The following is a 56,039-nucleotide window of genomic DNA, read 5'->3' on the forward strand; positions in this document are numbered from 1 at the left end:
GCCCGCAATCACGCCCGAACTCGTCGCCGCCCACGGGCTGAAGCCGGACGAGTATGAGCGGATCCTCAAGCTCATCGGCCGCGAGCCGAGCTTCACCGAGCTCGGCATCTTCTCGGCGATGTGGAACGAGCACTGCTCCTACAAGAGCTCGAAGATCTGGCTGAAGACGCTGCCGACGTCCGGCCCGCGCGTCATCCAGGGCCCCGGCGAGAATGCGGGCGTCGTCGACATCGGCGACGGCGAGGCCGTGGTCTTCAAGATGGAGAGCCACAACCACCCGTCTTTCATCGAGCCGTATCAGGGCGCGGCGACCGGGGTCGGCGGCATCCTGCGCGACGTCTTCACCATGGGCGCGCGGCCTGTGGCGGCGCTGAACGCGCTCCGGTTCGGCTCGCCGGAGCACCCCCGCACCCGTCACCTCGTGTCGGGCGTGGTCGCCGGCATCGGCGGCTACGGCAACTCCTTCGGCGTGCCGACGGTCGGCGGGCTGGTCGGCTTCCACTCGCGCTATGACGGCAACATCCTGGTCAACGCCATGGCGGTCGGCCTCGCCAAGGCGGACGCCATCTTCTACGCCAAGGCGTCCGGCGTCGGGCTGCCGGTCGTCTATCTCGGCTCCAAGACCGGCCGCGACGGCATTCACGGCGCCACCATGGCCTCGGCCGAGTTTGACGAAGCTTCCGAAGAGAAGCGCCCGACCGTGCAGGTCGGCGATCCGTTCGCCGAGAAGCTGCTGCTCGAAGCCTGCCTGGAATTGATGGCTTCCGGTTCTGTCGTGGCGATCCAGGACATGGGCGCCGCGGGCCTCACCTGTTCGGCGGTCGAGATGGGCGCCAAGGGCGATCTCGGGATCAGGCTCGACCTGGAGAACGTGCCGACGCGCGAAGAGGGCATGACGGCCTACGAGATGATGCTCTCGGAGAGCCAGGAGCGCATGCTGATGGTGCTGCATCCCGAGAAGGAGGATGTGGCCCGCGCGATTTTCACGAAGTGGGGCCTGGACTTCGCGGTCGTTGGTCACACCACGGATGATCTCCGCTTCAAGGTCTACCTGAATGGCGAGCTGAAGGCCGACCTGCCGATCAAGGAGCTCGGGGACGAAGCGCCGGAATACGATCGGCCCTGGGTCGAGACGCCGAAGCAGCAGCAGGTCGCGGCGGCCAATCTCGACGCGCCTTGCGACACGCGGGAGGCGCTGCTCAAGCTCATGGGGTCGGCGGAGCTTTCCTCCCGCCGCTGGGTCTGGGAGCAGTACGACCACATCATTCTGGGCGACACCGTGCAGAAGCCGGGTGGCGACGCCGCGGTGATCCGGGTCGAGGGCGGCCGCAAGGGGCTTGCGTTCACGGCCGACGTGACGCCGCGCTATTGCGAGGCCGATCCGTTCGAGGGCGGCAAGCAGGCGGTCGCTGAAGCCTGGCGCAACCTTACGGCCGTGGGCGCGACGCCGCTCGCGGTGACGGACAATCTGAACTTCGGCAATCCGGAACGGCCCGAGATCATGGGCCAGCTGGTTGGCTGCACCAAAGGGATCGGGGAGGCGTGCCGGGCGCTCGACTTCCCGGTCGTGTCCGGCAACGTGTCGCTCTACAACGAGACCCAGGGGCGCGCGATCCTGCCCACCCCGACCATTGGCGCGGTCGGGCTGCTGGACGACGTCTCGAAGAGCGCGACGCTCGCCTTCAAGCGCGAAGGCGAGGCGATCCTGCTGATCGGTGACTCCAAGGGTTGGCTCGGCCGCTCCTGCTGGCTCTGGCTGATCGCCGGCCGCGAGGAGGGCGCCCCGCCGCCGGTCGATCTCGCGGCCGAGAGGCGCAACGGCGATTTCGTCCGCAGCATGATCTCTGCGGGCGTCGCGACGGCGGTGCATGACCTGTCGGACGGCGGTCTGCTGGTCGCGGTCGCCGAGATGGCGCTCGCCGGCCGGATCGGGGCGCGGCTCAACGGCGCGCACGCCGGAGCGACGCCGCATGGCTACTTCTTCGGCGAGGATCAGGCCCGCTATCTGGTGACCGTTCCGGAGGAGCGGGTCGGGATGGTGATCGATGCCGCGAGCGCGGCCGGCGTGACCGCGGCGCGGATCGGCACCACCGGCGGCGACCGATTGATTCCGGGCGACGAAGCCCCCATCCTGTTGAATGAACTGCGCGAGTCCCACGAAGGCTGGTTCCCGCGCTTCATGGCCGGCCCGGCGATCGACGCCGCGCCCGCCGCCTGAGGAGGCCCGAGACCGATGCCGATGGACGCACGCGAGATCGAGCGCCTGATCCGCGACGCGCTGCCTGACGCGGAGGTGACGATCCGCGACCTCGCCGGCGACGGAGACCACTACGCGGCGACGGTGATCTCCGAGGCCTTCCGCGGCAAGAGCCGCGTGCAGCAGCACCAGATCGTGTATCAGGCGCTGAAAGGACAGATGGGCGGAGCGCTCCACGCCCTCGCGCTTCAGACCAGCGCGAGGCCGACGCCGGAACCCGATACAGCGAAAGGCTACGTATTATGAGCGCACAGCAGCAGATCGCCGACGCGATCGCCTCCAACGACGTGGTGCTCTTCATGAAGGGCACGCCCCAGTTCCCGCAGTGCGGGTTCTCCGGCCAGGTCGTGCAGATCCTCGACTACCTCGGGGTGCCGTATGCGGGGGTCAACGTCCTCGCGAGCGACGAGATGCGCAACGGCATCAAGGAATTCTCGAACTGGCCGACGATTCCTCAGCTCTACGTCAAGGGCGAGTTCATCGGCGGCTGCGACATCGTGCGCGAGATGTTCCAGGCGGGCGAACTGCAGAGCCACCTCAAGCAGGCCGGCGTCGCGGTCAAGCAGCCCGCCGCCTGACTGCCGCTTGATCCTTCACGAAAAGACGCCCGGCGGAAGCCGGGCGTTTTTTTTGTTTCCGCATCGCTTGCGGCGACGGAGCCCTGACCGTCGTTCGGCCATGTTCCCGCGTCACAGAGCGACTGATTAACCGCTCCGCCGGCCGTGATTGGACCGGCGTCCGACCGGGCGCCATAGAGCGCTCATCCGCTTCGCTTGTGAGCCGAAACGATCGTGATGCCGCTCGTCACCCGCCGCGCCTTGCTGACCGCCGGCAGCGCGGGCTTCCTGATCTCCGCCACCGGCGGGGCCTATGCGGGACTGATCGAGCCTTCGCTGATGCTCGACGTCACCGAGTATCGGCCGACGCCGCCCGGCTGGCCCGCCGATCTGCCGCTCACGATCGCCGTCATTTCGGACGTGCACGCTTGCGAGCCCTACGTGCCGATCGGCCGGGTGCAGCGCATCGTCGAAACCGTCAACCGGCTGAAGCCCGACCTGATCGTACATCTCGGCGACCATGAGGCGACCTACCGCTTCGTCTCGGGCCGCGTGCCGCCCCGCGAGTGGGCCGCGGCCTATGCGGACCTGTCGGCGCCGCTCGGGCTCTACACCATCCTCGGCAATCACGACTGGTGGCACAACGCCGACGAAATCCGCCGCGCGCTCGACGGCGCCCGAATCCGGGTGATGTCGAACGAGGCTGAACTGATCGAGCACGCCGGCAAGCGCTTCTGGCTGTGCGGGCTCGGCGATCAGCTCGCGCATTGGCTGAAGCGCGGCGGCTTCCGCGGCGAAGACGATCTGCCGGGCACGCTCGCCAAGCTGAAGACAGACGATCCGGCGCTGCTGCTCGCCCATGAGCCGGACATCTTCACCGACGTGCCGGCGCGGGTGTCGCTGACCCTCGCCGGGCACACCCATGGCGGGCAGGTCTACATCCCGCATCTGCGCAACCCGTTCATTCCCTCGGCGTATGGCGGCCGGTTCCGCTACGGCCATATCGTCGAGGACGGCCGCCACCTGATCGTGTCGGGCGGCATCGGGATGAGCGGCCTGCCGGTGCGGTTCGGCGTGCCGCCGGAGATCGTGCTGGTGCGGCTCGGCCAGCAAAGCGCGACCGTCTGACGAAAAAAGGCCGCCCGAGGGGCGGCCTTTGAATTCGTTCGAACAGAACCGCTCAGCGCGAGTAGAACTCGACGACCAGGTTCGGCTCCATGTGGACCGGGTAGGGCACCTCGGTCAGCACCGGGATGCGGACATATTTCGCGGTCATCTTGTTGTGGTCGACCTCGAGATAGTCCGGCACGTCGCGCTCCCCGGAGGCGGCGGCCTCGAGCACGATGGCGAGCTGCTTGGAGCTCTCCTTCACCTCGATCACGTCGCCGACCTTCACGAGGTAGGACGGGATGTTGACGCGGCGGCCGTTCACCCGGACATGGCCGTGGTTCACGAACTGACGCGCGGCGAACGGGGTCGGCACGAACTTGGCGCGATAGACCACCGCGTCGAGACGGCGCTCCAGCAGGCCGATCAGGTTCGCGGAGGTGTCGCCCTTGAGGCGCGTCGCCTCGGCGTAGATCCGGCGGAACTGCTTCTCCGAGATCGAGCCGTAATAGCCCTTGAGCTTCTGCTTGGCGCGCAGCTGGACGCCGAAGTCGGAGAGCTTGCCCTTGCGGCGCTGGCCGTGCTGGCCGGGGCCGTACTCACGGCGGTTCACGGGGCTCTTCGGGCGGCCCCAGATGCTTTCGCCCATGCGGCGATCGATTTTGTACTTCGAGGCGTGTCGCTTCGACATCGCGTCCTCCTGTGACAGGTTGAGGAACGCGCCCTCCTGCTGCGCCCTTGCGGGCGCCGACAGGTCCAGCCGTCGCGAGAACGCCGGACCACGGGTGCGCAAAACGCCGACGCGGGGCTTTTGGCCCCGCGCGACGTGGCCGTTCTCTAGAGGCAGAGGGGGGCGGTGTCAATCAGGCCGGGCGAAGCTCCAGAGCGCGAACGCAGCCACGAGCAGCCAGCCTGAAAGGATCAGCCCGGTGACGCGGGTGAGGAAGCGCCGGGCGGACGGACCGTAGACCCGCGGCTTCCGCGCGGCGACGGCCTCCGCCTCCTCGGCCATCTTCTTGCAGAAGCCGTGGACGTCGCGGCGCATCACCAGCGTGAAGAGGATCATCCAGAGGGCGAGGGACCAAGCTGCGAGAAGCCGCGGCCCGCCTGACGCGACTTCGTCCGCCATGGGCCGGAGGATCAGGAGTCCCGCGCCGTTCACGCCGAACGTCAGCGCGAGCCGCCAGGCCTTGCCGAGCTCGTAGAGGCGGTAGATCTCCGTGGCGTTCATGCTCGCCTTCTCTTTCGGGCCGCCGGCTGCGCCGCTTCCTGTGAATAGCGTGGGCGCAGACGGAGAGGATCAGCGACTCGGCTGCGAGGCTATATAAGGGACGGTCGGTCAGCCCCGGACGATCCCCGCGCGATGCGCTACAGCCCAGCCTTCCTCGACGAACTGCGCCAGCGGCTTCCGGTTTCGGAAGTGGTCGGCCGTCGTGTGAAGCTGAAGCGCCAGGGTCGCGAGTTCGCGGGGCTCTCGCCGTTCAATCAGGAGCGGACGCCGTCCTTCTTCGTCAACGATCAGAAGGGCTTCTATCACTGCTTCTCTTCCGGCAAGCACGGCGACGTCTTCAAGTTCCTGATGGAGGTCGAGGGCCTCTCGTTCCCCGATGCGGTGGCGCAGGTTGCCGAGATGGCGGGCGTGCCGCTGCCGAAGGACACGCCCGAGGAGGAGCGCAGGCAGGAGCGTCGCGCGGGCCTCGTCGAGATCATGGAGATGGCCGCCCGGTTCTTCGAAGCGGAGCTGCAGGGTAGGGCGGGCGCCGCGGCGCGCGGCTATCTGGCGGGCCGAGGCATGAGCCCGCAGACGCAGACCCTGTTCCGTGTCGGCTATGCGCCTAACGATCGCAGCGCGCTGAAGGGCCACCTGCGGCAGCAGGGAGCTTCGGTCGCAGACATGGTCGAGGCCGGCTTGCTCGTCGCCGGCGACGACGTGCCGGAGCCGTTCGACCGCTTCCGGGATCGGGTGATCTTCCCCATCCAGGACGTTCGCGGCCGCATCATCGCCTTTGGCGGCCGCGCCATGCAGGCCGACGCGCCCGCCAAATACCTGAACTCGCCCGAGACGCCGCTGTTTCACAAGGGCGCGACACTCTACAACCATCACCGCGCCCGCGCGGCCGCCCACAAGGCGGGAGCCGTCGTCGCGGTCGAGGGCTACATCGACGTCATCGCGCTGGCCGCCGCAGGCGTCGAGCATGTGGTCGCGCCCCTCGGCACCGCGCTTACGCCTGAGCAGATCGAGCTGCTGTGGCGGATGGCGCCTGAGCCGATCCTGTGCTTCGACGGCGACAAAGCAGGCCGGCGCGCGGGCTTCCGGGCGGTCGAGACCGCGCTGCCGCTGCTGCAGCCGGGACGGTCGCTGCGCTTCGCTTTCCTGCCGGAGGGGCAGGACCCCGACGATCTGGTGCGCGCCGAAGGGCGGGAAGCCGTGGACGCGGCGCTGTCGGCTGCGGCTCCGCTGGTCGACGTGCTGTGGGCGCGCGAGCTCGATGCGGGGCCAACCGATACGCCGGAGCGCGCCGCCGCCTTCGAGCAGCGCCTCCATGAGGCGCTGGGCGTGATCCGGGACGAGACCGTGCGGCGTCACTACCGCGCCGCGATCGAGGACCGGCTGGCGCGGTTCGGTCGTTCAGCGGCTCCGCAACGCCGGCAGGCGCCGAGGCCGCAGGGGCGTCGCGGCAGGGCGGACCGCGCCTGGCGCGAGGCGCCCGCGCCGCTCGCGGCCTCCGCGGGGCTGCGCAAGAGCTCGGCGATGACAGGCGCGTCGGGACGGCTCCAGTCCCGCGAGGTCGCTCTCGTGCTTGCGATCGCGAACCACCCGGCGCTGCTCGACCATCTGGCGGAGGCCTTCGCGGAGCTGGAGCTCACGAGCCGCGAGCTTGCGAAGCTGCGAACCGCGGTCCTGGACGCCTATGCGCATGGCGCGCTGGAGCGCGACGCGATCGTCTTGGAACTCGAGGCGGCCGGCCTCGGACCTTTGCTGGAGCGGGCGCGCTCCGCCCTTCTGCCTGGCGACTGGTGGGTCGGCGGCGAAGCCGACCCGGCGGATGTCGGCCTGGCGTGGCGTCACGCGGCCGCCTTGCATAACAAGGTCCGGGCGTTACATAGAGAGCTCCGCGAGGCGGAGCAGGAATTCGGGCGCGAGTTCACGGACGCTAATTTCCGCCGCATCGTGGAGATTCAGCGCCAGCTTTCCACGGCGGAAGGCTCCGAGGCCTCGATCGACGGCTTTGGCGGCGCTTCAGGTCGCGCGGTGCGGCCGATGTGACTGGCGGAGTCGCCGTCGCGGGACTCGTCACATGGCGGGCCGTGGTTTATGGCGAGGTTCCTCTAGGGTTAAAGTGGGCGTAAGGCTGCTCTGCTTTACCTTTTAAGCGACACTGATTCGCCGCCGCCGGGACGCCGGGGGCGGTTATTGCGTGGCCGGGCGGCGCGGCCTGGCGCGGAGATCGGATGAATGGCGACCAAACTGCAGGCGAAGGACGAAACCGAGACGAGCGCTCCGGAGACCGAAGCCGGTCCTCTGCTCGACCTCAACGATCAGGCCGTCCGGCGCATGATCAAAGCCGCGAAGAAGCGCGGCTATGTGACCAATGACGAGCTGAACGACGTTCTGCCGTCGGACCAGAACACGGCCGACCAGATCGAAGACATCATGGCGATGCTCAATGAGATGGGCATCAATGTGGTGGATTCTGAGGAGGCGGACGACAAGACCGAGCGCGAGGAGGGTGCGTCCGACGACGACGAGCCCGAAGGCGGCGAGCTTGTCGAGAGCAGCCCCCGGTCGTCCGCTGTCGCGGTCACTCAGAAGGCTGAGCCTACCGATCGCACCGATGATCCCGTGCGCATGTACCTGCGCGAGATGGGATCGGTCGAGCTGCTGTCGCGCGAAGGCGAGATCGCCATCGCCAAGCGGATCGAGGCCGGCCGCGAGGCGATGATCGCCGGGCTGTGCGAGAGCCCGCTGACCTTCCAGGCGATCATCATCTGGCGCGACGAACTCAACGAAGGCAAGATTCTGCTCCGCGAGATCATTGATCTCGAGGCGACCTACGCCGGCCCCGAGGCGCGCGCCGACGCGACCCAGACCGAGGGCGAGAGCGAAGAGACCGAGACGGCCGAGGGCGCTGCGCCGACCGACGGCGACATCGACGATGACGACATGGAGAATAACGTCTCGCTCTCCGCGATGGAGACCGAGCTGAAGCCGAAGGTCGTGGCGACCTTCGACGCCATCGCCGACGATTACAAGAAGCTGCGCCGTCTGCAGGACCAGAACGTCGAGAACCGGCTGCAGAACCGCACCCTCTCGCCCGCGCAGGACCGTAAATACAAGAAGCTGAAGGACGACATCGTCGTCAACGTGAAGTCGCTATCGCTCAACCAGAACCGCATCGATGCGCTGGTCGAGCAGCTTTACGACATCAACAAGCGGCTCGTTGCGCTCGAGGGTCGTCTGATGCGGCTCGCCGAGAGCTTTGGCGTCGACCGGCTGGACTTCCTCAAGCAGTACCAGGGCTACGAACTCGACCCCAACTGGATCCGTCGCGTCGCGGGTCTTGGAGCCAAGGGCTGGAAAGGCTTCGTCGCGGCCGAGAAGGACCTCGTCAAGGACATCCGCGGCGACATCCATAACCTCGCGACCGAGACCGGCCTGGAGATCCAGGAGTTCCGCCGCATCGTCCAGATGGTGCAGAAGGGCGAGCGCGAGGCCCGGCAGGCGAAGAAGGAAATGGTCGAGGCGAACCTCCGCCTCGTGATCTCGATCGCCAAGAAGTACACGAACCGCGGCCTGCAGTTCCTGGACCTGATCCAGGAGGGCAACATCGGCCTGATGAAGGCGGTCGACAAGTTCGAGTACCGACGCGGCTACAAGTTCTCGACCTACGCGACGTGGTGGATCCGGCAGGCGATCACCCGCTCGATCGCGGACCAGGCGCGCACGATCCGCATCCCGGTCCACATGATCGAGACGATCAACAAGATCGTCCGCACGAGCCGGCAGATGCTGCACGAGATCGGCCGCGAGCCGACCCCGGAGGAGCTCGCCGAGAAGCTCGCCATGCCGCTCGAGAAGGTCCGCAAGGTCCTGAAGATCGCGAAGGAGCCGATCTCCCTCGAAACCCCGATCGGCGACGAGGAGGATTCTCACCTCGGCGACTTTATCGAGGACAAGAACGCGATCCTGCCGATCGACGCGGCGATCCAGTCCAACCTGCGCGAGACGACCACGCGCGTGCTGGCTTCGCTCACGCCGCGCGAAGAGCGCGTGCTGCGCATGCGCTTCGGCATCGGCATGAACACCGACCACACCCTTGAGGAGGTCGGCCAGCAGTTCTCGGTGACGCGCGAACGCATCCGCCAGATCGAGGCCAAGGCGCTCCGCAAGCTCAAGCACCCGAGCCGCTCGCGGAAGCTCCGCAGCTTCCTCGACAACTGAGAGCGGCCGCCCGGCTTCGGACACGCTCCGGTGGCCGGACGCTCGCCTCATCCCCGGCGCAGCCGCTACGGCGACCGCAGCGGCGCCTCCGGCGTCGTGGCCTATGCGACGGGCGACGGCTTCATCGACCTCTGGTTCAGGGACGGCGGCGGTTATCGCTACGACGCGACCGCGCCGGGGCCGGAGCACGTCGCGGCCATGACGCGGCTCGCGGCGGCGGGCGAGGGCCTCGCCACCTACGTCAACCAGCACGTCCGCGCGAACTACGCCCGGAAACTATAAGGGCGCCCGGCGGTTCTGCGCGCCGCAGTCACTCCGCTCAACGGGGTTGAGCGTGAGCGGCTTCACGCAGGCCGTGGGATGCGCGACAAGAGCCTGCCGCGCTCAATGTCGGAATCCAACAAACATGAGACAGCTTCTCTCAGCCCTCGCCATCGCGCTCGTCGCCGCCGCCGCGCCCGCCGTGGCGCAGCAGGTCCCCGGCTCGGCGGACGTCTCGAAGGTGCAGCCCGGCGCCTACAAGGCCGATCCAAACCACACTCAGGTCGTCTGGTCGGTCGACCACATGGGCTTCTCGATCCTGACCGGCATGTTCGGACAGATCACCGGCAGCCTGACGGTCGATCCGAAGGAGCCCGCCAAGGCGAAGCTCGAGGTCGAGGTCCCGATGTCGGGGCTCACCGTCACCTCGGACAAGTTCGCCAAGCATCTCGCGACGCCCGAGTTCCTGGACGTCGCCAAGCATCCGATCGCGACCTTCCAGTCAACCTCGATCGAGGTCTCCGGCGAAAAGGCGACGATCGTCGGCGACCTCACGCTTCACGGCGTGACCAAGCCCGTGACGCTGCAGGCCGTCTTCCACGGCGCGGGCGTGAACCCGATGAACAAGGCCGAGACGATCGGCTTCTCGGCGACGGGCAAGGTGAAGCGCAGTGATTTCGGCCTCGGCGCCTTCGCCCCGGTGGTCTCCGATGAGGTGGACCTCACGATCGCCGGCGCGTTCGAGAAGTAGGCCTCGCGGCCGAGCCGAAGCCGGGAAACTCCGGAAATGCAAACGGCGCCCCGCGGGGCGCCGTTTGTCGTCGGAAGTCCTGCCGGGTCGTTCAGTTCAATGCGCGGCCGGCGGGGATGACCAATTCGCCGTCGGTATGATGGCTCTTGCCGTTCACCGGCGCGGTCCAGAGCGGCACCGCTTCCTGGATCCGCCGGAACTCCGCGAGAGCCTGACCGACCACCTGATCCATGTTGTAGTACCGATAGGTCGCCAGCCGTCCGACGAAGTGGACGTTCTCAGTCTCCATCGCAAGCGCTTGGTACTTCTTGTAAAGCGCCTGGTTCTCCGCCCGCGGGATCGGGTAGTAGGGATCCCCCTTCGCCGACGGATATTCATAGGTGATGGTCGTGGCGTGGTGCTTCTGCCCGGTCAGATGCTTGTATTCGCTGATCCGAGTGTAGTCCTCGCTCATCGGGTAATTGACGGTCCCGGTCTCCTGGAACTGCTCCTGCTCCAGCGTCCTGTGCTCGAAGCGCAGCGACCGGTAGGGCAGCTTGCCGTAGCGGAAGTCAAAAAACTCGTCGATCGGGCCCGTGTAGATCAGCCGGCGGTGCGGAACCACGTCGCGGATTTCGCGGTAGTCCGCGTTCAGCATGATCTTGATGTTCGGATGTGACAGCATCTTCTCGAACATGCGCGTATAGCCGTGCTTCGGCATGATCTGATGCGTGTCAGTGAAGTAGCGGTCATCCTCATTGGTGCGCGTCGGCACGCGCGCCGTCACTGACTTGTCGAGCTCCGAAGGATCCAGCCCCCACTGCTTGCGCGTGTAGCCGCGGAAGAACTTCTCGTAAAGCTCGCGGCCGACTTTGCTGACCACCACGTCTTCGGAGGTCCGGATCTCCTCGACCGGCTCCGCACGCGAGGCGAGAAAGGCTTCCGCCTCCTCGTCCGTCCGCAGCTCAAGTCCATAAAGGGCGTTGATGGTCGTCCGGTTGATCGGGATCGGCACCAGCTTGTCGTCAATGCGCGCCAGCACCCGGTGCTCGTAGGGCCGCCACTCCGTGAACTGCGACAGATGATCGACGATCGCATCCGAATTGGTGTGGAAGATATGTGGACCGTACTGGTGCATCAGCACGCCCGCATCGTCGTACCGATCGTAGGCGTTTCCGGCGATGTGCGGACGCCGGTCGATGATCAGCACGGACTGGTCGCGCTGCGAGGCGATGCGTTCGGCAAGCACGCTGCCGGCGAAGCCGGCTCCGACGATCAGCCAATCATACACGGAAGGTATCCTTTCTCAGGTGCGCCCCTTCGTGATCCAGGCGGCCGCCCCGAGCGGCCGCCGCGACGAGTTCGTAGATCTTTCCGAACGTCTGATCCCAGGACGACTCCGCGAGCTTCTGATCGACACGCTGGAGCCAGTCCGCCCTGTCCATCGCCATCAGCTCTTCGGCTGCTTCCACGAACGCAGCGGCGTCCGCGGCGATCGCGACGTGTTTTTCGTGACCGTATGACCGGACCACGTCGACAATCGGGGTTGAGACCACCGGCACGCCGGCGGCCAGGAATTCAGGGGTCTTGGTCGGGCTGATGAACTGCGTGGATTCGTTCATGGCGAACGGCATGAAGCCGACGTCCCACCCACCGATGTAGTCCGGCAGGCTTTTATAGTCGCGCCCGCCGAGCCAGTGGATGTTCGACCTGCGGGGGAGGTCCGCGGTGTCGATCTTGACCACCGGCCCGATCATCACGAACGACCAGTTCGGCCGCGTGTCCGCAAGCTCGCGCACGAGGTCGAGATCCATGCGCTCATCGACCACGCCAAAGAAGCCGACACGCGGGCCCGGGATCGTAGCCTGATCCTCCGGCTCCTTCCTGTCGGCAGCCCGGCCGCGGCCGAAATGGACGGCGTCGATGCTGCTCGGGAAGGCGTGGATGTTGTGGTGCCGGTGTTTCTTCGCCTCGTAGAGGCTATGCCCGCCCGTGAACACGACGTTGGCGCGGGCCAGCATCTCGTCCTCCAAGGCCACCAGTTCCGGAGGCGCGCCCTTGAACGCCGAAAGCTGGTCCATGTTGTCGAACACGACCACGTCGGCGTCGAGATGGCGGCTGAACAGCAGCGCCATCGGCGTGTAGTACCAGAGGATGCGGGGGCCGGCGGGCAGCGATGCGAGTTGCTGGTCCACCAGTTGCCGTTGCGCGAGGATCTTGCCGCTCTCGGTCAGCCCATGCGGAAGCACCGGCACGCCGACGCGGACGCCGTCCTCGCGGGGGCTGAGGCGCATGACAGGCTCGGACACGTCCTCGAAGACGGGCTCTTCGATGAACAGGACCTCATGGCGGCGGGCAAGGCGACTGAGCAGATGTTGCGGACGCTGGTAGACGAAATCCCATCTGAGATGGGAGAAGCAGACGACGGTGGCGTTTTCGATTGTCGGAAGTTCTTCGGGTCCCACGCTTTTGGCGTAGTCGGCCGTCGTTCGCATATTCTCTCCCGCTGATATGAGGCGACAGTCCGGAGGCCGGCAGCGGCGCGGTTCCGTCCGTGATGCGCCGCACTTCGTCGGTTCCCCAACTGTTGATCGCCCCAGGTGTTCCGATACAAGGCCGTTTGGTACGGCGCCGTACCAAAGCCTCGACTGTCCTGTTTGAATCCCCAAACCGGGCGAGTGATTAACCGCCGCGTGAGCGCGCGCGCTTCGGGAGTAGCCTTTGACCGGATCAGCGTTGCCGCCCACAGCGGCGCTGCGAAGCTTCTTTCTCGCCGGCTTCGAATGCGCCGCGCAGAAGCGCGCTGACGGTCGCAGGCTCGATCTGCTCGCGTCGACCGGCCACGACGTCCATGTGCGGTCCGACTATGCGCTACTCGCCGCGCACGGGATGCGCGCTGCGCGCGATGGCATGCGGTGGCACAGGATCGAGCTTTCCCCCGGCTTCTACGACTGGTCGAGCGTCGCTCCCATGGCGCAGGCCGCCGCGAAGGCGGGCGTCCAAGTGATCTGGGATCTCTGCCATTACGGCTACCCGGACAAGCTCGACATCTGGTCGGCCGCCTTCCCGGAGCGCTTCGCCCGCTTCGCCAAGGCCGCGACGCGGTTTCTCTGCGACCAGAGCGACGACGTTCCTTATTTTTGCCCGGTCAATGAGATTTCATTCTGGGCTTGGGCCGGCGGCGACATGGCGCGGTTCAATCCGACGGTCCGCCGGCGGGGAGCCGAGCTCAAGCGTCAACTGGTGCGGGCGACGATCGCTGCGATCGACGCCGTCCGTGAAGTTGAGCCGAGGGCGCGTTTCATCTGTGCGGAGCCGTCGATCAATGTTTTTCCCGCTTCGCACCGGGCTGACGACCACGCGGCCGCCGAGAACTACCGGCTCTCGCAATTCGAGGCGCACGACATGCTGATCGGACGGGTCGCCCCCGAGCTTGGCGGATCGCCGGATAAGCTCGATATCGTCGGTCTCAACTTCTACCCGGACAATCAATGGGTGCTCGGCGGCGGAGCGATCCCGATGGGTCATCATGACTATAAGCCGTTTCACGAGATGCTGGCCGAGACGCACCACCGCTATGGACGGCCGGTGATCGTTTCCGAGACAGGCGCCGAGCATTCGGCGCGCCCGGCCTGGCTCAACTACGTGGCGGGCGAGGTGGCGGCGGCGCGTGAGGCCGGCGTGCCCGTCGAGGGCCTGTGCCTCTACCCCATCATCGATTATCCGGGATGGGAAAACGACCGCCTCTGCGCCGTCGGGCTTTTCGGCGCCGCCGATGAGAACGGCCGCCGCGCCGTCTATCGGCCGCTCGCCGAGGAGCTTGAACGCCAGCAGGTGAGGTTCGAGCAGGCGCCGGGGGCGGGCCCAGGCGCGACATCCGATTGGCGCGCCGCCTCGTGAGCGCCGCAGGTCTCGCTTACGCGCCGGAGCGGCGCACCGAAGACGCGCCGCTGGCGTCGGCGCTGCGCAGCCCGATCGCCTTTTTGTGGCGGTACTGCAAGCGGTGGCCGGGCCATTTCATCAGCCTGATGACCGTGGTGACCCTCGCGTCCTGCTGCATGATCGCGTCGCAATACGGGATGAAGCTTCTCGTCGACGCGATGGAGAAGCCCGCACAGGGCAATCCGGCGGTCTGGTACGCGCTCGCCTTCTTCATCGGCCTCACAGCGATCGAAAGCATCCTGTGGCGCGTCAGCGGTTGGCTCGGCTGTCGCACGACAGTGGGCGTCGGGGTCGACATAAGGCTCGACCTGCTCGACTACGTCGCCGGACATCCGATGCGGTTCTTCCAGGAAGAACGCGCCGGGGGGCTCGGTCACCGGATCACCTCGACGGCGGGCGATTTCGGGCAGTTCGTGAACAAGCTGACCTGGAACGTGATGCCGCCGATCGTCAGCTTTTTCGGCGCGCTGCTGATCTTCTTCACGATCAATATCGGCATGGCCGTCGCGCTGACGGTCGCCGTGATCGGCATAACGGGCGGTCTCATCGCCTTCAGCGTCAAAGGCAGGCCCCTGCATCGGCGCTACGCCGAGCAGGCCGGAACCGTCGGCGGCGAACTGATCGACGTCATCTCCAACATCTGGGCCGTCAAGGCGTTCGCGGCGAATGCGCGCGAGCGGGCGCGATTGCGCGCGACGTTTGACGGCGAGGCGAGAGCTCAGCAGACGAGCTGGATGTTCACCGAGAAGGTGCGCGTGATGCACGACGCGCTGCTGTGGGTGATGGCTGGATCGATGCTGATCTGGGCGGTTTCGCTCTGGACGCGAGGAAGCGTCACCGGCGGCGACGTGGTGGTGGTCAGCACGCTGGTGTTCCGCATCCTGCACGGCTCGCGCGATCTCGCGATGGCGCTCGTCGATATGGAGCAGCATCTGAGCTATGTCGGCGAGACCTTGCGGGTGATCGGCAAGCCGCACGAGGTCGTCGACGCTCCGAACGCACGGCCCTTCCAGCGAAAGGGCGGCGCCGTGAGGTTCGAGAACGTGACCTTCGACTATGGCGTCGGCAAGCCTGTGTTGAAGAACTTCTCGCTCGAAATCCCGGCCGGCCAGAAGGTCGGCGTCGTTGGGCCCTCGGGCGCGGGCAAGTCGACGCTGATCCATCTGGTGCAGCGGCTCCATGACGTGCAGCACGGGCGCGTGCTGATCGACGGCCAGTCGACGGCGGAGCTGACGCAGGAGTCGCTCCGTTACGCCATCGCGGTCGTTCCGCAAGAGATCTCGCTGTTCCACCGCACCGTTATGGAGAACATCCGGTTCGGCCGGCCGGAAGCGACGGATCAGGAGGTGTACGAGGCTGCGGCGGCGGCGCAGTGCGGCTTCATCGATGATCTGTCGGACGGCTACGACACCTTGGTGGGCGAGCGCGGCGCCAAGCTTTCCGGCGGCCAGCGACAGCGCATCGGGATCGCGCGGGCGATCCTGAAGAACGCGCCGATCGTGGTGCTCGACGAGGCGACCTCGGCTCTCGACACCGAAGCCGAGATCGAGGTCCAGCGCGCGCTCGACCGTCTGACCCGCGGCCGGACGGTCATAGCCGTCGCTCATCGCCTGTCGACGCTGTCGGAGTTCGACCGGATCGTCGTGCTCAATGAGGGACGCGTGGTCGAGGACGGCGGGATCGACGATCTCCTGGCGGCGCAGGGCGTTTTCGCCAGGATGTGGCGTCTTCAGTCGCGCGGGCTGTCAGTCGACGAGGCGCTCGAGCAGGCCGTCTGAGGGGGCTGCGGCCGGCGCGCGCCGGCTGCCGCAGAGAGCTGCGCGGCTTCACACCCGCAGGACAGCGCCTCGAGCCGCGGAAGGTCGCGGATTTCAATCCGCCCCCGCAGGCATCGGATCGCCATCTCGCCCTCAAGGAGATGAAGGCTCGTGGTCACGCTCGCCCGCCGCACGCCGAAGATGGACGCGAACTGCTGATGCGTCATCTCCACGGGGCGCGGCCCCAGCAGCGCCGCAGCTTGAAGCAGCCAACGCGCGAGCCGCTGCTCGATCGAGTGAAGCGAGGCGCAGACGCAGAGTTGTTCGGTCTCGGCGATCCGCTGCGCGGCATAGTCGAAGAGCTCGCGGCGCAAGGTTGCGGATCGCTGCAGCCCTTGCAGAACCGCGTTTCGCGGGGCGCTCATGGCGATCACCGAGGTGAGCGCGACGGCGTCCGCCCGCGTTTCCGCCGCGCCGAACATCGCCTGATAGCCGACCACGCCGCCCGGCCCGACCAGCCCTGCCTCGGCGGCGCCGCCGCGCGCCCGCCCCAGGATCGCCACCAGCCCTTCGGTCACGAAATGCAACTCGGCGACGGCGTCGCCGGCGCGGTGGAGCAACTGGCCGCGTTTCCACTCGGAAGTCCGCATGGCCGGGCTGGTCAGGGAGACGCCTTCCAGGGTCGCCTCCGACAACAGCCGATGCAATCGCGCTGAGATCGACATCCGCGGCGTGGCGCGATCCACCGAAGCTCCCGGGCCGACCAGTTCCACAGGCCTGAGCTTAGATCTGATAGACGAACGACGCCATGTCCGTGTCGCCGATGTCCCGCAGCTCCGCGAGGGTCTGCCTGTCGAGCACGTCCGATATCGAGTTACGGACCTCGACCATCAGCAGGCGCACCTGACAGGTTCGTATGTCGCGGCAATCATCGCACGGCACATAGGCGCTGCGGCTGGCGCAGGCGATCGGAGCAAGCGGCCCGTCCAGCGCGCGAACGATGGCTCCGACCGTGATCTGCTCGGGCGGTCGCGCCAGCATGTAGCCGCCGGCCTTGCCTTTCTTGCTGGTGAGCATTCCGGCGTTGCGCAACTCGCCGAGGATGGCGTCCAGGAACTTCTTCGGGATGCCGTTCCGCTCGGCGACGTCGGCCACGAAGCTGGAGCGGCCCGCATCCAGCCGCGCCAGATCGACCATCGCCTTGAGACCGTATTTGGCTTTCTTCGTCAGCATTTTGGCGCCTCGCGGACGCGAGGAGATAAGCCGTAGCTTCCAGGCAAACAATAGAATTGCGGAGGTGTGGCCGGCAGCGGCCGTGACGCGGCCCGTCAGGCGCCGCGTTTTGGGCGCGGCCTCAGGATCTTCCAGACGCCCGTCGCGGCCGCCACAGTGCGGCGCCCGGCCCGCAGCGTGCCGCGCAGGAAGACCATCGAAGAGGTGAGACGCAGCACCTCGGGCTCGACGAAGATGAAGGCGCCGAGCGGGGCCGCGGTCAGAAACTGCATGTCGAACTGAACGGTCACGCAAGGCCGTCCGCCGGCGGCTTCCCACGCCGCCACCCCGAGCGCTCGGTCGGCGAGCGTCATCAACATGCCTCCCTGGACGACGCCGATCAGGTTGGCGTGCTTCTGCCCCGCCAGGAAACCGAAGGCGCGAGGCGAGGACGGATCGCGTCGTTCGTAGAGCGGCCCCACCAGATCGATGAACCCTTCATCCTCGAAGCGGGTCCAGCCGTCGGGCGCGGCGCGGGTCTGGTCGGTCATGGGGCCTCGCTGACGGAAGGATCGCTGACGACGGTGAGGCCGCATCTCGCGCCGCGCGTCAACCGCGAGTCGAGCGCGACAGGCGGCGGCTGACCCTGGCCGTTACGCGATCCGGCGCTCGTTCTGAGCCCCCGCATCCACCGGCATTGGCGAATCGGGGCGCGACCCGCCATGGTCGGCGACCGGAGACCTCATGACTTCGTTTCGCTTTCTGCACGCGGCCGACCTCCACCTCGGCAGTCCGCTTGCTGGCCTCGCCAGGGCGGATGCGGAGGTGGCCGCCCTGTTCGCGGCGGCGAGCCGGGACGCGTTCGCCGACCTTGTCGACCGGTCTATCGAGGCCCGCGTCGACTTCGCGGTGATCGCCGGCGACGTCTATGACGGCGAATGGAAAGACGCGTCGATCGGGCTGTTCTTCAACCGCCAGCTCGCGAAACTCGATCGCGCCGGCGTGCCGGTCTTCCTGCTCAAGGGCAACCACGACGCGGAGAGCGTGGTGACGAAGAGCATTTCGCTTCCTGAGAGCGTGCGCGAGTTCGGGTCCAGAAGGCCCGAGACGTTCCGGCTCGAGAGCCTGCGTGTGGCGCTGCACGGCCAGAGCTTCGCGGCGCGTTCGGCGCTGGACAATCTCTCCTCCGCCTACCCGGCGCCGGTCGCCGGCTGGTTCAATATCGGCGTGCTGCACACCTGCTGTGAGGGCTCGTCGGCCCATGCGCGCTATGCGCCGTGCACGCTCGATGAGCTCTGCCGCAAGGGTTATGACTACTGGGCGCTCGGCCATGTGCACGAGCACGCAGTGCTTTCTCGAGAGCCCTGGGTCGTATTTCCCGGCAATCTGCAGGGCCGCAGCGTGCGCGAGTGCGGTCCCAAGGGCGCCGTGCTGGTCGAGGTCGCGGACAATCGCATCATCGGCATCGAGCGTCTGCTCACGGACCGCGCGCGTTGGGCGGTCACGACGGTGGATGTCTCCGGAGCGGAGAACGAGCACGCCGCCCTCGCAGCCGTCGAGAGCGCCATCCGGCCGGTCGTCGCCGAAGCGGATGGGCGGCCGCTGGCGCTCCGGATCACGCTTGCAGGGGAAACTCGGCTGCACGGCGGCTTCGCCCGCGATCCGCGCCGTATGGCCGACGAGATACAGGCGGCCGCGCACCGGGTGTCTCCGAGCGTCTGGATCGAGAAGACGAAGCTCGAGACAGCTCCGCTTCAACGCGGGGCCCGCACGGCGCCGGAGATGAAATCGCTCGACCTGATGGCGTTGCTCGAGGGTCTCGACGCAGAGCCTGAACTGCTCGAGCGCGCCGCAGAGACGATCGGCGTCATCGCGGCCAAACTGCCCGGAGGCGTCTTCGTGGATGAGGCGGCGCTGGCCGAAGAGCTTCCTGAACTCGTGAACGAGGCGCGCGAGCTGGTCCTCGGTCGGCTCGGACACTGAGGCGTGCGCCTCCGACGGCTCGATCTGGAGAGATACGGCGCCTTTGAAGGCCGCTCGCTCGTCTTCCGGCCGGAAGCCGCGCTGCATGTGGTCTACGGGCCCAACGAGGCCGGTAAGACCTCGGCGCTCGCCGCCGTGTCCGATCTGCTGTTCGGGTTCGGCCAGAGGACGGATTTCGCGTTTCGGTACGCCACAAGCGACCTGCGCCTCGGGGCGACGATCGCCGACGCCGGCGGCCGGGAGCTTCGCTTCCGCCGTCGCAAGGGGAACCGAGCGACGCTGATCGGACCTGACGACGCGCCGCTGCGCGACGATCTGCTCGCTGGCCATCTCGGCTCGCTCACGCGCGACGTGTTCGAGCGAGCCTTTGGCCTGAGCGCCGCCGCGCTTCGTGAGGGCGCCGACGATCTGCTGTCGGCGGATGGCGAGAGCGGCGCGAGCCTGTTCGTCGCCGCGTCCGGATTGCGTGGCGTCGAGGATCAGCGCAAGGCGCTGGAGGCGGAGGCTGACGCGCTCTTCCGTCCGCAGGCCTCCACCCGGCGCTTCAACGAAGAGTTTCGGCGTTACGAGGCGGCGCGCCGGGATGTCGCGACACATGAGCTTGGCGCGTCCGCCTGGAAGCGGATCAACGAAAGCATCGAGGGGCTGGAGGCGCGTCACGCCGCCCTTGACGCAAAGCTCAAGGCGCTGAGGACGGATCGTGCACGCCTCGAACGGCTGGGCCGCGCCCATCGCGCCGCCGCCGCGGTGGATGAAGCGCGGCGGGCGCTCGACGAGGCCGGCGCGGCGCCGGAACTGCCGCTGGGGGCGGCGGACGCGCTCAGGCGCGCGCTCGACGCAGCCGACGCCGCCGAGGCGCAGGCGACGCGCGCCGGGGAGGCGCTGAAGCGGGCCGAGGCGGACGTCGCCGAGATCGCATTCGATCCGAACCTGATCGCCGCCGCGGAGGAAATCGAGGCGGTGTTCCGCGATTCCGGAGCGTACCGGACGCTGCAGATCGATCTGCCGCGCGTTCAGCGCGAGGCGGATGAACGCGACGCCGCGCTGGTGCGACTGGCGGCGCGTCTCGGCGTTGCGGAGATCGGGACCACGCGTCCGACCGACGCCGCGCGCGCCGATCTGAGGGCGCTGATCGATGAAGGACGTGAGTTCGCTCGCGCCGCCGCCGACCGGGCGGCTGCGATCGCGTCCGAGCGCGAGCGGCTGCGGGCGCTGAAGGAGCAGGACGCAGGCGGCGAGGCTGTCGATCCGCGCCCGCTGCGTGAGGCCTTTGGCGCGCTCGAAGGCCGATTGAGGGAGCTTGATCGGCGTGACGAACGCGCAGCCGAGGCCGCCGGGGAGGCGGGAGCGTTGCGCGACGCGGCCGCCCGGCTGTCGCCGGCGGTGGACGATCTCGACGCGCTCGCGGCCCGGCCGCTGCCGGCGCTCGAGACGATCGCGCGCTTCCGGGGCGAGATCGAAAAGCTCGCCGCCGCGGAAGGTCGCGCGTGGGAGCTCGCCGAGGCCGCGCGGGCTCAAAGGGCGCTGGTCGACGCCGAGCTTGGGGCGCTCGCGGCCGATGGGCCGATCGCGTCTCCTGATGCGATCCGCGAGGCGCGTGACGCGCGGCAGGCGGCGTGGGAGCCGCTTCGCGAGCATGTGCTCGGCCTCGCTCAGCTGGATTCCGCGACGCTTCTCCCCAGCGTGGCTTCATTTGAGCGGAAGACGGCCGAGGCCGACCGCCTTTCCGACCGCGCCGCGGCGGACGCCGCCCGGGCCGCGCGAGCGGCCGAACTCGCCAGGCGCCGCGCCGATCTCGCGCGGGCGCTCGAAAACGGCGAGGCGCGCCTCGCCGAGCTCGGCGCGGCCGCGGAGGCCACCGAGGGCGCGTGGCGCGAGGCGTGGCGAGCGAGCGGCGTTGCCCCCGCTTCGCCGGCGGAAATGGAGGGCTGGCGCAAGGATGTGGCCGCGCTGCTCGCGCGACGCGACCAGAACCTTCGCCGGCTGGCCGAGATCGCGGTTCTGGACGAGGCGGCGGCCGGCTTGCTGCCCGAGCTTTCCGCGATCTGCCGGCAGGCGGGGCTTGAGGATTGCGAACGCGGCGACGCGCGCGCGCTCGCGGCCCGGCTCGGCGCGCGCCTGGCGACGCTCACCGGGCGCTGGCATGAGGCGGCGGAGAGGGCCGCGGCGGTCGCCGAGCTCGAGCGCCGCATCGCCGTTCTGGCCGCCCAGGAGCGCGCAGCGGAGGCCGAGGCGATGTCGCGGCGGCAGCGTTGGGAAGCCGCTCTCCAATCGGTCGGTCTTGCGCCTGACGCGTCGCTCGCCGCCGCCGCCGCGTCGCTCGCAGCCTGGGACGAGGCGCCTGCGCTGATCGACGAGCGTGACAACAGGCGTCAGCGCATCCGCGGCATCGTGCGCGACGCCGAGGCGTTTTCCGCGCGCGTTTCGGCCCTGGTGGCCTCCATTGCGACCGACCTGGCCGATCTTGCGCCGGATGCGGCGGCGCGGAGACTGCACGAGCGGCTGACGGCGGCGAGGGCGGCGCATGCGCGCCACGCCGAAGCGTCCCGTCGGCGGGACGAGGCCCGTCGCGCCGACGCCGAGGCGCGCCTGAAGACCGAAGAGGCCCGCAAAGCGGTGGCGGCAGCGGCCGCAGGCTTGCCCGAGGACGCCGATCTGCGGGCGCTCCTCGCCAGCGTGGAGACGCGGGAGGGGCTCAAGAAGACCTTGGCCGAACGTCGCGCGCAACTGGCGCTCGTGGGCGAGCGAGCCGAGGAGGACGTCCTGAGGGCCGAGCTCGACGGCTTCGATCCCGACGCCGCGCCCGCCATGGTCGAGGCGGCGAAAGCGGAAGAGGCGCGGCTCGAGGCGGAGGACCGACAGGTCTATGCGGAGCTCGCCGCGGAGCGCGGACGGCGCGACGCGCTCGGCGGGGCGGCGGCGGAGGCGGCGGCCGCCCAGCAGAGGGCTGCCGGAGCCGCGCTCGCCGCCACTGCGCGCGAATGGGCCGTGTTGAGGATCGCGTCTCTGATGCTCGGCGCCGCGATGGAGCGCGCGCGGCTCGCAGAGCGAAGCCCGACGCTCGAACGCGCTTCGGCGCTGTTCCGGGCGCTCACCGGCGGCGCCTTCGCCGGCATTTCGGAGCGGTACGAGGACGACGCTCAGCGGCTCGTGGCGCTGCGGCCCTCCGGTGAGACATGTCCGGTCTCAGGCCTTAGCGAGGGCACGCGGGATCAGTTCTACCTGGCGCTGCGCCTCGCCTATCTGGAGGATTACGCCGAACGGGCAGAACCCGCTCCGTTCATCGGAGACGATTTGTTCGCGAGCTTCGACGACGCCCGCACGGCGCACGGCGTCAGGGCGCTGGCCGCCATCGGCGGCAAGGTTCAGCCGATCCTGTTCACGCATCACCAGGCGGTGGTGGACATCGCCCGCTCCGCTCTCGGGGACGCCGTGGACGTGGTCGAGTTCGCGCAGCTCACCCCCTGATGAGCAGGCGCAGGCGGTTCCGCACCCGTCGCAGCAGCGCCCCGCTCGCCCGCCACACCCACGTCGCGCGGATCCAGGCCAGCGCCTCGTCGCGCAGGCCGGTCAGGAAGAAGTAGCCGCGCGCAAACCAGCCGATGGTCAGCAGCTTCGAGCGGCCCACGTGAAAGATCCGCTCGCAGATCAGGATGCTGGCGAAATGGGCGGCGACGGTCGTCACGACCCCGAGCGCGAGTCGGCCTTCCGCCAACCAGTACAGCCCGATGTATTTGAACGGCTCGATCGCAGCGAACGGCGCGAGCAGCAGGACGAGGATGGCGTAGGGCGGCAGCGCCGCGATCGCGCGCCCCAGCCGGACGAAGACCGGCGCCTTGGCGAGCGCCGCGATCGCCGGCAGGACGAGCCGCCGAAACAGCGCCTCGACCGCATCGTAGACCAGCAGGAACGCGGCGAGCGGAACGGACGCGAGATGTTTCAGCAACCCGATCACTTCGGGCGCTTCGAACGCAAGGCAGGCGGATGGAGCAGGGTTGCGTCGCTCAGCTCAGAGGATCTGCCCCAGGAAGGCCCGTGTCCGCTCATCCTTGGCCTCGGCGAAGAACTCTTCAGGCGGCCCGTGCTCGACGATGACGCCCCTGTCGGTGAAGTAGATGTGGTCGGCCACTTCGCGGGCGAACTTCATCTCGTGGGTGACGAGGATGCACGTCATCCCCTCTTCGGCGAGTTCGCGGATCGTGACGAGCACTTCCTTGACAGTTTCGGGGTCGAGCGCGGCCGTCACCTCGTCGAACAACATGACGTCAGGCCGCATCGCGAGCGAGCGGGCGATTGCGACGCGCTGCTGCTGGCCTCCGGAAAGTTCTCCCGGATAGCTGTTCTCCTTGCCCGTCAGCCGCACCTTGGCCAGGAGGGCGCGGGCCCGTTCCTCCACCTCCGCCTTGTTCTGCTTGAGCACCTGAATGGGCGCCATCATGACGTTCTGGAGCGCGGTCTTGTGCGGAAACAGATTGTACTGCTGGAACACCATGCCGACCTTTCGGCGCAGCTTCAGCTTGTCCAGCGCAGGGTCGTTCACCTCCTGGTTCTCCACCAGGATCGAGCCCTGGTCGATCGGCACCAGCGCGTTGATGCACCGGATCAGGGTCGACTTGCCCGATCCTGACGGCCCGATGATGCAGATCACCTCGCCCTTGCTGACGTCGAGCGAGACGTCCTTCAACACCTCGAGCGCTCCGAACGACTTCCGCACCGACCGGATGCTGACGATCGGCTGATCCGGGGTCCAGGGAGAAGCGGCGGGTTCGCCGATGGCAGCTTTCAAGACCGATCTCCTTTGCCTGGCTCAGGTCTTCACGTGGAAGCGGCGCTCGAGATACTGGGTGGCCCTGCCGATCGGCCAGCAGTAGACGAAGAAGCACAGCATCGCGAAGCCGTAGAGCGGCGCGAGCAACTCCGGCCGGCCGCCCTCGGCCGCGTGGACCTCCGCCGTCAGCGTCAGCATCTCCGAGACGCCGACGAGGTTGGCCATCACGGTCGCCATCGTGATCAGCGAATAGAGGTTCATCCAGGGCGGCAACATCCGCTTGACGCATTGCGGCAGGATGATCATCCACAGCGTCTTGTTGCGCGAGAAAGCGAGCGATTCCGCAGCCTCCCACTGGCCGTTCGGGATCGACCGGATCGCGCCGCGCAGCAACTCGGCCACGTTCGCCATCACCGGCAGGCCGAAGCCGATGATCGCCTTCACCCAATCCGGGAACGGAATGATGTAGCCGAACACATTGAACTGGAACGGGATCATGAACATCGCGAAGAACAGCAGCACGAGCCACGGCGCGTTCCGAAAGAACTGGGTGACCACCCAGGCGAACTGACGGAGCAGGCGGTTCTGGCTGATCTGCGCCAGGCCGAGCATCAGCCCGGCGATCGTGCCCAGCCCCATGGCCAGCACCGAGATCAGGATGTTGAAGAGGAAGCCCTTCATCAGCAGGGGCAGCCACTTGATGATCACGGTCAGCGCGGTCGCCGGCTCCTGCGTCAGCGCCTCATGCGCGGGCGCCGCGGCGGGGGCGTCCGGCGCCTGCGCGTGGGCGACCGTGGCGACGAGCAGCACGGCGGTCACGAACAAGATCGCGTGCCGCATGGTGACGCGAGGCAGCGGCTGGGGCTCACGGGGGCGGGGCGGCAGCAGCACCGCCATCGGACGGAACGGCGCCTCGTACCCCACGCTCATTGTCCGCCCCCCTGTCCATAGCCCGGGATGGCCAGCGAACGCTCCCACCGGTGCATCGCCCAGACCAGGACGCCGACCAGAAGAACGTAGACGACCAGCAGGGTGATCATCATCTCCGGCACGTTCTGGCGGTCGGTCCAGATCTGCTTGCTGACGTAGAGCAGCTCGGGGACCGCGATCGCGTAGGCGAGCGACGTGACCTTGAGCAGGTTGACGAGATTGTTGTTCAGCGCCGGGAGGCAGACCCTGAGCGCGAGCGGCAGGACGATGTGCCGATAGACCCCGAGCCGGGTGTAGCCGAGCGCCTCCGCCGCTTCCTTGGTCGAGTTCGGCACGGCCTCGATGCCGGAGCGGAAGATCTCGATGTTGAAGGCGCCGGCGAACAGCGACAGCGCGATGATCGCCCACTGAACCGAACTCAGCAGCGGCTGCATCATCCCGTCTGCGTCCTCGACCCGCGGCAGGAGCGGGCTCAGGCCGAAATAGAAGAACAGGATCTGGACCAGCGGCGGCGTGTTGCGGAACAGCGTGACGAAGCCGTTGACCAGCCAGCGCAGCGGCGCGAGCGGGGAACTTTGCGCCCAGGCGCCGATCGCGCCGATGATGAGGCTGAGAATGACGCTGACGACGCTGAGGTAGATCGTCATCCCGAGGCCGGAGAAGAACCGCGCGCGGTCCCAGGAATCGTAGATGAAGCTGAGATTTATGCCGGTGGTCTCATAGAGGCTTCGCGCCCATTCCGCCAACGCTTCCATCGACCCTCGCGCCCGCCAAGGTGAAGCTTCCGGACCGGCTGCGACCGGCCAAAGGCGCGCCTGGCGAAGCCGCCGGCGCGCCGCTCAGGCTCAGCCCTTGTACTTGTCGTGCATGCGCTGGGAGTAGTCGGTGGGCTGGATGCCCCACTTCTTCTCCTCGTCGATCACGGTGCCCTTCTTGAACCAGTCGAGGGTCGTCTCGCTCAGGAACTTCTGGAAGGCGTCCTCGCCGTTCTTGACGGCCATGATCCACGGCGTCTCAAGGATGCCGGGCAATGGCATATAGAAGCCGGACTTCCACTCGTCGTCGAGAAGTTTTCCCTGCACGAAAGTCTGGTCATACAGGTAGCCGATGCACTCGCCCTGCTTCAGAGCGAACAGAGGCTTGTCCGACCCGTCGAACGCCTTGATCTGAACGCCATATTTCTCGGCGACGTCCTTGTTGTAGAACGAGCCTGAGGTCGCGCACAGCGTCTTGCCCTTCAGATCCTCCCATTTGGCGTACTTCGCCTTCTGGTTCATCAGCACGTTGACGGAGTCCGAATAGTACTGCGGATCGACGGCCAGCACGCTTTTGCGGCGCTCGGGCTTGTCCGACATCGTCGCGATTAGCAGGTCGATCTTGCCCTGATTGAGGAACTCGATCCGGTTCGAGGCGACGACCGGCACGAGCTCCAGCTTGACGCCGAGGCGCTTTGCGACGTCCGCGGCGAGATCCGGCTCGATTCCGACCACCGTGCCCGAGGGGTCACGGAAGCCGAACGGCTTGTAGTCGGCCTTCACGCCGACCACGAGCGTCCCGCGCTGCTTGACCTGCTCCATGACGTCCGCCGAGGCGGGCGCTGCTCCTGCGAGGAGCAGGGCGATCGAGCCGATGATCAGCTTCTTCATTTGACACATCCCTCCGGAGCGGCGTCTGGCGCGGAGCGCAACCGCCTTTGGTTCTTAGCCTCACCAAAGATGGCGCAGCGTCAAGCGGCAGCCAGCAGCCGGCGCCCATGAATGCGGCCTGCCTTCATCGAAGGCGTCTCACTTTCGCAAAAAAATCCGAACCCGCTTCGAACCGGCCGGAGGGCGGCTGCGACCAAGCTGCATCGGGGCTGCGCTCCGCAGCCTTCAACCTTCAGCTCAGGGTGACCGCCATGATCTCGATCTCGACCAGGACCCGCAACTTCGCGGCCGGCGTCTTCGCCGCCTCCGTCCTCGCCCTCGCGGCGCCGACCGCCGCCTCCGCCGGCGGCTATCATCACCATCACCACGGCTATTACGGCGGCGGCTACGCTGCGGCCGGCTTCGGAGGCGGTCTGCTGCTCGGCGCGCTCGCGGCGAGCGCGGCTTCCGAACGCGAGGTCGTCTATGAGCGCAGCTGCTGGGTCGAGCGCCGCCGGCTCTACGACGCCGCCGGCTATCCGTTCTACCGTCGCGTCCGCGTCTGCGAATGATCGGTCGACAACTCCTTCATCAGTTCAGGCGGGGTCTTTGTGGCTCCGCCTGAAGCCGTTTGGCCGACTACAGCGCCGGCCGCTCCCATCGTTGACGCTCCAACTTGCCTATGGCCTAGATGAACAGTCGACGTATCTTGCCGCGCCGCTGTGACGACATGCTCGACGCCGGCTTTGGGGCGCATGGCGGGCGGGGTCGCGCTCGGTCGTCTCCGCACGACTGTCGAGGGGACGTAATGAGACTTCCATCCGAGCGCGCCCCCCGTTCAGGGCGTCACGGCGGCCCTGGCCGCATCGTTCGGCGCGTCTGCGCCGTGCTCGCGGCCGGCCTGATCCTCCTCACGCCCGCTCAGGCGCAGACCCGACCGACCGATGGCGGCGACGGTCCCAACCACGGCGAGGGCGGCGGCAGGGGCCATCACGGCGGCGGCTCCAGCGTTCCGGCGGCTATCGTGGTTCCGCTGATTGCGCTCGGGATCGTGCTGATCGCCCGCGCCGTGCGCGGCGAGGATGAAGCGCCGCGTCCGACCGCCCAGCCAGGCCCGCGTCCCTTGGCGCCGGCGGTCCAGGTTCGCCCGGGGGCTGCTCCGGCGACGCCTCGTCCGCAAAAATCCGAGACGAGCCGATCGAGCAAGACGAAGTCTTCCGGCGGGGGTCCGCAGGGCCGCCCGGCGACCCGCGCCGCCGCCGGCAAGGCGGATGATCCCGCGCTCATCGTGCCGGGGGAGGTGCTGTTCGAGACGCGCCCTGAGGTGTCGGAGGCCGAAGTCGCCAGCTTGGCGCAGCGGTTCCGGCTCGAGAAGATCTCTTCGGAGACGTTCGGCCTCACCGGAACCACCGTCCATCGCTATCGCATCCGCGGCGGCCGGCCTGTCTCTGACGTGCTGTCCGCGCTCGCGGCCGATCCGAGGATCCGGTCGGCGCAGCCCAACCACGTCTATTCGCTCAGCCAGGACGCCTCTGCGCTGGCGGCGACCCAGTATGCCGCGACCAAGATGCGGCTCGCCGAGGCGCACGCCGTCGCAACCGGCGCGGGCGTTTCGATCGCGATCATCGACTCCGGCGTCGATCCGGCTCACCCGGCAATCCGGGACGCCATCGGCGAGACGTTCGACCCGGTCGGGCCGCCCTTCGCGCCGCATCCTCACGGCACCGCGGTCGCCGGCCTGGCGGCGGCGCGCGGAGACCTGACGAGCCCCGCTCCGGCGGCGCGGGTGCTCGCGATCCGCGCCTTCGCGGGCGACGGACGGGCGCGCAAGAGCGGCGCGGAAGGCACCACGATGCACATCCTGCGCGGCCTCGATTGGGCGGCGCAGCGCGCGGCGAAGATCGTGAACATGAGCTTCGCGGGGCCGCGCGACGACAAGATCGCCGAATTCCTCGCGGCCGGCGCGAAACGCGGCGTGATCTACGTGGCGGCCGCAGGCAACGCCGGCCCCGCATCGCCGCCGCTTTATCCGGCCGCCGATCCGAACGTGATCGCCGTCACGGCGACCGACGCGGACGACAGGCTGCTCAAGGTCGCAAATCGCGGGCGGCATCTGAGCGTGGCGGCGCCCGGCGTCGACGTCGTCGTGGCCTCGCCGGGAGGCGGCTATGGCTACATGTCCGGCACCTCGATGGCGGCCGCGGAGGTCAGCGGCGCGATCGCGCTCATGGTCGAGGCGAAGCCGGACCTTACGCCTCAGGAGGCGCGCGCCGCGCTGACGCGCACTGCGGTGGATCTCGGCGCTCCGGGCGCCGACCCGGAGTTCGGGGCGGGGCGGGCGGACGCGCGGGCCGCCGTCGACGCAGTCTCCCCGCCGCCGGTCAGCTCCACGACGCCGCCCTCGGCCGTGATCCCCGCCGCGGCTGCCCCCGCGGGTGAGAGCGCGCGTCCGTGAGCTCAGAGGCGGCGGAGAAATCGGCCGTCCGCTTTGAACCTCCCGGGGCGCCGTTGCGACAGACGAGCAGGTCGTCGCGAGGCGCGCCATGATCGAGATCTCCGACGAGAGCCTGATCCAGCGCATCGCAGCCGGCGACCGGGCCGCGATGCGGATTCTCCACGGGCGCCACGCTACGCGCACATTGAGGTTCCTCATCCGGCTCGTCCGTGACGAATCGCAAGCGGAGGATCTGATGAGCGACGTCTATTTCGACGTCTGGCGACAGGCGTCGCGCTTCGAAGGCCGGTCGAGCGTGTCGACCTGGATCCTGTCGATCGCGCGCTTCAAGGCGCTGTCGGCGTTGCGCCGGCGCGCGCCCCGGCCGCTCGAGCCGGAGATCGCGGAGGCGGTCGAGGACGACGCCGATACGCCCGAGGTCGTGGCCCAGAAGGCCAGCAAGGCGGACGCGATGCGCCGCTGCCTCGGCCGGCTGTCGCTGGAGCATCGGGAGGTGATCGACCTCGTCTACTATCACGAGCGCAGCGTCGAGGAGGCGAGCGAGATCCTCCAGATTCCCGCCGCCACCGTGAAGACGCGGATGTTCTATGCGCGCAAGAAGCTAGCCGAGCTGCTCGCCGCCGCCGGCGTCGACAGGGGGTGGCCATGAGCGCCCCGCCGAACGGCGCCGAGCCGAGCGCCGCCGACCTGCTGGCGCCCTGGAAAGCCGTCGACAAGCTCGACGCCAAAGACGCCGCGCTGTTCGAGCGGCTGATGGCGGAGGACGCCGAGATCGCTCATCGGCTCGCCGCGGCGGTCGAGGAGCGGCAGGCGACGGTTGATCTCAACGAGGCGCTTCCGGCTGCGTCGGCCGGAGCGCGGGACGCGCTGTTCGCCCGCATCGAGGCCTACGAGGCGAGCCGGACGCGCAGGTCCGGCGCGGGGCTTGGCCGCTGGCTCGCCGACCGGCTGACGGGACTTTCGCCCGGCGCGCTGGCGTGGTCCGCCACGGCGGCGGCCTTGGTGATCGCGCTGCAGGCGGGGCTGCTGACGCAGGCCTATCTCGGCGCCGGCGACGCGCGTTACGAAACGGCTTCCGACGGCCGGGAGGCGGCGGCGGGACAGACGCTGCTCGTCGGCTTCCAGCCTTCGGCGACCGCTCGCGACATCGCCGCGCTGCTCGCCGAAACCGGCGCGGAGATCGTCGGCGGCCCGAAGCCCGGCGGCGTGTTCGTGCTCCGGATCGCGGAGCGGCCGATGCCCAAGCCCGACCTCGACGCGGCGGTGAAGCGGTTGCAGGAGCGCGCCGCGGTGGTGCGCTTCGTCGCGCCGCGCGGCGGCCCGCACTAACGCGATGCGCGGCCGGATGGCGCGTCCGGCCGCGCGCCTGTCTCGGCGCCCGGCTCCAAGCCGCTCAAAAACGCCTTCAGGGCCTGCGTGACGTAACGCTGCCGGTGCATCAGCGCGAGGAAACGGCGGCGGGGCAGGGGAAACTTGACCGCGACCAGCGAGCCCGCCCGGAGCGCCGCCTCAGCCACCAGGCGCGACATCACCGTCGCCCCGGCGCCCGCCTCGACGGCCGCCCGCACGGCCTCGTTGGAGGGCAGCTCCATGGCGACGTCGAGATCGGCCAGGGAGAGCCCGCCGCTTTCGACGGCGCGCTCCAGGATCGACCGCGTGCCGGACCCCGACTCGCGCAGCGTCCAGCGGCTGTCCGCGAGGTCCCGGGCCGCGACCGGCCGCCCGTCCGCCCAGGGATGGTCGGGCGCGACGACCAGCACCAGCTCGTCCTCCGCGACCGGAGTGACGTTCAGCGCCGGGTCGTCGGTTTCGCCTTCGACGATCCCGAGATCGGCGGTGCCTTCCCGCACCAGCGTCGCGACCGACTCGGTGTTGCCGATCGCGAGCTCGACGGCGACGCCCGGAAACCGTTCCTGATAGCGGTGGATCAGCGGCGGCAGCCAGTAGCTCGCGACCGTCTGGCTGGCGCCGAGCGCAAGCCGGCCCTTCTTCAGGCCGGCGAGGTCCGCCAGCACGGTCTCGGCCGCCGCCGCGCGGGCCAGCACGGCGCGCGCCTCGTCGAGAAACAGCCGGCCGGCTTCCGTCAGAACGATCCGACGCCCGACCCGGTCGAACAGCTTGGTCGCGTAGCGCGCCTCGAGCGTCGCGACCGCCGCGCTGGTGGCGGACTGCGTGAGGTGCAGGTCGCCTGCGGCGCGGGTGACATGCTCGCGCTCGGCGACGGCCACGAAGATCCGGAGCTGTTCGAGGGTCATGGGCCTTCGGTCATGCGGCGAGCTTCACGAGAACGAGGCTGAAGCTCGCGATGAATAGGAAGGAGGCGAGGCCGAGAAGCAAGGGCCGCAGGCCCATCGCCTTCAGCTTTCGCAGATCCGCCGAAAGCCCCATCGCGGCGAGCGCCGCCGACAGCAGGAAGGCGGTCGCGGTGGCGATCACGGCCTTGGCCTCCGCCGGGATCGCGACGACGCTGTTCAGGGCGACCAGCGCGACGAAGCCGAGCACGAACCACGGCGTCGGCGCGCGCCCTGCGCCATCGCCGCGGCGGGCGGCGAAAAAGCCCATGGCGAGCACGGTCGGCGCCAGCAGGATGACGCGCGAGAGCTTGGCGACGGTTCCGAACTGGCCGGATTCCTGGCCGTTCTGGAACGCGGCGGCCACGACCTGCGCGATCTCGTGGATCGAGGCGCCCGACCACAGGCCGTAGGCGTGGGCGTCGAGATGGAGCAGCCCCGGCAGCCAGGGATAGAGGAACATGGCGACGGAGCCGAACACCGTGACGCAGGCGACCGCATAAGCGACGTCCTCATCCGAGCCGCGCGTGACGGTGTTCGCCGCGATCACCGCCGAGGCCCCGCAGATCGAGGTGCCGGCCGCGATCAGCTGCGCGAGCCTCGGCTCGACGCCGAGCGCGCGGCCGAGGCCGATCGTGAACATGAAGGTGGCGGCGAGCGTCGCCGCTATCACTGCGACCCCGCTCAGCCCGACCTCGGCGACTTGTCCGAAGGTCAGCTGGAGGCCAAGAAGCATGATCGCCAGGCGCAGGAGCCGGCGCAGCGAGAACGCCACGCCAGGGTGGGCCCGTTCCGACACCCCGAAGGTGTTGCGCACGGCCATGCCGATCACGATGGCCAGGATCATCGGGCTGAGCAGGGTCACACCTGTCGTCCAGCGCGCCGCATAGGCGAGCCCGGCGACGCCAAAGGTCAGGGCAAGCCCGGGCAGCAGGCGGCCGCCCGCTTGAGCCACGAGGGTCCAACCCGTGTTGGGCTGCTGCAGGTCGTCAGCGTGAAAGTTCAACGTCATCGTCATTTCTCCTCGGCGCGAGAAATGACGCATTGCGGTAGTTCGTAAAAACGAATTGTTTTCCTAGAAACGTTCGGCTCTACCGAACTATCTCGAGGCGCTGGCCAGGCGTCGCGGAGTTAGGCGCGCCCACTGCTGAGACGGGGCCGATCGCTCCGGCGGCCGGGGCGTTTTACCGCGCGAGCGAGACAAGGCGGCGCTCCCGCCGAGACGAGGGGACGCCCAGACCTCGCACAGCGAGCCGGAAGCAATCGAAAACCGAGAAAGGGAAAGTGGAGGCTTCTGTTGCCAGGCGCCTCCGGGCCCCGCCCGACAGCTGCTAAACCGTCAGGACTTTAGATTTGGTCTTTCAAACCGCTCACGCGGCCTGAGCAACCGGAGCATAGTTGTCGTTGGCAACTATAGAAAGGCCCGATAACGGCGGTACCATGCCGGGCAAAAGCCCGCCCTTTACGCCCCCGTCGATCCTATTTCGCCCCCGCCGAAATCCGCGAAGCTTGCGCGGACTTTGGTGGAGGCGCCGGGTACTGCCCCCGGGTCCGAAGGGTTTATTGCGGCGAACGTTTATCACCATAGCCGGATGCCTCCGGCAGGATTGAATATAGGGGACGCGGCGGCCCCGCGAAAGGGGTGATCGCCCGCCCGGCCGCGATGTCGCGCGTCAGTACCGGCGGAACGAGGGCTTGATCTCGACGATGTCGGCGAATTTGACCGTTTCGACCAGCGAACCGCCGGCGTCGCAGATTTCGATCCGGTCGCCGTCGAGCGGGCGACCCTCTTCGATCTGATCGGCAAGGATGTCGCGGGCGCCCACGATGGCCGCCGCAACCGCCTCGGCGAGGCCGTCGAACTCGGCGCCTTCCACGTCTTCGGTGAAACCGTCTCGGTCACGGATGTGCAGAAAATATCGCGGCATTTGATCGGCGGCGCTCGGGAGAGGCTTGCTGTCCCGCCTGCAACGGAGACGGGACGGCAACCGTTCCACGCCGGGCGCCCGAGACCGCGGTTTGCAGAGGACGTAAGGTCCCGCACGCGGGCCCGGCGCGTCACACCGCGAGGGCGAGCCCGCCGGGGGAGGGTCGCCGGCCGTCGGACGACCTCGGCGTCTCATCGCGCCGCCCGAGCGCGCCGATGACGCGCGCCAGGAACCGGCGGCACCGCGCGTTCGCTGGGTTCGCCAGCTTGTCGGGAAACCTGGAGTCGTAAGCCTCGAGCGACTTCAGGAGCGCCTCGAGCCGGAACGCCAGCATCGCCCGTTCATGCGGCGGCGAACGGAGCAGTTCCTGTGAGAGCTCATCCGCGAATGTGAGAGCGTGTGAGCCGATCTCGTCGTCCTGCGCCAGCGCGCAGGACAGAAAGCGGGCCTGCGCCCTGCTTTCGATGCCGTCGATGTTCATCGCAGCCTTGCCTCGCCATGCCCGTTCTGGATCGACTTACGGCGATTCCCGACGAGCAGACCACCGTGGCCACGACGGCTTGATGACGGCTTCGTCAGGCGCGGCGCTCAGGCGTCGCGGGCGGCGAACTGAGCCTCGTGAAGGCTGCGATAAAGCCCGGCCCGCGCGATCAGATCCTGATGCCTGCCCTGTTCGACGCGCCCGGCGGAATCGACCACGACGATGCGGTCAGCGTCGCGGATGGTGGCGAGCCGGTGGGCGATGACCAGCGTGGTCCGGCCGCGGGCAAGCTCGCTGAGCGCCTGCTGGATGAGCCGCTCGGTCTCGGTGTCGAGCGCTGAGGTCGCCTCGTCGAGGATCAGGATCGGCGGGTTCTTCAGGAACATCCGGGCGATCGCGACGCGCTGCTTCTGCCCGCCGGAAAGTTTTACCCCGCGCTCGCCGATAACGGTGTCGAGGCCGTCCGGGAGGTCCGCCAACAGGGTCTCGAGCCGCGCGCGCCGGGCGGCCTCCATGATCTCGGCGTCGGACGCGCCGAGCCGGCCATAGGCGATGTTCTCGCGGATGGTCCCGCCGAACAGGAAGACGTCCTGCTGGACGACGCCGATCTGCCGGCGCAGCGAGGCGAGCGTCATGTCGCGAATGTCGACGCCGTCGATCGTGACGCGGCCGGAACTCACCTCGTAGAACCGCGGCAGCAGCGAGCACAGCGTGGTCTTGCCCGCGCCCGACGGACCGACGAACGCCACCGTCTCGCCGGCCCCGATCGCGAGATCCAGGTCGCGCAGGACCTCGCGTCCGCCCGCATAGGCGAAGCTCACCGCCTCGTAGCTGATGTCGCCGCGCAGCGCCTGGACCTCCACCGCGCCGGGCCGGTCGACGATGTCCGGCGCCGTCTCCAGGAATTCCTGATAGCGGCGGAAGCCCGCGACGCCCTTGGGATAGGTCTCGATCACGGCGTTGATCTTCTCGATCGGCCGGAAGAACACCGTCACCAGCAGCAGGAAGCCGACGAAGCCGCCCTGGCTGAGGCCGCCGGTGATCACGAAATAGCTGCCCGCGACCATCACCACGAGCTGGGTGAGCCGCATGCTGAGATAGCTGAGCGAGGTGCTCGCCGCCATGATGCGGTAGGCGTGCAGCTTGGTCGCCCGGTAGCGGACATTGTCCTCGGCGAACAGGCGGCGCTCATGGTCTTCGTTGGCGAAGGCCTGCACCACCCGGATGCCGCCGACATTCTCCTCGATGCGGGCGTTGAAGGCGCCGACGCGGCCGTAGAGTTCGTGCCAGTTGCGCGTCATCCGGCCGCCATAGCGGCTCGTCACCCAGGCGGTGAGCGGCAGTGCCGCGGCGGTGATCAGCGCGAGCTTCACGTCGACCGAGAACATCAGCACGAACGCCCCGACCACCGTCATCACCGCGATGAACAGGTCTTCCGGCCCGTGATGCGCGACCTCTCCGATCTCCTCCAGGTCCTTGGTCAGCCGGCCGATCAGGTGGCCGGTCTTCTGGTCGTCGAAATAGCCGAAGGAGAGTTTCTGGAGATGGTCGAACGCCTTGCGGCGCATCTCGGTCTCGATGTTGATGCCGAGCATGTGGCCCCAATAGGTGACCACCGCCATCAGAGCGGTGTTCAGCAGGTAGATCGCCAGCAGGCCAAGCACCGCCAGCACCACGAGGCCCCAGTGCTGGCTCGGCAGCAGGTCGTCCACGAACATCTTGACCGCGAGCGGGAAGCCGAGCTCGAGCAGGCCCGACACGACCGCGCAGGAGAAGTCGAGGATGAAAAGCCGCTTGTGGGGTTTGTAGTAGGCGAAGAAACGCCGCAGCGTCGGCTGCGCTTCGGACGGTCGCTGCGTATCCATGGCCGAGGCGATAACGGCCTCCGAGCCGCGCGTCCACCATGCTTGCGCGCCGCTCAGGGGGGAGCCGTCAGGCCGCTGGCGCTTTCATGGCCGCGCGCTCGATGAGGAATCAGGTCCGAGAGCGCCCCCTCAGGCCGCGGAATCAAGCGCTTCGGAGGGCCAAGGACAGCGCGCGCCGTGGCATTGTGTATGCCCAATGCGGCGAATTGTGCTGTCTTTCGAAACGCAGTAGGGAGGGAAAATTCTCGTGTGCATCCGGAAGAGAACATGGCTCGCAACATTCTAGTTCTTGGGGCGTCTTACGGCTCGTTGCTGGCGACGAAGCTGTTGATGGCGGGCCACAACGCTACGCTGGTGTGCCGGCAGAAGACTGCTGATCTGATCAATCGCGAAGGCACCGAGGTCCGCATCAAGCTGCGCGACGAGCCGGAGCACCGGGCGATCTTCTCGCGCGATCTGCCCGGAAAGCTCGACGCCACGCCGCCCCAGGACGTCGACGTCTCGAAATACGATCTCGTCGTGCTGGCCATGCAGGAGCCGCAATACGCCAACCACACGATCCGCGTGCTGATGATCAAGATCGCGGAGGCGGGGCTGCCGTGCCTCTCGCTCATGAACATGCCGCCTCTGCCGTATCTGAAGCGGATCCCGGCGCTCGAAGGCATCGACCTCGAGGAGGCCTACACCAACGCCTCGGTGTGGGAGCGGTTCGAGCCCGGCCTGATGTCGCTCTGCTCGCCCGACCCGCAGGCGTTCCGTCCGCCGGAAGAGGGCGCCAACGTGCTTCACGTCGGCCTGCCGACCAACTTCAAGGCCGCGATCTTCGCTGACGAGGCCCACAACGCGCTGCTTCGCGAACTGGAGGCCGACATCGACGCGGTCAGGCTCGACGGCCAGGACGTGCCGGTGAAGCTGAAGGTGTTCGATTCGCTGTTCGTGCCGCTTGCCAAATGGTCGATGCTGCTGACCGGCAACTACCGCTGCATCACGGCCGGCGAGCCGCAGTCGATCCGCGACGCGGTGCATGGCGATCTGGAGCTCTCACGGTCGATCTATGAGCATGTCGACGCGATCGCGCGCCGGCTTGGAGCCGACCCCAGCGATCAGGTGCCGTTCGACAAATACGCCAAGGCGGCCGAGAGCCTCCTCAAGCCGTCGTCGGCCGCCCGCGCGGTGGCGAGCGGCGCGCCCTTCATCGAGCGGGTCGACCTGCTGGTGAAGCTGATCTCGCATCAGCTCGGCATGCCCAACGCCGAGATCGACCGCACGGTCCAGACGGTGGACGCCAAGTTGGGCGAAAGCATCGTTCCGGGCTGACGAGCGAGACCGGGAGGCGCGCCGGCTGCGGCGCGCCGATTCCGGCGGCGGGGGAGGGTAGCTCGTCGCGGGGCCGGTTGGGCGCGTCGATGATATCGGGACGGCTCATGTGAGGAGCCCCGAGCCGAAACCGCGAACGCCGGAAATCGACTGTGCCGACTTTCGTGCGTCCGCTGTAAGCGGCCCGTTCCGCCTTGTCCGGCATGTCCGGCAGGGGCAAAGCCAACATCTTGTTCGGGATGATGGCTGGGGCGGGAGGATTCTAATTGAAATGAAAATTGGGTGCTCAATCTCTAGAGAATGAACGTTCTCCTGGCTTTCTGCTACCTTTTTTGCTACCATTGAATGCTACCGATTGCATCCAGTGGAGCTTCCTCTTGCCTCGCAACGCCCGCACTGCCCAGCCTGTCCAGCGAGACAACGGGATCTTCTATCTACGCGTCACGATCCCGCGGGACGTGCGCTCGCTCTACCTTTCGGCGAGCGGTAGGCAGCGCGAACAGATTTGGGTGAGCCTCCAGACGAACGCCCCGGAGCTCGCGAAAAAGCGGGCCAATCTGGAGAGGGTGAAGTTCGATCGGGAGTTCGCCGCCAAGCGATGGGAGCTCCGTCCGCGCGTCGGCTTGACGCAGGATGACCTACACGAGGCTGCATTGGGAACTTACCGGCGGCTCGATGCTGCCGACGAGGATCTTAGGCTCAATCCTCCTTCGGAAGCCGATCTGGACGCCGTTTGGCGCGTTCTTCAGCGTGAGCATCCCGACGACGAGCTTACGGCTTGGCGCATCTTCCAGGGTGTCCGGGAGGCGCTGGCCGACCCTGCTGCGGCTCGCCGGCAGCGGAGCGCCGCGATCAAGGCCGAAGCGGGCCGCTTCGGCGACACGACCGTTAAGGAGGACGTCGCCGACTTCGTGAGAGAGCGCCATTTGGACGCCTCGCCGGGCGACGCAGCTTGGCGGAAGATCGCGAACGCCATTCAGCGGGGCGAGCAAGAGGCCAACAAGCGGGCCGAGGAGCGCGACGAGGGCGACTTCTCCGGCGAGGCTCGCGACCCCCTGGTGAGCGCCCCGGCCACGCCGCGAGCAAAGCCCGGCGAAGGCATCATGGATCGGTTCGAGGCTTACGCTCGCGAGAACCCGCGCGGCATTACCGCCGACACACTCAACATGAACCGGATGGCCGTCGCGCTTTTCGTCTCGACACTGCCGCCCAGGTCGACGGTGAAGGCCATCACGCGGGGCGCGTGCGCGGAGTGGAAGCGGCTGCTGATGCTCTACCCGGTGAAGGCGGCCGAGACGAAGGTTTTCCGCGGTAAGTCCATGCGCGAGATCGTCGAGCTCAATGAGACGGTCGGCAAGCCGACGATCACGCCTAGGACGGTGAACCGCTATCTCGCGAGCCTAGGGGCGTTCTGCGACTGGCTGTTGGCGCACGATGACATTCAGGCGTCGCCGCTGTCGCGTATGCAGCTCACGATCAAGAAGGGAACGGGCAAGCCGTTCCCGCTGGACGCGCTGCCGAAGATCTTCGCCTCGCCGCTGTTCACGGGCGCGGAGAGCGAAGCGAAGATGCGAAGGGCCGGCAACCACATGATTCGGGATCATCGGTTCTGGATCCCCCTCGTGATGCTCTACAGCGGCGCGCGGCCGGGCGAGCTCGCGCAACTCCTCGTCGAGGACGTGCGCGAGGCGCATGGTCGGTGGATCATGCACATCACGACCGAAAACGACGAGGACAAGACGCTTAAGACCGAAAGCTCGCCGCGCGTGGTCCCGATCCATCCTGAGCTCGAACGGCTGGGCTTCCTCGCCTATGTGGACTCTCTGAGGGCCAAGGGCGAGCGCCGCGTGTTCCCCCAGGCCAAGCGCAACGATCGCCAATGGGTGCCGGACCTCTCTCGCGAGTTCTCGCGGCTGCTGAGCGACATCGGCGTGAAGACGGACGCCGGGCCGTCGTCGAAGCTGTCGCTCTACTCCTTCAGGCACACGGTGTCAGACGCGCTGCGTCGGGCGGGCTTTGACGACGCGGAATTCGCGCCGCTCTACGGCCACGGCAAGGCGACGACAACGGGACGCTACGGCAACGAGAAGCCGCGGACGATCGAACAGCGCGCCAGGATGATCGACGCCATCGCCTTTGAGGGACTCGACGTGTCGGCTCTTTATCCCTGCAGCCTGACGACGCCTTCGCGGATGTAGACGGTCTTGATCCCGTGCTTGTCGGCGAACGCGTCGGTCTGCCGCCACGCCTCCTTGAACGGCAGCGGTTCGGGTTGAATGCTCCGTTACCGCTGTCACGATAATCTCACTCCACTACGTCATTGATGGTCGTGTCGAAGCGCGCGCCAGGGCCAAAGGAACCGGCACATTTGAATTTCACGCCCAGGAAGGCAGACACTTCGTCGATCAAATGAACATCTTCATCTTTGATGCCATTCTCGCGACTATAGAAGATGTTCAGCCTTGGGCCCTCCTTCGCATCGGTAGGCCAATACCTTATAGAGTCCTTCTTAATTTCACCTCCTCTAACAGCAATGCTTTCATTAAGTTCTTTGTATTTTCCAGGGACCACAACAAAACCTTTGGACTTCAATAAATTAGTATATGCGACAAATACTTGATTTATGTCAGTGTTGTTCTCGAAGATGCACTCACTATTCTTAACTCGCTCTATAAATTTATATTCAATCTTAGGTGGAGATGATGTGCTCACAGGAAGCGAGGCTCCTTCGCCCTCTTTACGAGATTTCATGTATTGGCTCAGTTTCTCGCTAGAGGGAATTAGGCCTGTATCAATCAAAAACCTCAGATTAGCTGCCGCTTTGTCAGGGTCTCCTGTCTTTATGACCTCAAGAATCCGAGTCGCCTCAGCCTTCGATCTTTCAAGATCAGCTTGCGCTGAAGCGTTAATCCAACTGACCCAGGCGTTGCTTCCTAAGCCCAGGCCTGCAGAGAGCGACACGGAGATCAGTGTGACTATGATTGGGCTGGACCATTTGGAAGGCGTCTGGCTCATGCGCGTTCGGGTCCGAGATCGGCCTTGAGCTTCTCCGCCATATCCTCGATGCGGCCCGTGATGCCGGCGTCGTGGTAACCGTTGCCAGCCATGGCTCCGGACTTCTGGAGCCGAGCGTCCCAGGGCCGCGCTACATTGGCCTTGTAGAAGTCGCGAACCTTTGGGTTCCTGGTGTCCAGGGTCACGCCGATGTCGCGCGCGGCGATGGCGATGACAAGACCGTTGACCATCGCCTCAAGGTCGTCGATCCGGCCGCGGAGGTTCTCGTCGTCGGACTGCTGCATGTTCACTTCTCCTGATTCGGGTGTGGAGAACATACAACGGACCAGCTCCATTCGCGCGCCGCGCGGCCTGCTATCCACAAGCCAACGGCCCGCCGGTAGGGCGGGCCGCTTCTAGGGTCGCTCTGGGGGTCGTCAGGCGAGGCGACGAAGGTCCGCCGATGAGCGGTCGAGCTCAGACATGAGGGTGTCCAGATCGGCCTGGGGCAAATCCGCGAACTCGACTTCCTCGGTGCTCCTCCGGTCCTCCGGCTCCTCCGACGCCGCATACTCGTCGAGCTCGTCCAGGCGACCGCGGACGCGCGCGAGGTTCCCGTCCAGGATGGCGTCCGTCATTTCCAGCACAGTAGCGAGAGCGGTCTCATGGTCGAAGTCGCCGGCGGCGAGAGCTCCGAGCGCCCCGTTGAGGTAGTCCGCGAGGCGAGCGCGGTCGGCGGTGCTGAGGGTGCTCACGCGGCCGCCCTCTTCTTCGACGGAGCCTCAAGCCACTTCCGGTAGCGCGCGCAGAGGAACTTTTCCTCTAGAGTGAGCGGGCTGTCCGCGCCGGTGTCGCCGCCGCGGATGATCTTCAAAATGCCGGGGTGTGTGCGATAGCTGGTGCGGTTGCCGACCATGTGGATGACCATCCAACGTGACAGGTTGGGCCACGGATCAACGTCGGCACGAGAAGCAGCCTCGGCGATGATCCTGCTGTTGATCGTCTGGACGACTTGAGCGGCCTCATAATCGTAGCAGCCGGATTGATGGTCCGGCCCGAGCAGAAGTTCGGTCAACACGCGAGGAAGCGTGACTTCCTCGAAGGGCTCTCCCTCCTCGGCGCAATCAGCATTGTAGGCGTCGATCTGCTCGTTGATAACATCGAGAGTCAGCAGAGGTTCGGCGTTCAGTTCACTCGTCGATTTGATGCGCGGAGCGCTCATAAGTTAATCTTTCTGGCTGATCGCAGCGTTGGCGCGCTGCGATTGGTGGAAGTCTGGTAGGCTTCAGGGCGACGCCGGCCGAAAGGTCGGCGTCGTTCGTTCTGGCTAGTCGTTCCCGACTTCGCCCTTGACGGACGTCGCCTCGAAGTCGCGGCGCGTCCGTTTCGTCAGCCCACGCTTGATTGCGTCGAGCTTCACGGCCTCGCGAAGGGCGGTCGCTTTCGCCGCCGGGTCCGTGAGGTCCGCATCCTTCAGCCGCTCGATCGCGGCGTTGATCTCCTGCCACTTGAAGGCGTTGACTACGGCCGCGATCAGGCTCGCCGCCTCGGCCATATTTTCGACGGCACGCTCGGCGTCCCGCCAGTCGGTCGCCGGAACCATCGGCATCCCGATCTCGGCGAGCAGTTCTTCGGCCCTAGCCCAAGCGGGGCCTGGGGCATCGAACAAGCCACGCTCGCCGAGGTCGATCACCTCGTCCGACATCGTGAAGTCAGTGAAGTTGCCGACGATGTAGCCGGTCGCGGCGTCGGGCATTGTCGCCCTTGTTTGTTTCAGCCGAGCGCGGCGCTCGCGCGCCCGCTCGGTCGACGATTTAGCCATCCCGTTTTCTCTGTCGTTGCATCTGATGCAACGTATATGAGATGCAACGCTTGGCGCGCAAGAGGGGCCTGTCGATTTTCTTTCAGGCTCTCAGGGACTCACCAGCGCCCGCTTGATCCGCGCCGGCAGCCGGGAGCCCAGAGGCCCCGAAAGCCCGCCCACGGTCGCCCCTGAGTCACGCAGCGGCCATCGCGGCGTCCTGCCTGCGCATGTGCTCGATCGTGGCGCGGGTGACGTCGGGAAGGATCGACTCCGGCCACACGCCGCCAACGTCGCCGAGCGCCCGCATAATCGCGTTGCGATCGACGCCGCCCGTAACAATGCACGGCTCAAGGCCGGCCGCGACCACGGCTGTAATGAGTTCGGCGCGGGGCTCCACGCCGGCAGCGGAGAGAGCGCGCGCAGCGCCCTGCCAACTCGGGCGAGAGAGGGCCTCCACGAGCCGGTCAAAGGCGACGTCATCAATGAAAAGGTCAGGCACTGCGGTAGTTCCCCGATGAGTGATGAGGTCTTTTGAGTCCATCCAATGCCTGCGTCAACTGGTAAACTTAAGTATAAGTAAGTAGTTACTTAGTTTTCGTGGGAATGTTGTTCATGCCGCGCTTGCGACGCGGGGGCGGCCGCGGGTTTTCGATCATGGTGGCCCTATAGCGATCCGAGAGCGGCGGTGCGCGGACGGAGCGCCCGACACGAAGAAAAAATGTCGCCGGAAGGGCCTTGCGCCGCGAGCCGGGGATTACCACACGTGCGCAGGCATAGGGGCGTGCGCATTATGCGTGTGCGCGTCTAAGGCATAACTACTACGTAGTTATAAGTTATATACCTAGAAGTAGACTCCTCCGGAGGGGGAGGCGACGGACGGACACGCTCAGCTCCGACACTCCTCCGGCTCGCTTCGCTCGCAAGGTAGACCCTCGCTTCGCTCGGGGGCGCGGCCTGCGGCCGCGCCAGGGCCTTAACCCTCGCCGGAGAGACCCAGGTCTAGGCCTGTTCCGGCGTGGAAGCCCCGGCCTCAACTTCTACTCAAAGCACGCTCCGGCTCGCCCCGGCGGCTCCGCCGCCGAAGCTGAAAACCTCAAGAGGAGAGGTCCGGTGTGTATCTGCACGTTCTGGAGCCCTTCAGGAGTCCGTCAGCGGCCGTTTCCTCTCGCCGCTACCCATGGCGCCCCCGACCTCGAAATCGCCGCCAGTGGACTCCCTAGCGCGTCCCAGCGGGGTTCTATCGGCGACGGGCGGCCGCATCGAGGAGACCGCCGGGCCGAAGCTGCTTTTGCATCTCCGCCACGGCCACGCCCCGCATGCTCGCCTCGACCTCCTTCGCCATGCGCTTCGCGAGGTCGTCGTTCTGCTCCGGCGTGCCGGCGCTCCCGGTCACGGTGATCTCGTTCGCGATGGCGATCGTCTGGTTCGGCGTGCCGCCGAGCGCCGCGCCAGCGCTCGGGAGTGCAGGGGCCGCGAGCGGAGGCAAGACACCGGGGAGGAGGCCGACGACGCCGCCCCGGGCGTAGCCTCGTCGGCCAAGCCGCATGCCCTCCACAGCCGCCACGCCGCCGGCGCGGGCGACGTCATCCTGAGACCAAACGACCTCGCCCTTGTGGACGACGCCGGCCGGCTCGTGAACGCCGCCGGGGCCGGTGTAGCCGCCGTCCGCGAAGCCGAGAAGCGAGGCGATGCCGCCGAAAATCCCGCCGCCGGCATTGCCGACGCCGCCGAAGGCACGGGTCCAAAGCTGGTCCAGAACCATATCGAGAAGTTTGTCGGCGATTTTCGACAGGGCGTTGCGGAACGCCTCGCCGGCGCTCGCGCCCTGAAGGAGATCGGTCGCGAGTCCTTTGAAGGCGTCGCGGCTCGTGGCGTAGAGCTCTTGCGCCGCTCGCTCGTGCTCGGCGGCCTTCTCCTTGGCCTTGTCGACGCCGCGTTGGGCCTGGATCTTCCGCTGCGCCGCCGCGACCTCGGCGTCGGCGAGGGCCTCGATCGCAGCCTTCCTTTCCGGCGTCGCCTCGATCTCGGCGTCCGCGAGCTTTCGGAGCTCCTCGTGCACGATGCGGGCGTGCTCGGCCTTAGCGTCGAACTGTTCGAGAGACGCCGCGAGCGTGCCGTTCGCCTCGGCCTGCCGCTGAAGGGCGGCGGTCTCGGCGTCCAGGTCTTCGACGCGGCGCTGGCCGTCGCGGGCAAGGTTTCGGTCGAAGTCGGCCGCGGTGTCCCGCTGCTTCGACTGATAGGTCGCGCCGCCGGCGAAGGCGTCCGCTTCGTCATTGCGGCGGTTGCGGTTGATGCCGCCATTGTCGCCGGCGAGGCCGCGGATGGCCTTCTCGATGTCGGCCGTGGTGCCGCCGGAGCGGATCACGGCGGCGATGCGCTCGGGAAGATTTCCGTAGTTGTATGAGATGCTTGTAAGCGCGGCCTGCTGCTGTTCGCTAAGCTGCGCCCAGCGGTCCGCGCCGATCTTCTCGACGATGCCAGCCTGGAACTCGCCGATCCGGCGCTTCAGGTCGCGCACGGCGTCGGCCATGGTGACGACCGTCTCCTTCGCGACGCTGGAGACCTTGCCGTCCGCGCCCGTGGTCGTGTCGCTGCCGTAGCCGACGCGGAAGTGGTTCTTGTCCCAGTAGGCGGAGGACCGGAACGCCTCGAACTTCGCGATCATGTTGAAGGCGTTGCCGGCCGCGCTGGCGCTGAAGGATTTTTCGGCGGCCTTCGCGCCATCCTGGGCGGCGATGATCTGCCGGGCGATGTCCCGGAAGCTCTCGCGCACGGCGTCGGTGATCTTGCCGCCGGCGTTCTCATAGGCCGCGACGAGATCGGAGGTCTGTTTGTCGATCCGCTTCTCATCTTCCGGCTTGGACGCCTCGGCGAGCGCCGCCGGGCCGAACTTGGACGGGTCGGGAACGCCGGCCGCGGCGGCGAGGCCCTGATCGAGGGCGGACGGGCCGCGCTGCTTGTCCAGCGCGCCGGCGAGCGCCTGGTCCTGGGCCGCGCGGGTCTTCAGCGCCGCGGTGTATTCCGCAGCGGCTTCCTGGGCTTTGGCGAAGGCGTCAGTGGCCTTGGGGAAGCGCTCGGCCAGCTTGTCCAGGCCGTCACGGTAGGCGGCGAGGTCGACCTTGCCGGACGTGAACGCGTCGGTGAGCTTGCGATATTCGTCGAGCGCCGGGTTGAGGACCTTGCCGCGGCCGACCTGGGCCGTCTGCGGAAGCGCGAGGTTGCGGAGCTGGCGATACTTCGACGTGATGAGCGCCGAGGTGTCGGCGATCTTGACCTTGATCTCCGCGCCCGTGAGCTTGGCGAGCTCGTCGGCGACGCGCTTGATTTGATCGGCCGTCGAGTCCGCCGAGACGCCGAGCGCCTTCATGTTGTCGCTGGCGCGCAGGGCGGCCTCGGCCGCGCCGTCGCCCCTCGTCGCGAAGTAGAGGGCCGCAGCCGCCGCAGCGCCGAGGATCGCGCCAATCGGGCCGGCCGCCGCGCCAAGGCTCGCAAAGGCTGAGGCGAAGCCGGCGGCGGTCGCGGCGCCGCGGAGCGCCGTGAGGGCCGCGATCGTGGTGCGGATCGCGACGCCGGCGTTGCCAAGCGCCACGATCATGCCGGCGATGGAGCGGCCGACGAGCGCCGCCGCGATCACGCCAGCGACCTTCAGCGCCATGTCGGCGGTAGCGTCGAAGTTATCCGCGAGCGCGTTCAAGCCGGCCTTCAGGCGCGCGGTGGCGTCCAGGGACTCGTCGGACTGGCCGACGTAGCGGGTCAGGGCGTTCGTGACGCGGGTCGCCGAGCCCTCCAGGGTCGGGAGCGCCGAGGCCGCCATCTTCTCGACGACGGGCAAGCCCTTGAGGAAGCCGTCGAAGAAGTCCTTGTTCGAGATCGCGCCGGCCGCGACGAGCGCCTTCAGCTTCGACACGCTGCCGCCGGCGGCGTCGATGCCGGCCGCGACCGCCTGGAGGATCGGGCGCGCGCCCTCGTTGACGCTGTTGAACTCCTCGGCCTGGACGCGGGAGGAGCCGAGAAGCTGGCCAAGCTGCGTCAGAGCGCCGGAGGCGGCGCTCGACGAGGTGCCCGCGGCCTTGAGCGCGGTCGCGACGCCGGAGGAGAAGCGGATCAAATCCTTCGACGACGCGCCGAGCTCGCCGGACGCCTGGGCGGCCTTGCCGTAGAGGTCGGTAAGGGCCGAGATCGGCGCGCTGTTCGCCTGGGCGGCGTCAAACAGGCTGTCGAGCACGCGCTGGAGGCTTTCGCCCTCCAGGCCGGCGACGCGCAGGCTGTTCTTCGCCTTCGTCCAGTCGTCGGCGAGCTTCGCGCCTTCGGAGGCGAGCGCCGCCGCGGAGAAGCCGCCCAGGGCGACGCCGAGGGTGATCGGCTTCAGGCCGACGCCGATGCGCGCGAGGTTCTGGTTCGCCTTCTGCGCCAGCGTGGCCGTCTCGGACTCGATGCGGCGGCGGGCGTTCGAGGTGCGGCCCTCGATCTGCGACCATGAGCGGTTGAGCTTGTCGTTCGCGCGGTTGAGCCCCTTCTCCAGGGCGGCGGTGCGGGCCTCCAGGGAGGCGACGAGGATGCGCGGCGTGTCGGCCATGTCAGAAATCCCACTCGTGAATGACGAGCGGGCCGTCCGGGCGCTTGGTCTCGTCGTCGTAGATGGACCGCGCCGAGTTGCCGGACGCGGCGTGATGCAGAGCCATGACGAGCGCGACCGCGCCGTCGATGCAGAGGTTGTGGTTGTGGCTCGGCTTCCTGAGCCGGACCTTGTGGCCGAGCGAGTTGAACTCGATCTCGATGTTCTCGACGTTCCAGCTCAGGACTGGGTGGCCGGGGTGCGTCAGGAACTTGCCGTTGACGACGCGATCGGCCGTCGAGATGCACGGCATCATGCTGATGGTGCCCTGCCGCTGCTCGACCATGGGGACGTCGGCGTCGATCAGGCGCGGCGCGATGCCGTGCGAGAGATACGGGTCATAGGCGACCGCCTGGACGTCGAACTCGCGCGAGAGCTCGATGATCTTCGCCTCGACGGCGCCGAGGTCGATCGTCTCGCCGGGCGTCGGGATGATGAGGTTCTCGCGCGCCCAGGCCGCATAGGGCTGCTGCGTCTCAGCCTCGCGCTGGCTGATGCGCTCGTCCGGGACGAAGAACCACGGGTAGGTGATGAAGCGGCCCTCGGCGTCGGGATCCGGCCAGACGGCGACGATGGCCGTGAGGTCGTTCGCCGCCGAGAGGTCGACGCCAAGCCAGCACGGGACGCGCTCGCGGGCGAGGCGTTCGAGGTCGACGTCGCCACGGGACGCCGCCCAGGTCTCTGCGCTGATGAACGGGCTCGACGCGCGATCAAGCCACAGGTTCAAGTGGTCGTTCATGAAGCGGTCGCGGACGGCCGGACGCGACTGTCCTTCGCGCGCCAACTGCCGCATGCCCTCGATGTCGGGATAGGCCGGCGCGCAGTCCAGGCCAGGGTTGAGGTAGCGCCAGAGGCTTTCATCGCGCCAGTCGTCGCCCTTCTCAGCCTCGAACAGGACGGGAAGCGTGCGCGGGTCGACCTTGGGATTGTCAGGGTCTTCGGCGACGCGCCGCGCGTGGCCGAACACGTCCGCGGCGAGGTTCTTAGTGCCAACGCCGGCCTGCGAAATGACGATGCCGAGCGAGCCCGGCACCTTGTTCAAGCCGGTGCGGAGGGTGTCGTAGAGCCGCCGGTCTTTCCAGGCGTGAATCTCGTCGAACAACACGAAGGACGACGTCTTGCCGTTGGCGGTCGCGGCGTCGGCCGAGATCGCCTTGAGCGTGCTGCGCGCCGCCTTGTGCGTGATCTCGTGCCGGCTGTCCCTAATGCTGACGTGCTTGCCGAGGCGCGGGTCGGCGACCACGAAGCCCATGCACTCGTTGAAGGCGATGCGCGCCTGTTCGCGGTTGCAGGCCGCAAGCGCGACCTGTCCCATCGGGAGCTTCTCCCATCCGATCGTGTGCAGCATCGAGAGACCCGCGCCGAGGCCGGTCTTGTGCGAGCCGCGCGGGAGCATGATGTCGACCATGCGATAGCGGCGCGTGCCGTCATGCCAGCGCGGGCCGTAGATCATGCGGACAAGCCGCTCCATCCACGGGTCAAGCTGGAACGGGCCGCCGGTGACGGCGTGCTGGAGGCCGCGGAGGAACTGGACCGCGCGCTCGCCATGGCCGAGCGGGTCGTCGATCGGCGAGCCGTCGAACAGCCATTCAGGACGCCGGGCCATCAGATACCCATGTCCGCGAGGTCGGCGTCGTCGTCGGCACCCGACGCGACGAAGCGCGAGCCGGCGGCCGGGCTGGCGTAGAGCTCGGCGGCGTAGCGGAGCGCCGTCTTGCTCTGGGCGTCCTGGAGCCGCACGAGGCGCGAGATGTCGCCGCCGGCGGTCATGGTCGCCTGAATAGCGGTTTCGAGCTCGCGAACGCGGCCGAGGTGGACGGCGTAGTTCTCCAGAAGAGGAAGGTGGACCGCGGCGAATGCGCCGGACGCGATGATGAGCGGGGCGACACGCTTCCACTCGGCGCGCGCCTCCGGCGTCAGGTGCGCGGGGGCCTTCGGGGCGCGCCTGATCGCGCCCTTCGCCGCCCTCGGCTCCGGCTTGCGTCCGGCCCGGTGACGGCTAGGCATCGGGGGCCTTCGTGGTGGCGCGGATCTCCAGGCCGGCGCGGCGGCCGAGCTCGACAAGCGACGTGATGCCGTAGGTGCGCCCGGCGTAGCGGACGCGGTCGGTCGGTTGAACGTCGTCGCTCCAGCGGGTGCGGAACAGGATGGTCTCGGCGGAGGCCGTGCCAGCGCCCGTCAGGAACTCGTCGGCGTCGGCCTTCACGACCTCGGCCGGGAGCTCGGCGACGGCCGCCCAGGCGCTCGACGGAACGCCGTCCGCGTCGATTGCGGAGCCGTCCAGGCGCTCGATGGCGATGGTGCGGTCCAGGCGGCCGGCCCTCATTGGATCGGCTCCTCGACGAGCACGCCGACGTAAAGCGTGGCGTGGCCGCGTTCGGAGCTCGGGTCGCGGCTGAAGACGATGCGCTCGACTTGCTGGTCCAGCACGCGGAAGCCGTCGGCGAGCTCCAGGTCGTCGCGGAGCGCATCGTTCACGACGCCGGCGAGGTTCCGCGCCGCCGAGGTGCCGCCGGCGAGGGTCCAGACGTCCAGCTTCGCCAGCACGCGGGCGTGCCGCCGCGCGAGCGTCAGGTTCTCGCGCAGCGCCGTGGCCTCGCCGATCTGGATCGTGGCCGGAGCCTCAGGCTGCGTCTGCGCGTCCACGATCTGCGCGGCAGGAACGGCGGCGACGATGGCGGCCGTGCCAGCGAGGCGGGCGCGGAGGGCGCGATGGACCGCGACGGGGGCGAACGTCACGGCTCGAAGTCCTTCAGCGCCTTCTTCACGGCGCGGTTGATCTGGCCGGTGCGGCGCTTCTCCAGAAGCCGGAAGACCGGCCAGAAGAACGGCTCGGCGTCGGCGTGCTCGGTCCCGAATTCGATGAAGGTCCCCTGCGGCGCGCTGTCGTCGCCGGCCACGACATTGCGCGCCAGGACGTCGGCGCCGGGCTCGACGCGGATGCTGTCCGCGAGGTCGCCGCTCTCCTTTGGCGCAAGGGCGCGGGCGTTCTCGGCGAGCTCGCGCGCGGACTTGTCCAGGGCCTTGCCGATCTCCTTCTCGACCTGGGCCGGGATGCGCTTGAGGAGGTCGCGGCGGATCGCGGCGAGAGCCGCCTTGTTCGAGCTCACGCCGCCGGCTCCTGCCAGCGATGCGGGCTGACGAGGTCCCAGAAGCCGATCGGAAGCTGGCGAGCGTCCAGGCCGACGATCGTGTCCTCGCGGTGCTCGTAGAAGTTCGCGACGAGGAGCCGGACCGCCTGTTTGAGGCTCGCCGGAACAGGGTCGGGCATCGGGTCGACGAACTGCCGGACGTAATCCTCCGCGGCCTCGATGTAGTCGCCGAGGAGCTCATCGTCGGACGTGCCGACGATGCGGAGATGCGCCTTGATGCTGGAGAGGGTGACGATCACGAGCCGAAAAAATCCTAATTAGCCGGAGATTTGCGCGGTGCGGTGCGCGCCGGTCCCGGCGTTGACGTCCTGGGCGCGACCTACCCCCCGGTCACTGGTCCTGGGTCGACCGCGCCTCGCGTTGACAGGCTCCGTGAGGATGCGGTCGGCCGGCCATCCGTATTGGACGCGCGAGCGGATGACGTGGACCGGGATGCCGAGCTCGGACGCCCAGAACTTGAGGATCTGCGTCCGGCCGTTGAACGTGAGGCTCGCGCCAGCGGTCGACTTGCGAACGCGTTCAGTCTGCACACGGGGAGTAGCGGAGCGCGACGCGGAGCGCTTTAGAGCGGGGCGCTGATGATGTTCTCTAGTGCCGGCGTCGACTTGGGAAATGAGGCGCTCAGCATGGCCACGAAGATGGTCCGGCTCCAGGCCGGCGAGCGCGCAGACTTCTCGGTAGTCCGCGGACATAGCGGTAAGCCAGGAGCGTGCCTGTTGACGATCGATGTCGCTCACGTTGCTGCGAACGATGGTCGCGTCCTCTAAGGCTTGCGAGATGACAGCAAGCCAAAGCGTGCGGTCGCGTTTGGCCTCGGCGTCGGGCTCGCGTTCATCGAGGGTGCTGGGCGTGCGGACGGTCACGACGCGATGCTGAAGTCTTGTTCGAGGGTGGCGGTGATGGTGTTGCGGCCGGCCTCGTCGCGCGTGTGCTTCCACTTCGCGCAGGTCCAGCGCTTGGCGGTCGTCTCGTCGGGGAGCGTGTAGAGGAAGGGCTTGTAGCCCCCGCGCTCGCGCAGGAAGGCGACGACGCCGGCGGCCTGGACCGAGGTGAGGAGCTCGAACTTGAGCTCGGGCATGTCGCGGATGTGGTTGAGGCCCTTCGGCGAACGCTGCGTGTAGCCGTCGCCAAACTCGTTCGCGAACAGGTTGATCTTCGGCTCGTTCGAGAGGCCGGCGCTTGGCGGGACGGGCGGGTTGAAAGTCGGAAGCGCCATTAGGTGAGCGCCTCGCACGAAAAGATGGAGGCGCGCTCCTCGCGCTGCTTGGCGCTGTTGTGACAGGGCGCGCAGAGCGACTGCCAATTCGCCTTGTTCCAGAACAGCCAGCGGTCGCCGCGGTGGGGCCGGATGTGGTCGACGACCGTCGCGGCGCGGTCGCAGCGAACGCACCACGGATTGAGCGCTAGGAAGTTCGCGCGCTCCTTCTGCCAGTCGCGGGTGTAGCCGCGTTCACGGGCCGAGGGCCGGTTCGCATCGTGGCGGGCCTTGCGGGCGCGATCCTGGAGGATCTGGCAGGCGCAACGCTGGCCGGCCGAAACGATGGCTCCACAGCTACAGAAGCGGGCGGGACGGCGGGGCATCACTGGGCACCACAGAGAAGTGCGGCCGCGCACCCTTGAACCCCATTGAAACGCCGCTTGGACGCCGGAGCCGGGCAGGGTGCTTTTCGTTGTTCGATCGGCCGCGGAACCGTCAAAAGGAGGCTCCGATTAGGGAATAAGGTCACGCCGCGGGCCTCGTGCTGAGGCCGAGGAAGACGTCGGCGAACTTGTCGTCGAGCGTCCGATTGTCGGGCTTCTTGGGCTTCTCGCCGCGAAGGGCGTTCTGGAGCTCGATGAAGCCGGCCTGAGCGGCGCGGATCTCCGCGGGCGTGCTGTCCCAGGTCTGCGCCGGGCTCCAGCCAAGCCAGCCGGTGCCGACGCGGAAGTGGTTCTCCAGGTGCTCGGCGAAGGTCTCGCGGGAGGCGACGCGCGCGCCGGTGGTCGGCTCGTCGCGCTCCTCCTCGATGTCGACGCCGGCGAGGGCGTAGACGTGAGTGATGAGCGCCGGGATGAGATGCTGGACCCCCGCAAACAGGCCGTGCGGGACGCCCAGGCTTTCGATGAAGGACGGGACGTCCGACCACGCCGACGAGTGCTCGCGCAGCACGTCGGCGATGGTGAGGAGGTCGCCGTCCTGGAGCTTGGCGATCAGGGTCGCGAGGCCCTCGTGGCGGCGTTCGAGGCGGAGGGCCGCGCGCAGGGTCGGCCGGAGAACAATGCGCTCTCCGTCGATCCTGATCGTGATTTCCTCCGCCGCGAGCTTCATTGTTACGCGCCGGTGCCCGGAGCGACGGCGATGGTCTCGCCGACGATCTCCAGCGTGAAGGTCTGCTCGACGTAGCTGTCGGCGTCGCCGCCGTTAACCGGAGCCGAGAAGACCAGCACGGGCTGGTAGGCGATCGAGCCGGTGGCGTTCGCGCCGGTCGGCTTGTCGCCGAGCTCGATCTTGATGAAGACCGGCTCGTCGGACGCGAGCGCCGTGCGGAGCGAGGTCTGGCCGGCGTCGGAGGCGTTGCGAAGAACCTTGAGCTCGATCGCGCCGCCGTCGACGGAGCCCTTGCCCTTGCGGACGCGGCGAGCGCCGAGAACCTTGGCCTCAACCTTGGCGTAGGTGTCGCCGAACGTGCCGCCGATCTCCGTCACGTCGTTGATGACGGTCCAGGACAGGGCCTTGTAGGCGGCGGCGTCGGCCGGAACGGTGGCCGAAGTCGCGACGGAGATCGTCGACTTGGCGTTGGTGGTCGTGGTGGTCATGGTCAGGACGCCTTCAGCTTCAGCTTGACGAAGGCTTCGCCGTTAACGACGCGACCGCCGAAGCGACGCCGCGCAAGCTGATGCACGAGGCCCTTCTTCCACTCGGTCAGGCGGTCCTGTTCGAGCTCCAGCGAAACGTGGTCGACGATCTGGTAGCCGGCCGCGAAGTCGCCGAAGAGAACCGGCGTCGCGCCAGAGGCGGCGCTGGGCATGTCGACCGCCTCATAGACGGGCGCGCCCAGGATCGTGCTCGGCTGGCCGCCGGCGAGATTGCCGTCCTGCCAGATGAGGTTCCCTTCGCCGTCGCGGAGCTTGCGGACGATCGCCATCGTCGGGCGCGCCATAAGCCAGACGGCCTTTCGGGCGTGCGCGGTCTTGAGGCCATAGAAGGCGTCAATGAAGTCGTCGACCTTCAGCGTCGTCTCCGCGGTCGTGAGCGTCTGGACCTCGGTGGAGGTCATGACGCCTTCGGCCTGAGTGACGCCGTCGCCGACGACGAAGTCGCGGCCTTCCTTCTCGGCGAAGCCCGCGATGATGTGGCCCTGGAGCCAAGCCGCGAGGTTGAGGTTCGAGTCCTCGAGCTGCCACTTGGTCACGGGGACGTCGACGGCGTCCTCAAAGACGGAGATCTCGATCTGCTCGAACGACGGCTCGGCCGTCGCACGCGTGCCGGTCTCGGTGACGTTCGCCGGAGCGACCTTGTTCACGAGGCGCGGGAGTTTGATGACGTTCGAGGAGATGGTGATCGCGGGAGCAAGCGCGCGGATCGGCGAGACCTCGCGAACCTTCTCCAGAATGGAGGTGCCGAACTGCGGCGGGGCAAGCACACCGCCGGTCGCGCCAGCGCCAGTGATCGAGAGAGCCTTGAGCTCGGTGTCGTCGCCGGAACGGATGTAGGAGGTCAGCGCCTTCTCGACGGTCTCGCCGTCCGAAGCGCCGTTGGCCGGAGCCGGACGCGCGGCCTTCTTCTCCAGGGCCTCCAGGCGGTCGGCGGCCTTCTTCTCGGCCGCTTCGATGCGGGCGAGCACGTCGCCCTGGAGGGTCTCCAGGGCCTTGGTGACGTCGGCCGACACGTCGGCGTCGCCGGCGTCCTTCAGCACGAAGTCATGCGGGGGGTAGTGGTAGCTCAAGGGGGTAGTTCTCCTTAGGAACGGAAGGCCGCAGCGGCCCGGTTGATCGCATCGGCGAGCGCAATGGCTTCCGCTGCGTCCTTCGCGCCGGTGATCCGTGCGCGGGGATGGGAGGGGATCGAGACGACGCTGATCTCGCGGAGGTCGAGGTCGGTGATGGTGCGGCCGCCGCCGCGGCGGGGCGCGGCCTTGCGGATGCCGAAGCCGATCGAGAGGCCGCCGAGCGCGCCGGCGCGGATCATCGCGCGGACCTCGCGAGCCCTCGCAACGTCGTCGACGAGGAGCCGGCCCTTTACCTCCAGGCCGGCGTCGGTTTCCGTGGCGCTCTCCCAAACGCCGATCACGTCGCGCGGGTCATGCGCGTAGAGCATCGGGAGCGGGAGGGCGGCCGAGGCGAACGCGCCCTTGGTGATGACGTCGTTCACGCGGTCAGGCGTGCCGAACGGCCAAGCGTTGCCGGTGATCTCGCCGGCGTCGTCGACCGCGAGCGCGGCCTTGATCTCAAGCCGCTGCATCGGCGGGCTCCTGTTCGGGAGTGCCGAGCATGGCGGCGGTCATGATGTCGCCGGCGAGCGCGTAGAGCTCCGCGAACGGCGTCGCGCCGGCGTAGGTCTCGACGAGCTCGGCGGCCCGCTTCGGAGTCTCGCCGCCGCCGATGAGGCCGAGGCGGATGGTCTCGCGAACTTCGGTGGTGGTCGCCTCGCTGGCGAACATGCGGCGCGCGGTTCCCCATGCTCCCGCGCCGACGAGGCGCTCGAACTCGACGAGGAGCGCCGGCGTCAGGGCGAAGGTGCGCTCGGCGTCGCCGAAGAACGCGGCGTGCGGGCTCACTGGCCGGCCTCCGGCTCAGGGGCGGCGTGCGCCGACGTGGTGTAGGGGTTCACGAACTTGTCGCCGCCGTTGAAGCCGGGGCGGTTCTCCATCGCGCGGGCTTCGTTGGGGGAGAGCACGCGCGCCGCGATCTGCTTGGCGTAAGCCTCGGCGCGCGTGGCGAGGTCCGCCGCAAGGAGCGCGTCCAAGGTGAAGTCGACGAAGATGTCGCCGCGCTCCTCGGGAGCAATGAGCGTCGTCTGGTAAGCGTCCTCCCATTCAGTCAGCCAATGGCCGAGCGTGTAGGTCGCGAACTGACGGCCGAGCTCCTCAACGTTCTTGAAGGTGGCGCTGCTGAGATCCCCCAGGAGCACGGGCGGGATGCCGAAAGCGCGTGCGATCTCGACGATCTGGAACTCGCGGTTCTGGATGAACTGCTGATCGGTCGACGTGAGCTCGTGGATAGTGAGCTTCGCCCCTTCTTCCCAGATGGTGAGACCGCCGGAGCCCTCTCCGGTCGCCTCGGAGGAGCGCGCCTTCTTGAGCCGTTCGGCCGAGGGCTCGGAAAGCTTGCCGGGGAGTGTGAGGGAAGCGGAGGGTTTGAAGCCCTTCCGTAGAGAGCGGGCGAAATGCCTCTCCATGGAGATCGCGAGCCCGATGGACTCGCGCGCCGATCCGATGACTGGATAGCCGCGTTCGCCATCGAGGGAGGGGGCCGAAATGCGGAGCACGTCGCCGTGCGCGATCTCATGAGCGCCGGCCTGCGTGCGGTAGATGTAGAAGGGTTCGCCGTCGCTGCGGACTTTGCGCTCGACGGCGCGCGGATCGAGCCGGTGAATCTCCATCGCCGAACCGTCCGCCCGGCGAGTGGTGAGCGCGTAACCGTCGCCGTGGAATATGGCGTCCACCGTCATCTGGCGGCGCAGGGCGCGAGCCGTTGTCCAGGGGTTCGCCATGCCATGCACGAGCTCGTGCGCCGGATGATCGCGGGCGATTTCCTTGCCGTCTCCGACCCGCCGAAACGCCTTCGCAGGCATTCGCGCGACGGTTGTCGAGATGAGGTTCGCGGCCCCGCGAACAGCCGGAACACGCCAGGCGGTTTCCGCCGTAACAGAAGGTCCAGCCTCGGTCGGCGCAGACGCGAAGATTTCCGCCCACTGTCCAACGACGGGAGCCGGGGCCGACTTCGTTTCGAGACGGGCCGAAAAGAACTGAGAGAGGCGAGACGAGAACGACAAGCAGCGGGTCCAAAACTTGAAGACCCGAATATTTTAACTTGCCGCGAGTCCGCGACCAAACTGCTACCGTCGCCTGCTACCTTCCTTTGCTACCGATGATCCGGCAGCCTCAGGTAGAAAAACCAGAAATATCAATGGTTTAATAAAAGTGGCTGGGGCGGGAGGATTCGAACCTCCGCATGGGGGAATCAAAATCCCCTGCCTTACCGCTTGGCGACGCCCCATCGACCGGCTATGGCCGCTCGCTGTGGCGCGATGGATAGCGGCGCGCGGGGGCGCCCGCAACCGCCAACGCATCGAGGATCGGACCCGGACCCGCGATGAGCGACGACCTCGACCTCGACCTGCGCGCTGACGCCGAGCCTGGCGCGGCCGTCGAGGTCGCGCCGCTGGTGCGGCGCATCGTGGCGCCCAATCCGTCGGCTTTCACGTTCACCGGCACGGCGACCTATGTGGTCGGGCGCGGGCAAGTCGCGATCATCGATCCCGGCCCGGACGACGCCCGGCACCGCGACGCGCTGCTGCGCGCCGTCGCCGGCGAGACGGTGCGCTATGTGGTGGCGACCCATAGCCACATGGACCACACCGCCG

At 67.7% G+C, this 56,039-nt stretch carries 58 protein-coding genes, 1 tRNA gene and 1 other RNA gene (2 of these 60 only partly in view); 19 read left to right on the top strand and 41 right to left on the bottom strand.

Features of this window, described 5'->3' with window-relative positions; genetic code table 11:
- The 4 genes from purL to VM780_RS05330 form a co-directional block, all read left to right on the top strand.
- Positions 1–2,218: the 3' portion of a phosphoribosylformylglycinamidine synthase subunit PurL gene (gene purL, locus VM780_RS05315; RefSeq protein WP_325445866.1), read on the top strand. The gene continues 14 nt to the left of window position 1, outside the view; 2,218 of the gene's 2,232 nt are visible here — the last part of the coding sequence; the start codon falls outside the window, past its left edge; it ends in the stop codon at positions 2,216–2,218.
- A gap of 15 nt (positions 2,219–2,233) precedes the next feature.
- Positions 2,234–2,503 (top strand): BolA family transcriptional regulator, encoded by a 270-nt coding sequence (locus VM780_RS05320; RefSeq protein ID WP_325445868.1) that lies wholly within the window; start codon positions 2,234–2,236, stop codon positions 2,501–2,503.
- The gene (gene grxD / locus VM780_RS05325) at positions 2,500–2,835 is read left to right on the top strand and encodes a Grx4 family monothiol glutaredoxin (RefSeq protein ID WP_183393613.1); all 336 of its coding nucleotides are present in this window, start codon (positions 2,500–2,502) and stop codon (positions 2,833–2,835) included. Before VM780_RS05320 ends, grxD begins: the two co-directional genes overlap by 4 nt.
- Positions 2,836–3,051: 216 nt before the next feature.
- On the top strand, positions 3,052–3,942 hold the full coding sequence (locus VM780_RS05330; RefSeq protein WP_325445871.1) for a metallophosphoesterase: 891 nt from the start codon (positions 3,052–3,054) through the stop codon (positions 3,940–3,942).
- A gap of 52 nt (positions 3,943–3,994) precedes the next feature.
- Here VM780_RS05330 and rpsD read toward each other — a convergent pair whose 3' ends face one another.
- Together rpsD and VM780_RS05340 are read right to left on the bottom strand one after the other, a co-directional pair.
- Complete coding sequence (gene rpsD / locus VM780_RS05335; protein WP_325445873.1) at positions 3,995–4,612, bottom strand: 30S ribosomal protein S4; 618 nt, start codon at positions 4,610–4,612, stop codon at positions 3,995–3,997.
- 168 nt (positions 4,613–4,780) lie between these two features.
- Positions 4,781–5,152 carry a hypothetical protein gene (locus VM780_RS05340; protein ID WP_325445875.1) on the bottom strand — a complete coding sequence of 124 codons (372 nt, stop codon included), beginning with the start codon at positions 5,150–5,152 and terminating at the stop codon, positions 4,781–4,783.
- Between the two features lie 132 nt (positions 5,153–5,284).
- On the opposite strand from VM780_RS05340, the gene dnaG reads away from it, so the two are divergent.
- From dnaG to VM780_RS05360, 4 genes are all read left to right on the top strand, one after another.
- Entirely contained in the window at positions 5,285–7,189 is a 1,905-nt protein-coding gene (gene dnaG / locus VM780_RS05345; protein ID WP_325445877.1) for a DNA primase, read from the top strand.
- A 189-nt stretch (positions 7,190–7,378) separates the two neighbouring features.
- On the top strand, positions 7,379–9,364 hold the full coding sequence (rpoD, locus tag VM780_RS05350) for an RNA polymerase sigma factor RpoD (protein WP_325445879.1): 1,986 nt from the start codon (positions 7,379–7,381) through the stop codon (positions 9,362–9,364).
- Between the two features lie 30 nt (positions 9,365–9,394).
- Entirely contained in the window at positions 9,395–9,646 is a 252-nt protein-coding gene (locus VM780_RS05355) for a hypothetical protein (protein ID WP_325445881.1), read from the top strand.
- Between the two features lie 124 nt (positions 9,647–9,770).
- Positions 9,771–10,376 carry a YceI family protein gene (locus VM780_RS05360; protein WP_325445883.1) on the top strand — a complete coding sequence of 202 codons (606 nt, stop codon included), beginning with the start codon at positions 9,771–9,773 and terminating at the stop codon, positions 10,374–10,376.
- Between the two features lie 91 nt (positions 10,377–10,467).
- Here VM780_RS05360 and glf read toward each other — a convergent pair whose 3' ends face one another.
- Together glf and VM780_RS05370 are read right to left on the bottom strand one after the other, a co-directional pair.
- Entirely contained in the window at positions 10,468–11,646 is a 1,179-nt protein-coding gene (gene glf / locus VM780_RS05365; protein ID WP_325445885.1) for a UDP-galactopyranose mutase, read from the bottom strand.
- Positions 11,639–12,850 (bottom strand): glycosyltransferase family 1 protein, encoded by a 1,212-nt coding sequence (locus tag VM780_RS05370; protein ID WP_325445887.1) that lies wholly within the window; start codon positions 12,848–12,850, stop codon positions 11,639–11,641. The genes glf and VM780_RS05370 overlap by 8 nt, the downstream gene beginning before the upstream one ends.
- Positions 12,851–13,091: 241 nt before the next feature.
- Here VM780_RS05370 and VM780_RS05375 point away from each other — a divergent pair, with 241 nt between their 5' ends.
- Positions 13,092–14,255, top strand: coding sequence for a beta-glucosidase (locus VM780_RS05375; RefSeq protein ID WP_325445889.1), 1,164 nt, complete (start codon positions 13,092–13,094; stop codon positions 14,253–14,255).
- Positions 14,252–16,075 carry an ABC transporter ATP-binding protein gene (locus VM780_RS05380; RefSeq protein WP_325445891.1) on the top strand — a complete coding sequence of 608 codons (1,824 nt, stop codon included), beginning with the start codon at positions 14,252–14,254 and terminating at the stop codon, positions 16,073–16,075. Before VM780_RS05375 ends, VM780_RS05380 begins: the two co-directional genes overlap by 4 nt.
- On the opposite strand, the gene VM780_RS05385 is transcribed toward VM780_RS05380, so the two are convergent.
- The 3 genes from VM780_RS05385 to VM780_RS05395 all read right to left on the bottom strand — a co-directional run bounded on the left by VM780_RS05385 (position 16,027) and on the right by VM780_RS05395 (position 17,817).
- Positions 16,027–16,800, bottom strand: coding sequence for a Crp/Fnr family transcriptional regulator (locus tag VM780_RS05385; RefSeq protein WP_325445893.1), 774 nt, complete (start codon positions 16,798–16,800; stop codon positions 16,027–16,029). The genes VM780_RS05380 and VM780_RS05385 overlap by 49 nt on opposite strands.
- 37 nt (positions 16,801–16,837) lie before the next feature.
- Positions 16,838–17,287, bottom strand: a complete 450-nt coding sequence (locus VM780_RS05390; protein ID WP_325445895.1) for an Rrf2 family transcriptional regulator — start codon at positions 17,285–17,287, stop codon at positions 16,838–16,840.
- A gap of 95 nt (positions 17,288–17,382) precedes the next feature.
- Positions 17,383–17,817 carry a PaaI family thioesterase gene (locus VM780_RS05395; protein WP_325445897.1) on the bottom strand — a complete coding sequence of 145 codons (435 nt, stop codon included), beginning with the start codon at positions 17,815–17,817 and terminating at the stop codon, positions 17,383–17,385.
- A gap of 193 nt (positions 17,818–18,010) precedes the next feature.
- Here VM780_RS05395 and VM780_RS05400 point away from each other — a divergent pair, with 193 nt between their 5' ends.
- Together VM780_RS05400 and VM780_RS05405 are read left to right on the top strand one after the other, a co-directional pair.
- Positions 18,011–19,249 (top strand): DNA repair exonuclease, encoded by a 1,239-nt coding sequence (locus tag VM780_RS05400; protein WP_325445899.1) that lies wholly within the window; start codon positions 18,011–18,013, stop codon positions 19,247–19,249.
- Between the two features lie 3 nt (positions 19,250–19,252).
- Entirely contained in the window at positions 19,253–22,717 is a 3,465-nt protein-coding gene (locus VM780_RS05405; RefSeq protein WP_325445901.1) for an AAA family ATPase, read from the top strand.
- On the opposite strand, the gene VM780_RS05410 is transcribed toward VM780_RS05405, so the two are convergent.
- The 5 genes from VM780_RS05410 to VM780_RS05430 form a co-directional block, all read right to left on the bottom strand.
- Positions 22,707–23,204: a hypothetical protein gene (locus tag VM780_RS05410; RefSeq protein WP_325445903.1), complete on the bottom strand. Its 498-nt coding sequence runs from the start codon at positions 23,202–23,204 to the stop codon at positions 22,707–22,709. The genes VM780_RS05405 and VM780_RS05410 overlap by 11 nt on opposite strands.
- 54 nt (positions 23,205–23,258) lie before the next feature.
- Positions 23,259–24,035 (bottom strand): amino acid ABC transporter ATP-binding protein, encoded by a 777-nt coding sequence (locus VM780_RS05415; protein WP_325445905.1) that lies wholly within the window; start codon positions 24,033–24,035, stop codon positions 23,259–23,261.
- 21 nt (positions 24,036–24,056) lie between these two features.
- Positions 24,057–24,947, bottom strand: coding sequence for an amino acid ABC transporter permease (locus tag VM780_RS05420; RefSeq protein ID WP_414652793.1), 891 nt, complete (start codon positions 24,945–24,947; stop codon positions 24,057–24,059).
- On the bottom strand, positions 24,944–25,702 hold the full coding sequence (locus VM780_RS05425; protein WP_325445907.1) for an amino acid ABC transporter permease: 759 nt from the start codon (positions 25,700–25,702) through the stop codon (positions 24,944–24,946). Before VM780_RS05425 ends, VM780_RS05420 begins: the two co-directional genes overlap by 4 nt.
- Before the next feature lie 90 nt (positions 25,703–25,792).
- Positions 25,793–26,593 (bottom strand): transporter substrate-binding domain-containing protein, encoded by an 801-nt coding sequence (locus VM780_RS05430; RefSeq protein ID WP_325445909.1) that lies wholly within the window; start codon positions 26,591–26,593, stop codon positions 25,793–25,795.
- A gap of 251 nt (positions 26,594–26,844) precedes the next feature.
- Between VM780_RS05430 and VM780_RS05435 the strand changes: the two genes are divergently transcribed.
- From VM780_RS05435 to VM780_RS05450, 4 genes are all read left to right on the top strand, one after another.
- Complete coding sequence (locus tag VM780_RS05435; RefSeq protein WP_325445911.1) at positions 26,845–27,144, top strand: hypothetical protein; 300 nt, start codon at positions 26,845–26,847, stop codon at positions 27,142–27,144.
- 236 nt (positions 27,145–27,380) lie between these two features.
- Positions 27,381–29,027, top strand: coding sequence for a S8 family peptidase (locus tag VM780_RS05440; RefSeq protein WP_325445913.1), 1,647 nt, complete (start codon positions 27,381–27,383; stop codon positions 29,025–29,027).
- Between the two features lie 88 nt (positions 29,028–29,115).
- Positions 29,116–29,676, top strand: a complete 561-nt coding sequence (locus VM780_RS05445; protein WP_325445915.1) for a sigma-70 family RNA polymerase sigma factor — start codon at positions 29,116–29,118, stop codon at positions 29,674–29,676.
- Entirely contained in the window at positions 29,673–30,356 is a 684-nt protein-coding gene (locus VM780_RS05450) for a hypothetical protein (RefSeq protein ID WP_325445917.1), read from the top strand. Before VM780_RS05445 ends, VM780_RS05450 begins: the two co-directional genes overlap by 4 nt.
- On the opposite strand, the gene VM780_RS05455 is transcribed toward VM780_RS05450, so the two are convergent.
- The 6 genes from VM780_RS05455 to VM780_RS05480 form a co-directional block, all read right to left on the bottom strand.
- A complete protein-coding gene (locus tag VM780_RS05455) occupies positions 30,353–31,282 on the bottom strand; it encodes a LysR family transcriptional regulator (RefSeq protein ID WP_325445919.1) in 930 nt (309 codons plus the stop codon). The genes VM780_RS05450 and VM780_RS05455 overlap by 4 nt on opposite strands.
- A 10-nt stretch (positions 31,283–31,292) precedes the next feature.
- Positions 31,293–32,330 carry a YeiH family protein gene (locus VM780_RS05460; RefSeq protein ID WP_325445920.1) on the bottom strand — a complete coding sequence of 346 codons (1,038 nt, stop codon included), beginning with the start codon at positions 32,328–32,330 and terminating at the stop codon, positions 31,293–31,295.
- Between the two features lie 271 nt (positions 32,331–32,601).
- Positions 32,602–32,961: a transfer-messenger RNA gene (gene ssrA / locus VM780_RS05465) on the bottom strand.
- Positions 32,962–32,991: 30 nt separating this feature from the next.
- Positions 32,992–33,246, bottom strand: a complete 255-nt coding sequence (locus VM780_RS05470; RefSeq protein WP_325445922.1) for a DUF6894 family protein — start codon at positions 33,244–33,246, stop codon at positions 32,992–32,994.
- A gap of 130 nt (positions 33,247–33,376) precedes the next feature.
- Positions 33,377–33,727 carry a hypothetical protein gene (locus VM780_RS05475; protein ID WP_325445924.1) on the bottom strand — a complete coding sequence of 117 codons (351 nt, stop codon included), beginning with the start codon at positions 33,725–33,727 and terminating at the stop codon, positions 33,377–33,379.
- 107 nt (positions 33,728–33,834) lie between these two features.
- Positions 33,835–35,592 (bottom strand): ABC transporter ATP-binding protein, encoded by a 1,758-nt coding sequence (locus VM780_RS05480; protein WP_325445926.1) that lies wholly within the window; start codon positions 35,590–35,592, stop codon positions 33,835–33,837.
- 267 nt (positions 35,593–35,859) lie between these two features.
- Here VM780_RS05480 and VM780_RS05485 point away from each other — a divergent pair, with 267 nt between their 5' ends.
- Positions 35,860–36,909 carry a hypothetical protein gene (locus VM780_RS05485; protein ID WP_325445928.1) on the top strand — a complete coding sequence of 350 codons (1,050 nt, stop codon included), beginning with the start codon at positions 35,860–35,862 and terminating at the stop codon, positions 36,907–36,909.
- A gap of 377 nt (positions 36,910–37,286) precedes the next feature.
- Positions 37,287–39,107 carry a site-specific integrase gene (locus tag VM780_RS05490; RefSeq protein ID WP_325445930.1) on the top strand — a complete coding sequence of 607 codons (1,821 nt, stop codon included), beginning with the start codon at positions 37,287–37,289 and terminating at the stop codon, positions 39,105–39,107.
- Positions 39,108–39,213: 106 nt separating this feature from the next.
- Here the strand turns inward: VM780_RS05490 and VM780_RS05495 are convergent, their stop codons facing one another.
- The 23 genes from VM780_RS05495 to VM780_RS05605 form a co-directional block, all read right to left on the bottom strand.
- Positions 39,214–39,924 carry a hypothetical protein gene (locus VM780_RS05495; RefSeq protein WP_325445932.1) on the bottom strand — a complete coding sequence of 237 codons (711 nt, stop codon included), beginning with the start codon at positions 39,922–39,924 and terminating at the stop codon, positions 39,214–39,216.
- Positions 39,921–40,208 (bottom strand): hypothetical protein, encoded by a 288-nt coding sequence (locus VM780_RS05500; RefSeq protein WP_325445934.1) that lies wholly within the window; start codon positions 40,206–40,208, stop codon positions 39,921–39,923. Before VM780_RS05500 ends, VM780_RS05495 begins: the two co-directional genes overlap by 4 nt.
- A 132-nt stretch (positions 40,209–40,340) precedes the next feature.
- Positions 40,341–40,658, bottom strand: coding sequence for a hypothetical protein (locus VM780_RS05505; RefSeq protein ID WP_325445936.1), 318 nt, complete (start codon positions 40,656–40,658; stop codon positions 40,341–40,343).
- A complete protein-coding gene (locus VM780_RS05510; RefSeq protein WP_325445938.1) occupies positions 40,655–41,125 on the bottom strand; it encodes a hypothetical protein in 471 nt (156 codons plus the stop codon). Before VM780_RS05510 ends, VM780_RS05505 begins: the two co-directional genes overlap by 4 nt.
- Before the next feature lie 105 nt (positions 41,126–41,230).
- Positions 41,231–41,659: a hypothetical protein gene (locus VM780_RS05515; RefSeq protein ID WP_325445940.1), complete on the bottom strand. Its 429-nt coding sequence runs from the start codon at positions 41,657–41,659 to the stop codon at positions 41,231–41,233.
- Between the two features lie 241 nt (positions 41,660–41,900).
- Positions 41,901–42,206 (bottom strand): hypothetical protein, encoded by a 306-nt coding sequence (locus VM780_RS05520; protein WP_325445942.1) that lies wholly within the window; start codon positions 42,204–42,206, stop codon positions 41,901–41,903.
- A 738-nt stretch (positions 42,207–42,944) separates the two neighbouring features.
- On the bottom strand, positions 42,945–46,283 hold the full coding sequence (locus VM780_RS05525; protein WP_325445944.1) for a tape measure protein: 3,339 nt from the start codon (positions 46,281–46,283) through the stop codon (positions 42,945–42,947).
- A 1-nt stretch (position 46,284) separates the two neighbouring features.
- Positions 46,285–47,928 carry a terminase large subunit gene (locus VM780_RS05530; RefSeq protein ID WP_325445946.1) on the bottom strand — a complete coding sequence of 548 codons (1,644 nt, stop codon included), beginning with the start codon at positions 47,926–47,928 and terminating at the stop codon, positions 46,285–46,287.
- Complete coding sequence (locus tag VM780_RS05535) at positions 47,928–48,329, bottom strand: P27 family phage terminase small subunit (RefSeq protein ID WP_325445948.1); 402 nt, start codon at positions 48,327–48,329, stop codon at positions 47,928–47,930. Before VM780_RS05535 ends, VM780_RS05530 begins: the two co-directional genes overlap by 1 nt.
- A complete protein-coding gene (locus VM780_RS05540) occupies positions 48,322–48,648 on the bottom strand; it encodes a phage head closure protein (RefSeq protein ID WP_325445950.1) in 327 nt (108 codons plus the stop codon). The genes VM780_RS05535 and VM780_RS05540 overlap by 8 nt, the downstream gene beginning before the upstream one ends.
- Positions 48,645–49,061 carry a tail completion protein gp17 gene (gene gp17, locus VM780_RS05545; RefSeq protein ID WP_325445952.1) on the bottom strand — a complete coding sequence of 139 codons (417 nt, stop codon included), beginning with the start codon at positions 49,059–49,061 and terminating at the stop codon, positions 48,645–48,647. The genes VM780_RS05540 and gp17 overlap by 4 nt, the downstream gene beginning before the upstream one ends.
- Positions 49,058–49,432: an HK97-gp10 family putative phage morphogenesis protein gene (locus VM780_RS05550; RefSeq protein ID WP_325445954.1), complete on the bottom strand. Its 375-nt coding sequence runs from the start codon at positions 49,430–49,432 to the stop codon at positions 49,058–49,060. The genes gp17 and VM780_RS05550 overlap by 4 nt, the downstream gene beginning before the upstream one ends.
- A complete protein-coding gene (locus tag VM780_RS05555; protein ID WP_325445956.1) occupies positions 49,429–49,713 on the bottom strand; it encodes a head-tail connector protein in 285 nt (94 codons plus the stop codon). The genes VM780_RS05550 and VM780_RS05555 overlap by 4 nt, the downstream gene beginning before the upstream one ends.
- Before the next feature lie 18 nt (positions 49,714–49,731).
- Positions 49,732–50,337, bottom strand: a complete 606-nt coding sequence (locus VM780_RS05560; RefSeq protein WP_325445958.1) for a hypothetical protein — start codon at positions 50,335–50,337, stop codon at positions 49,732–49,734.
- A complete protein-coding gene (locus VM780_RS05565; protein ID WP_325445960.1) occupies positions 50,334–50,690 on the bottom strand; it encodes a phage tail protein in 357 nt (118 codons plus the stop codon). The genes VM780_RS05560 and VM780_RS05565 overlap by 4 nt, the downstream gene beginning before the upstream one ends.
- Positions 50,690–51,055, bottom strand: a complete 366-nt coding sequence (locus tag VM780_RS05570) for an HNH endonuclease signature motif containing protein (protein ID WP_325445962.1) — start codon at positions 51,053–51,055, stop codon at positions 50,690–50,692. The genes VM780_RS05565 and VM780_RS05570 overlap by 1 nt, the downstream gene beginning before the upstream one ends.
- 142 nt (positions 51,056–51,197) lie before the next feature.
- Complete coding sequence (locus tag VM780_RS05575; protein WP_325445964.1) at positions 51,198–51,782, bottom strand: hypothetical protein; 585 nt, start codon at positions 51,780–51,782, stop codon at positions 51,198–51,200.
- 2 nt (positions 51,783–51,784) lie between these two features.
- The gene (locus VM780_RS05580) at positions 51,785–52,270 is read right to left on the bottom strand and encodes a hypothetical protein (protein ID WP_325445966.1); all 486 of its coding nucleotides are present in this window, start codon (positions 52,268–52,270) and stop codon (positions 51,785–51,787) included.
- A gap of 2 nt (positions 52,271–52,272) precedes the next feature.
- The gene (locus VM780_RS05585; protein ID WP_325445968.1) at positions 52,273–53,400 is read right to left on the bottom strand and encodes a phage major capsid protein; all 1,128 of its coding nucleotides are present in this window, start codon (positions 53,398–53,400) and stop codon (positions 52,273–52,275) included.
- Between the two features lie 14 nt (positions 53,401–53,414).
- Positions 53,415–53,915 carry an HK97 family phage prohead protease gene (locus tag VM780_RS05590; RefSeq protein WP_325445970.1) on the bottom strand — a complete coding sequence of 167 codons (501 nt, stop codon included), beginning with the start codon at positions 53,913–53,915 and terminating at the stop codon, positions 53,415–53,417.
- Positions 53,902–54,231, bottom strand: a complete 330-nt coding sequence (locus tag VM780_RS05595) for a gene transfer agent family protein (protein ID WP_325445972.1) — start codon at positions 54,229–54,231, stop codon at positions 53,902–53,904. Before VM780_RS05595 ends, VM780_RS05590 begins: the two co-directional genes overlap by 14 nt.
- Positions 54,228–55,448, bottom strand: coding sequence for a phage portal protein (locus VM780_RS05600; protein ID WP_325445974.1), 1,221 nt, complete (start codon positions 55,446–55,448; stop codon positions 54,228–54,230). The genes VM780_RS05595 and VM780_RS05600 overlap by 4 nt, the downstream gene beginning before the upstream one ends.
- 149 nt (positions 55,449–55,597) lie before the next feature.
- Positions 55,598–55,672 (bottom strand) — tRNA-Gln (locus VM780_RS05605).
- Between the two features lie 96 nt (positions 55,673–55,768).
- Between VM780_RS05605 and VM780_RS05610 the strand changes: the two genes are divergently transcribed.
- Positions 55,769–56,039: the 5' end (the start) of an MBL fold metallo-hydrolase gene (locus VM780_RS05610; RefSeq protein ID WP_325445977.1), read on the top strand. 644 nt of this gene lie beyond the right edge of the window; 271 of the gene's 915 nt are visible here — the first part of the coding sequence; its start codon is at positions 55,769–55,771; the stop codon falls past the right edge of the window.

The sequence above is a fragment of the Hansschlegelia sp. genome (assembly GCF_035538955.1).
In the GTDB taxonomy this organism is placed as follows: Bacteria; Pseudomonadota; Alphaproteobacteria; order Rhizobiales; family Methylopilaceae; genus Methylopila.

Coding starts and splice junctions, on each gene's coding strand:
- VM780_RS05390 (WP_325445895.1), bottom strand. CDS start 17,287: ATGCTGACGAAGAAAGCCAAATACGGTCTCAAGGCGATGGTCGATCTG.
- VM780_RS05565 (WP_325445960.1), bottom strand. CDS start 50,690: ATGGCGCTTCCGACTTTCAACCCGCCCGTCCCGCCAAGCGCCGGCCTC.
- grxD (WP_183393613.1), top strand. CDS start 2,500: ATGAGCGCACAGCAGCAGATCGCCGACGCGATCGCCTCCAACGACGTG.
- VM780_RS05455 (WP_325445919.1), bottom strand. CDS start 31,282: ATGACCCTCGAACAGCTCCGGATCTTCGTGGCCGTCGCCGAGCGCGAG.
- VM780_RS05320 (WP_325445868.1), top strand. CDS start 2,234: ATGCCGATGGACGCACGCGAGATCGAGCGCCTGATCCGCGACGCGCTG.
- VM780_RS05495 (WP_325445932.1), bottom strand. CDS start 39,924: ATGAGCCAGACGCCTTCCAAATGGTCCAGCCCAATCATAGTCACACTG.
- VM780_RS05360 (WP_325445883.1), top strand. CDS start 9,771: ATGAGACAGCTTCTCTCAGCCCTCGCCATCGCGCTCGTCGCCGCCGCC.
- rpoD (WP_325445879.1), top strand. CDS start 7,379: ATGGCGACCAAACTGCAGGCGAAGGACGAAACCGAGACGAGCGCTCCG.
- VM780_RS05480 (WP_325445926.1), bottom strand. CDS start 35,592: ATGGATACGCAGCGACCGTCCGAAGCGCAGCCGACGCTGCGGCGTTTC.
- VM780_RS05370 (WP_325445887.1), bottom strand. CDS start 12,850: ATGCGAACGACGGCCGACTACGCCAAAAGCGTGGGACCCGAAGAACTT.
- VM780_RS05400 (WP_325445899.1), top strand. CDS start 18,011: ATGACTTCGTTTCGCTTTCTGCACGCGGCCGACCTCCACCTCGGCAGT.
- VM780_RS05510 (WP_325445938.1), bottom strand. CDS start 41,125: ATGAGCGCTCCGCGCATCAAATCGACGAGTGAACTGAACGCCGAACCT.
- VM780_RS05450 (WP_325445917.1), top strand. CDS start 29,673: ATGAGCGCCCCGCCGAACGGCGCCGAGCCGAGCGCCGCCGACCTGCTG.
- VM780_RS05540 (WP_325445950.1), bottom strand. CDS start 48,648: ATGAGGGCCGGCCGCCTGGACCGCACCATCGCCATCGAGCGCCTGGAC.
- VM780_RS05535 (WP_325445948.1), bottom strand. CDS start 48,329: ATGCCTAGCCGTCACCGGGCCGGACGCAAGCCGGAGCCGAGGGCGGCG.
- VM780_RS05570 (WP_325445962.1), bottom strand. CDS start 51,055: ATGCCCCGCCGTCCCGCCCGCTTCTGTAGCTGTGGAGCCATCGTTTCG.
- VM780_RS05460 (WP_325445920.1), bottom strand. CDS start 32,330: ATGACGTTGAACTTTCACGCTGACGACCTGCAGCAGCCCAACACGGGT.
- VM780_RS05575 (WP_325445964.1), bottom strand. CDS start 51,782: ATGAAGCTCGCGGCGGAGGAAATCACGATCAGGATCGACGGAGAGCGC.
- VM780_RS05440 (WP_325445913.1), top strand. CDS start 27,381: ATGAGACTTCCATCCGAGCGCGCCCCCCGTTCAGGGCGTCACGGCGGC.
- VM780_RS05340 (WP_325445875.1), bottom strand. CDS start 5,152: ATGAACGCCACGGAGATCTACCGCCTCTACGAGCTCGGCAAGGCCTGG.
- VM780_RS05515 (WP_325445940.1), bottom strand. CDS start 41,659: ATGCCCGACGCCGCGACCGGCTACATCGTCGGCAACTTCACTGACTTC.
- VM780_RS05330 (WP_325445871.1), top strand. CDS start 3,052: ATGCCGCTCGTCACCCGCCGCGCCTTGCTGACCGCCGGCAGCGCGGGC.
- VM780_RS05580 (WP_325445966.1), bottom strand. CDS start 52,270: ATGACCACCACGACCACCAACGCCAAGTCGACGATCTCCGTCGCGACT.
- VM780_RS05420 (WP_414652793.1), bottom strand. CDS start 24,947: ATGAGCGTGGGGTACGAGGCGCCGTTCCGTCCGATGGCGGTGCTGCTG.
- VM780_RS05500 (WP_325445934.1), bottom strand. CDS start 40,208: ATGCAGCAGTCCGACGACGAGAACCTCCGCGGCCGGATCGACGACCTT.
- VM780_RS05430 (WP_325445909.1), bottom strand. CDS start 26,593: ATGAAGAAGCTGATCATCGGCTCGATCGCCCTGCTCCTCGCAGGAGCA.
- VM780_RS05475 (WP_325445924.1), bottom strand. CDS start 33,727: ATGAACATCGACGGCATCGAAAGCAGGGCGCAGGCCCGCTTTCTGTCC.
- dnaG (WP_325445877.1), top strand. CDS start 5,285: ATGCGCTACAGCCCAGCCTTCCTCGACGAACTGCGCCAGCGGCTTCCG.
- VM780_RS05445 (WP_325445915.1), top strand. CDS start 29,116: ATGATCGAGATCTCCGACGAGAGCCTGATCCAGCGCATCGCAGCCGGC.
- VM780_RS05485 (WP_325445928.1), top strand. CDS start 35,860: ATGGCTCGCAACATTCTAGTTCTTGGGGCGTCTTACGGCTCGTTGCTG.
- rpsD (WP_325445873.1), bottom strand. CDS start 4,612: ATGTCGAAGCGACACGCCTCGAAGTACAAAATCGATCGCCGCATGGGC.
- VM780_RS05435 (WP_325445911.1), top strand. CDS start 26,845: ATGATCTCGATCTCGACCAGGACCCGCAACTTCGCGGCCGGCGTCTTC.
- VM780_RS05525 (WP_325445944.1), bottom strand. CDS start 46,283: ATGGCCGACACGCCGCGCATCCTCGTCGCCTCCCTGGAGGCCCGCACC.
- VM780_RS05470 (WP_325445922.1), bottom strand. CDS start 33,246: ATGCCGCGATATTTTCTGCACATCCGTGACCGAGACGGTTTCACCGAA.
- VM780_RS05530 (WP_325445946.1), bottom strand. CDS start 47,928: ATGGCCCGGCGTCCTGAATGGCTGTTCGACGGCTCGCCGATCGACGAC.
- VM780_RS05425 (WP_325445907.1), bottom strand. CDS start 25,702: ATGGAAGCGTTGGCGGAATGGGCGCGAAGCCTCTATGAGACCACCGGC.
- VM780_RS05590 (WP_325445970.1), bottom strand. CDS start 53,915: ATGCAGCGGCTTGAGATCAAGGCCGCGCTCGCGGTCGACGACGCCGGC.
- VM780_RS05395 (WP_325445897.1), bottom strand. CDS start 17,817: ATGACCGACCAGACCCGCGCCGCGCCCGACGGCTGGACCCGCTTCGAG.